This window comes from Streptomyces sp. NBC_00690 (genome assembly GCF_036226685.1).
In the GTDB taxonomy this organism is placed as follows: domain Bacteria; phylum Actinomycetota; class Actinomycetes; order Streptomycetales; family Streptomycetaceae; genus Streptomyces.
This window is the reverse complement of sequence record NZ_CP109009.1, coordinates 5,730,932-5,788,602: the sequence shown is the minus strand read 5'-3', so window position 1 is coordinate 5,788,602 and position 57,671 is coordinate 5,730,932. Positions and strand designations below refer to the sequence as shown.

Annotated in this window: 43 protein-coding genes, 2 tRNA genes and 1 pseudogene (2 of these 46 running past the window's edge); 17 read left to right on the top strand and 29 right to left on the bottom strand. The window is 69.1% G+C overall.

Annotation, left to right across the window (positions count from 1 at the left end; translation table 11 throughout):
• Positions 1-1,080: the 5' portion of a catalase gene (locus OID54_RS25515; RefSeq protein WP_329023125.1), read on the bottom strand. Its footprint begins 372 nt before the window's first position; 1,080 of the gene's 1,452 nt are visible here — the first part of the coding sequence; the start codon lies at positions 1,078-1,080; the stop codon falls past the left edge of the window.
• A gap of 138 nt (positions 1,081-1,218) precedes the next feature.
• Between OID54_RS25515 and OID54_RS25510 the strand changes: the two genes are divergently transcribed.
• Entirely contained in the window at positions 1,219-1,635 is a 417-nt protein-coding gene (locus OID54_RS25510) for a Fur family transcriptional regulator (RefSeq protein ID WP_329023123.1), read from the top strand.
• A gap of 179 nt (positions 1,636-1,814) precedes the next feature.
• Here OID54_RS25510 and OID54_RS25505 read toward each other — a convergent pair.
• Positions 1,815-1,888 (bottom strand) — tRNA-Met (locus OID54_RS25505).
• Positions 1,889-2,271: 383 nt separating this feature from the next.
• Between OID54_RS25505 and OID54_RS25500 the strand changes: the two genes are divergently transcribed.
• The gene (locus OID54_RS25500) at positions 2,272-3,483 is read left to right on the top strand and encodes an MFS transporter (RefSeq protein WP_329023122.1); all 1,212 of its coding nucleotides are present in this window, start codon (positions 2,272-2,274) and stop codon (positions 3,481-3,483) included.
• A 131-nt stretch (positions 3,484-3,614) separates the two neighbouring features.
• On the opposite strand, the gene OID54_RS25495 is transcribed toward OID54_RS25500, so the two are convergent.
• The 3 genes from OID54_RS25495 to OID54_RS25485 all read right to left on the bottom strand — a co-directional run bounded on the left by OID54_RS25495 (position 3,615) and on the right by OID54_RS25485 (position 9,121).
• A complete protein-coding gene (locus OID54_RS25495; protein ID WP_329023121.1) occupies positions 3,615-5,774 on the bottom strand; it encodes a tetratricopeptide repeat protein in 2,160 nt (719 codons plus the stop codon).
• 202 nt (positions 5,775-5,976) lie between these two features.
• Positions 5,977-6,050, bottom strand: a tRNA-Met gene (locus tag OID54_RS25490).
• Positions 6,051-6,166: 116 nt separating this feature from the next.
• Positions 6,167-9,121: a UPF0182 family membrane protein gene (locus tag OID54_RS25485; protein ID WP_329027777.1), complete on the bottom strand. Its 2,955-nt coding sequence runs from the start codon at positions 9,119-9,121 to the stop codon at positions 6,167-6,169.
• Between the two features lie 175 nt (positions 9,122-9,296).
• On the opposite strand from OID54_RS25485, the gene OID54_RS25480 reads away from it, so the two are divergent.
• Positions 9,297-9,965 (top strand): PPA1309 family protein, encoded by a 669-nt coding sequence (locus OID54_RS25480; RefSeq protein WP_329023119.1) that lies wholly within the window; start codon positions 9,297-9,299, stop codon positions 9,963-9,965.
• Positions 9,966-10,168: 203 nt separating this feature from the next.
• On the opposite strand, the gene OID54_RS25475 is transcribed toward OID54_RS25480, so the two are convergent.
• The 4 genes from OID54_RS25475 to OID54_RS25460 form a co-directional block, all read right to left on the bottom strand.
• The gene (locus OID54_RS25475) at positions 10,169-11,260 is read right to left on the bottom strand and encodes a YlbL family protein (RefSeq protein WP_329023117.1); all 1,092 of its coding nucleotides are present in this window, start codon (positions 11,258-11,260) and stop codon (positions 10,169-10,171) included.
• A gap of 117 nt (positions 11,261-11,377) precedes the next feature.
• Complete coding sequence (locus OID54_RS25470) at positions 11,378-11,551, bottom strand: hypothetical protein (RefSeq protein WP_329023115.1); 174 nt, start codon at positions 11,549-11,551, stop codon at positions 11,378-11,380.
• A gap of 392 nt (positions 11,552-11,943) precedes the next feature.
• Positions 11,944-12,402, bottom strand: a complete 459-nt coding sequence (locus tag OID54_RS25465) for a molybdenum cofactor biosynthesis protein MoaE (protein ID WP_329023113.1) — start codon at positions 12,400-12,402, stop codon at positions 11,944-11,946.
• A gap of 93 nt (positions 12,403-12,495) precedes the next feature.
• Complete coding sequence (locus OID54_RS25460) at positions 12,496-13,623, bottom strand: SDR family oxidoreductase (RefSeq protein WP_329023112.1); 1,128 nt, start codon at positions 13,621-13,623, stop codon at positions 12,496-12,498.
• A gap of 192 nt (positions 13,624-13,815) precedes the next feature.
• On the opposite strand from OID54_RS25460, the gene OID54_RS25455 reads away from it, so the two are divergent.
• Together OID54_RS25455 and OID54_RS25450 are read left to right on the top strand one after the other, a co-directional pair.
• Complete coding sequence (locus OID54_RS25455; RefSeq protein WP_329023110.1) at positions 13,816-15,339, top strand: zinc-dependent metalloprotease; 1,524 nt, start codon at positions 13,816-13,818, stop codon at positions 15,337-15,339.
• Positions 15,336-15,860, top strand: coding sequence for an NUDIX hydrolase (locus OID54_RS25450; RefSeq protein WP_329023108.1), 525 nt, complete (start codon positions 15,336-15,338; stop codon positions 15,858-15,860). Before OID54_RS25455 ends, OID54_RS25450 begins: the two co-directional genes overlap by 4 nt.
• 59 nt (positions 15,861-15,919) lie before the next feature.
• Here OID54_RS25450 and OID54_RS25445 read toward each other — a convergent pair whose 3' ends face one another.
• The 4 genes from OID54_RS25445 to OID54_RS25430 all read right to left on the bottom strand — a co-directional run bounded on the left by OID54_RS25445 (position 15,920) and on the right by OID54_RS25430 (position 19,803).
• Positions 15,920-16,660, bottom strand: coding sequence for an AIM24 family protein (locus OID54_RS25445; RefSeq protein WP_329023106.1), 741 nt, complete (start codon positions 16,658-16,660; stop codon positions 15,920-15,922).
• 13 nt (positions 16,661-16,673) lie between these two features.
• Positions 16,674-17,354: an AIM24 family protein gene (locus OID54_RS25440; RefSeq protein ID WP_329023104.1), complete on the bottom strand. Its 681-nt coding sequence runs from the start codon at positions 17,352-17,354 to the stop codon at positions 16,674-16,676.
• Between the two features lie 13 nt (positions 17,355-17,367).
• Positions 17,368-18,948, bottom strand: a complete 1,581-nt coding sequence (locus OID54_RS25435; protein WP_329023102.1) for a TerD family protein — start codon at positions 18,946-18,948, stop codon at positions 17,368-17,370.
• Between the two features lie 219 nt (positions 18,949-19,167).
• Entirely contained in the window at positions 19,168-19,803 is a 636-nt protein-coding gene (locus tag OID54_RS25430; protein WP_443055675.1) for a M48 metallopeptidase family protein, read from the bottom strand.
• 278 nt (positions 19,804-20,081) lie between these two features.
• Here OID54_RS25430 and OID54_RS25425 point away from each other — a divergent pair, with 278 nt between their 5' ends.
• Both OID54_RS25425 and OID54_RS25420 read left to right on the top strand, forming a co-directional pair.
• Complete coding sequence (locus tag OID54_RS25425; protein ID WP_329023098.1) at positions 20,082-21,353, top strand: ThiF family adenylyltransferase; 1,272 nt, start codon at positions 20,082-20,084, stop codon at positions 21,351-21,353.
• A gap of 39 nt (positions 21,354-21,392) precedes the next feature.
• On the top strand, positions 21,393-22,754 hold the full coding sequence (locus OID54_RS25420; RefSeq protein ID WP_329023096.1) for an ABC1 kinase family protein: 1,362 nt from the start codon (positions 21,393-21,395) through the stop codon (positions 22,752-22,754).
• Between the two features lie 739 nt (positions 22,755-23,493).
• Here the strand turns inward: OID54_RS25420 and OID54_RS25415 are convergent.
• From OID54_RS25415 to OID54_RS25395, 5 genes are all read right to left on the bottom strand, one after another.
• Positions 23,494-23,694, bottom strand: coding sequence for a hypothetical protein (locus tag OID54_RS25415; RefSeq protein WP_329023094.1), 201 nt, complete (start codon positions 23,692-23,694; stop codon positions 23,494-23,496).
• Positions 23,695-23,785: 91 nt separating this feature from the next.
• Positions 23,786-24,109 carry a hypothetical protein gene (locus OID54_RS25410; RefSeq protein WP_329023091.1) on the bottom strand — a complete coding sequence of 108 codons (324 nt, stop codon included), beginning with the start codon at positions 24,107-24,109 and terminating at the stop codon, positions 23,786-23,788.
• Entirely contained in the window at positions 24,106-24,474 is a 369-nt protein-coding gene (locus OID54_RS25405) for a WhiB family transcriptional regulator (protein WP_329023089.1), read from the bottom strand. The genes OID54_RS25410 and OID54_RS25405 overlap by 4 nt, the downstream gene beginning before the upstream one ends.
• Positions 24,475-24,668: 194 nt before the next feature.
• Positions 24,669-24,995, bottom strand: a complete 327-nt coding sequence (locus OID54_RS25400) for a hypothetical protein (protein ID WP_329023087.1) — start codon at positions 24,993-24,995, stop codon at positions 24,669-24,671.
• Between the two features lie 163 nt (positions 24,996-25,158).
• Entirely contained in the window at positions 25,159-27,333 is a 2,175-nt protein-coding gene (locus OID54_RS25395; protein ID WP_329023084.1) for an ATP-dependent DNA helicase UvrD2, read from the bottom strand.
• A 269-nt stretch (positions 27,334-27,602) separates the two neighbouring features.
• Between OID54_RS25395 and OID54_RS25390 the strand changes: the two genes are divergently transcribed.
• Positions 27,603-27,857 carry a mycoredoxin gene (locus OID54_RS25390; RefSeq protein ID WP_329023082.1) on the top strand — a complete coding sequence of 85 codons (255 nt, stop codon included), beginning with the start codon at positions 27,603-27,605 and terminating at the stop codon, positions 27,855-27,857.
• 341 nt (positions 27,858-28,198) lie between these two features.
• Here the strand turns inward: OID54_RS25390 and nudC are convergent, their stop codons facing one another.
• The 5 genes and pseudogenes from nudC to OID54_RS39260 all read right to left on the bottom strand — a co-directional run.
• Entirely contained in the window at positions 28,199-29,110 is a 912-nt protein-coding gene (gene nudC / locus OID54_RS25385; RefSeq protein ID WP_329027776.1) for an NAD(+) diphosphatase, read from the bottom strand.
• Positions 29,111-29,251: 141 nt separating this feature from the next.
• Entirely contained in the window at positions 29,252-30,646 is a 1,395-nt protein-coding gene (locus OID54_RS25380; RefSeq protein WP_329023080.1) for a dipeptidase, read from the bottom strand.
• 10 nt (positions 30,647-30,656) lie between these two features.
• Positions 30,657-34,232, bottom strand: coding sequence for a UvrD-helicase domain-containing protein (locus OID54_RS25375; protein WP_329023078.1), 3,576 nt, complete (start codon positions 34,230-34,232; stop codon positions 30,657-30,659).
• A 165-nt stretch (positions 34,233-34,397) separates the two neighbouring features.
• Entirely contained in the window at positions 34,398-37,829 is a 3,432-nt protein-coding gene (locus tag OID54_RS25370; RefSeq protein WP_329023077.1) for an ATP-dependent helicase, read from the bottom strand.
• A 317-nt stretch (positions 37,830-38,146) separates the two neighbouring features.
• A pseudogene (locus OID54_RS39260) lies at positions 38,147-38,533 on the bottom strand (MGMT family protein); the annotation flags it as partial.
• 227 nt (positions 38,534-38,760) lie between these two features.
• Here OID54_RS39260 and OID54_RS25360 point away from each other — a divergent pair.
• The 3 genes from OID54_RS25360 to OID54_RS25350 all read left to right on the top strand — a co-directional run bounded on the left by OID54_RS25360 (position 38,761) and on the right by OID54_RS25350 (position 45,339).
• Positions 38,761-41,709: a lysylphosphatidylglycerol synthase domain-containing protein gene (locus tag OID54_RS25360; RefSeq protein ID WP_443055674.1), complete on the top strand. Its 2,949-nt coding sequence runs from the start codon at positions 38,761-38,763 to the stop codon at positions 41,707-41,709.
• A 213-nt stretch (positions 41,710-41,922) separates the two neighbouring features.
• Positions 41,923-43,503, top strand: coding sequence for an alpha/beta hydrolase (locus tag OID54_RS25355; protein WP_329023072.1), 1,581 nt, complete (start codon positions 41,923-41,925; stop codon positions 43,501-43,503).
• Positions 43,504-43,749: 246 nt separating this feature from the next.
• Positions 43,750-45,339 (top strand): alpha/beta hydrolase, encoded by a 1,590-nt coding sequence (locus tag OID54_RS25350; RefSeq protein ID WP_329027772.1) that lies wholly within the window; start codon positions 43,750-43,752, stop codon positions 45,337-45,339.
• 131 nt (positions 45,340-45,470) lie between these two features.
• Here the strand turns inward: OID54_RS25350 and moeZ are convergent, their stop codons facing one another.
• From moeZ to OID54_RS25335, 3 genes are all read right to left on the bottom strand, one after another.
• Positions 45,471-46,649: an adenylyltransferase/sulfurtransferase MoeZ gene (moeZ, locus tag OID54_RS25345; RefSeq protein ID WP_329023070.1), complete on the bottom strand. Its 1,179-nt coding sequence runs from the start codon at positions 46,647-46,649 to the stop codon at positions 45,471-45,473.
• Between the two features lie 63 nt (positions 46,650-46,712).
• The gene (locus OID54_RS25340) at positions 46,713-47,603 is read right to left on the bottom strand and encodes a spherulation-specific family 4 protein (RefSeq protein ID WP_329023069.1); all 891 of its coding nucleotides are present in this window, start codon (positions 47,601-47,603) and stop codon (positions 46,713-46,715) included.
• Positions 47,591-48,559 (bottom strand): NAD-dependent epimerase/dehydratase family protein, encoded by a 969-nt coding sequence (locus OID54_RS25335; protein WP_329023067.1) that lies wholly within the window; start codon positions 48,557-48,559, stop codon positions 47,591-47,593. The genes OID54_RS25340 and OID54_RS25335 overlap by 13 nt, the downstream gene beginning before the upstream one ends.
• Before the next feature lie 587 nt (positions 48,560-49,146).
• Here OID54_RS25335 and OID54_RS25330 point away from each other — a divergent pair.
• Entirely contained in the window at positions 49,147-49,278 is a 132-nt protein-coding gene (locus tag OID54_RS25330) for a hypothetical protein (RefSeq protein ID WP_329023066.1), read from the top strand.
• Between the two features lie 649 nt (positions 49,279-49,927).
• On the opposite strand, the gene OID54_RS25325 is transcribed toward OID54_RS25330, so the two are convergent.
• Both OID54_RS25325 and OID54_RS25320 read right to left on the bottom strand, forming a co-directional pair.
• A complete protein-coding gene (locus OID54_RS25325; RefSeq protein ID WP_329023064.1) occupies positions 49,928-51,310 on the bottom strand; it encodes a DUF3152 domain-containing protein in 1,383 nt (460 codons plus the stop codon).
• A 150-nt stretch (positions 51,311-51,460) separates the two neighbouring features.
• On the bottom strand, positions 51,461-52,426 hold the full coding sequence (locus tag OID54_RS25320; RefSeq protein WP_329023062.1) for an alpha/beta fold hydrolase: 966 nt from the start codon (positions 52,424-52,426) through the stop codon (positions 51,461-51,463).
• Positions 52,427-52,581: 155 nt separating this feature from the next.
• On the opposite strand from OID54_RS25320, the gene OID54_RS25315 reads away from it, so the two are divergent.
• The 4 genes from OID54_RS25315 to OID54_RS25300 all read left to right on the top strand — a co-directional run bounded on the left by OID54_RS25315 (position 52,582) and on the right by OID54_RS25300 (position 54,555).
• On the top strand, positions 52,582-52,821 hold the full coding sequence (locus OID54_RS25315; protein WP_329023060.1) for a hypothetical protein: 240 nt from the start codon (positions 52,582-52,584) through the stop codon (positions 52,819-52,821).
• A gap of 156 nt (positions 52,822-52,977) precedes the next feature.
• Positions 52,978-53,631 carry a TetR/AcrR family transcriptional regulator gene (locus OID54_RS25310; RefSeq protein WP_329023058.1) on the top strand — a complete coding sequence of 218 codons (654 nt, stop codon included), beginning with the start codon at positions 52,978-52,980 and terminating at the stop codon, positions 53,629-53,631.
• Positions 53,632-53,753: 122 nt separating this feature from the next.
• Complete coding sequence (locus OID54_RS25305) at positions 53,754-53,981, top strand: DUF3107 domain-containing protein (protein WP_329027770.1); 228 nt, start codon at positions 53,754-53,756, stop codon at positions 53,979-53,981.
• 304 nt (positions 53,982-54,285) lie between these two features.
• Positions 54,286-54,555: a hypothetical protein gene (locus OID54_RS25300; protein ID WP_329023056.1), complete on the top strand. Its 270-nt coding sequence runs from the start codon at positions 54,286-54,288 to the stop codon at positions 54,553-54,555.
• A 115-nt stretch (positions 54,556-54,670) separates the two neighbouring features.
• Here the strand turns inward: OID54_RS25300 and OID54_RS25295 are convergent, their stop codons facing one another.
• A complete protein-coding gene (locus OID54_RS25295) occupies positions 54,671-55,396 on the bottom strand; it encodes a ferritin-like fold-containing protein (RefSeq protein ID WP_329023055.1) in 726 nt (241 codons plus the stop codon).
• Between the two features lie 477 nt (positions 55,397-55,873).
• Here OID54_RS25295 and OID54_RS25290 point away from each other — a divergent pair, with 477 nt between their 5' ends.
• Positions 55,874-57,671: the 5' portion of a DEAD/DEAH box helicase gene (locus tag OID54_RS25290; RefSeq protein WP_329023053.1), read on the top strand. 296 nt of this gene lie beyond the right edge of the window; 1,798 of the gene's 2,094 nt are visible here — the first part of the coding sequence; its start codon is at positions 55,874-55,876; the stop codon falls past the right edge of the window.

The following is a 57,671-nucleotide window of genomic DNA, read 5'->3' as shown; positions in this document are numbered from 1 at the left end:
GGTGGCGTGCGGGCGGTTCACCGGCAGGTGGTCGGCGTTGATCCCGACGCGGTAGCGGTGGGCGTCGCCGTAGGCGAAGAGGCGGCCCTGGAGCATCTTGTCCGGGGACGGTCCGATGCCCGGCACGAAGTGGGCGGGCGAGAAGATGGACTGCTCGACCTCGGCGAAGACGTTCTCCGGGTTGCGGTTGAGCTCCAACTTGCCGATCTCGATCGGCGGGTAGTCCTCGTGCGGCCACACCTTGGTGAGGTCGAACGGGTTGAAGCGGTACGTCGCCGCATCCGCCGCGGGCATGATCTGCACCTGCACGGTCCAGGAGGGGAACTCGCCCCGCTCGATGGACTCCCGCAGATCGCGCTGGTGGCTGTCCGGGTCCTCACCGGCGAGGAGGTTGGCCTCTGCCTGGGTGAGGTTCTTGATGCCCTGGTTGGTCTTGAAGTGGTACTTCACCCAGAAGACCTCGCCGTTGGCGTTGTTCCACTGGTAGGTGTGCGAGCCGTACCCGTTCATGTGGCGCAGGGTGGCGGGAATGCCCCGGTCGCCGAAGAGCCAGGTCACCTGGTGGGTCGACTCGGGCGACAGACCCCAGAAGTCCCATACGTTGTCGGCCTCCTGGGAGCCCGTGTAGGGGTCGCGCTTCTGGGTGTGGATGAAGTCCGGGAACTTGATGGCGTCCTTGATGAAGAACACCGGGGTGTTGTTCCCGACGAGGTCGTAGTTGCCCTCTTCGGTGTAGAACTTCAGCGCGAAGCCCCGGGGGTCGCGAACCGCGTCGGCCGAACCGAGGTTCCCAGCCACCGTCGAGAAGCGCAGGAAGGTCTCGGTCTCCTTGCCGACCTCGGAGAGGAACGCGGCGCGCGTGTACTGCGTGACATCGGCGGTGAGGGTGAAGGTGCCGTACGCACCGGCCCCGCGGGCGTGCACCACGCGCTCCGGGATGCGCTCGCGGTTGAAGTGGGCGAGCTTCTCCAGGAGCGCCTGGTCCTGGACGAGAACAGGACCGCCGACGCCTGCGGTCTCGCTGTTCTGATTGTCGGCGACCGGCGCCCCGGCCTCCGTAGTGAGCGGTCCCTGCGTCACGTGCGCCTCCTGCGTCCTTGCGTTCCTGACCCTTGCTTGTACCGAAGCCGATCCTACGATGGACTTTGTCTAAGTCAAGTGAACATCCAAAGTCACACCCATTCGGGATCAGGGGATCCCGCTGCTAGGCTGAGCCTTATGAGTGACCTGTTGGAACGGCTTCGTGGGCGCGGCTGGCGCATGACTGCACAGCGGCGTGTCGTCGCAGAGGTCCTCGACGGCGATCACGTCCATCTGACCGCCGACGAGGTGCATGCTCGGGCTGTCGCCAAGTTGCCGGAGATCTCCCGGGCGACCGTCTACAACACCCTTGGCGAGATGGTCTCCCTCGGCGAGGTGCTGGAAGTGGCCACCGATCGCCGCGCCAAGCGGTACGACCCCAATGCGCACCGGCCGCACCAGCACCTGGTCTGCGGCAGGTGCGGAGCGATCCGTGATGTCCACCCCTCGGGCAATCCGCTGGCCGACCTCCCGGACTCGGAGCGCTTCGGCTTCACCATCTCGGACGTCGAGGTCACCTATCGCGGCCTCTGTCCGGGATGCGCCGGCGCCTGATCCGAAAGCCGGGACCACCCCGTCCCAGCCGCACTCTCCCACGACGAACAGCGCGATCGGCCGCTCCCGGCACCAGCCTCGGCCCGCCGCATCTGATCTTGATGAGCGTGATTCCTCACGCACCACTTCCCGCGCATGACGAAGGCCCGGACTCAGAAGAGTCCGGGCCTTCGTTTCAGTAGCGGGGACAGGATTTGAACCTGCGACCTCTGGGTTATGAGCCCAGCGAGCTACCGAGCTGCTCCACCCCGCGGCGATGAACCTAACCTTACGCTGCCCCCGCCGGCCAGAGCAAATCCATTCACAGGAGCCCGCTCCTGCCTCCCTCTCCCCGCTCGGACCAGGTCGAACGACCTGAGCGGACCGGGTGCCGCATAGCGCACCGCGACCAAGGCGCCCCCTTCCAGGGGTCGTCGCCGAGATGCGGGTCGGCGGAATTGCCCGGGCGGTGTGGGGGCCACGGTTGCTACCCTTCCCGGGTGTTCATCGTGATGTTCATCTGACGGTCCTGGTTGTCTCCCGTCCAGGTTCTGATCCGTTGAGGGTGCCCGCTGTCCTGCCCTCCGGACCTCGATGGCCGTCAGATTCCCGACGGCCTCGCCTTTACCGTCGGTCGCACATCATCGGAGCCCTTTCGTGCTCGCAGTGCTTCTCCTTCCTGGCGCGCTTCGCGCCTTCCTCCCCGCCCTGATCGGTCGGTCCGCTCTCGCCATGGGCACTCTCGCCCTCCTCTTCGCCGTCCAGGAAAGTACGGGTTCCTACGCCCAGGCCGGTTTCGCCACGGCCGCCTTCGGCATCGCCAATGTCATCGCCGCCCCCTGGCGTGCCCGGGCCGTCGATCGGTTCGGTCAACGGACCGCGCTCACCACCATGGCCTCGGGCCAAGCCGCGGGCTTCGCCGCGCTCGCGCTCCTCACGGAAGCCGAAGGGGTTGCGGCCCTGTGGTTCCCCGTCCTCAGTGCGGCGGTCGGACTGAGCGCACCACCCCTGGGTGCGGCGATGCGCATGGTCTGGGCCTCGCTCACGACGGCGGGTGATCAGCGGACCAAGGCATTCAGCATCGACGCGGTCTGCGAAGAGCTCCTCTTCGTCGGTGGTCCCGTCATCATCACCGCGGTCATCGTGGCCAGCTCTCCCGGCGTCGGGTTGTGGGTGACCGCGGCAGCGGTTCTCGGCGGCACCGCGGCGATGACGTCCAGTGCGTCGTCACGGGCGCTACGCGGAAGGGGAGACAGTGGCGCGCGCGGCGATCGGCCACTGCGGCAACCGGGGTTCGTCAGGGTACTGATCGTCCTGCTGGGCGTCGGTGGTGTGCTGGGCGTCGCGGAGATCGCAGCACCCGCGGTAGCCGCGCAACATGATGCTGTCGCCGCTTCGGGCTGGCTGCTGGCGGCGTTCGCCGCCGGAAGTGCCCTCGGAGGTCTTCTCTACGGCCAGCTGAACCTGAAGGGGGGAGTCGGCAGGAGGCTGTTCGTCCTATGCGTGAGCATGGGTCTTGCCGCGGTGCTCGTGTCCCAGGTCGACACACTCGGTCTCTTCGCCGCGGGCCTCGCCCTCGTCGGCCTGTTCCTCGCCCCGTCCCTCATCACCGGATACCTCATCGCCGACACCATCGTTCCGGCATCCGGCCGGACGGAAGCGTCGACATGGATCAACACGTCGGTGAACCTTGGTGCATCGCTGGCGTCCGCAGCGGCAGGAATCGCCATCGAGCGGTCCGGCGCCTGGCTCGCCCTCGTCCTCATGGGGGTGATCGCGCTCGCGCTCGCCTCCGTCGTGCCGTTCGCACGGCTGCACACGATCGAGCCGCCGGCGGACCGCGCTCCCGATCGTTGCGCGCAGGACTGATCACCGGCCCCCGGCAGCCCGAGCGGTCGGGGGATCGGCACTGACGGGCAGTGTTCCGTACGGCGCCTACTGGTTGGCGACCGATCTGGTGGATCGGTGGCCAACCAGCACTTCCGATCTCGTGGCGGACGCTACGCCGTCAGCTCCTGATGGAGCGCCTCCCGCAGCCGTGCGGCGCGCTCGGCGACCTCGGCGGGCCCCAGCTCCACCGCGCGAGCGCACCAGCGCTGCCCCTCGGAGAGCTCTCCGCGGCGGGCCGCGAGGAGCGCGAGACGCAGGGCCGCTCGGCCGTGCCCGGCCCGCGCCGCGCGGGTCCACCACAGGGCGGCCTCGCGCTCATTGCCCTCACGGGCCAGCAGCAGGCCCAGATTGAAGGCGCCGTTGCGGCTGCCCGCCGATGCCGCCTCTCGGTACCAGCGGGCCGCATCGGTCATGTCCCCCCGGGCGGCGGCGAGCATCCCGACCCTCACCTGCGCACGACGGTGCCCCTGTTCGGCGGCCCGCTCGTACCACTCCTCGCACTCGGTCTTCTCCGCCAGTGACTCTCCGAGCGCCGGCGCGCCCGGAGGCGGCTGTCGGGCGTCCAGCAAAGTGGCGAGCCGGAAGGCCGCCTCGGCGCTGCCGCCACCGGCCGCGCAGCGCAGATGACGCTCGGCAGCCAGTTCGTCGCCGTCCCTCAGCAAGGCGATGCCGACCTGGAGGGCCGCCTCCGTGTGCCCGGCAGCAGCGGCCCTCTCGTACCAGGTCAGCGCCGTACGGTCGTCGTCCCGGCCTACGTAGAGGATGCCCAGGTTGAAGGCGGCGTCGACGCTTCCCGCCTCGGCCGCCTTCGAGAACCAGGGCTCGGCGCCCACCAGGTCGCCCGCCTGGAGGAGCAGCACGGCGAGTGCGTTCGCCGCCTCGCGGTGACCCGCGTAGGCGGCCTGCCGGTACCACTGCTCGGCCTGGGCGATGCGGTCCTGCGCGGCGCAGAGCAGACCGAGGTTGTAGGCGCCGTTCACATCGCCGGCGGTCAGGGCGGCGCGGTACCAGCGCTCAGCGGTCTGCGGCTCACCACGGGCCGCGTGCAGGGCGCCGAGTGCGTTGGCCGCGTTCCCGTCGCCGTCCTGGGCAGCCCGCAGCCACCAGACGGCGGCGCTCTCCTCGTCCCCGGCGTCCCGGAGCAGGAAGGCGAGCGCACAGGCTGCCCTGGCCTCACCGTCCTTGGCGGCACTCAGATACCAGCGGCCGGCCTCCTTGAGTTCACCGCGCCGCTCCAGGATCGACCCGAGATGCAGGGCAGCCCGTCGATGTCCACGTGCGGCGGCCTGGCGGTACCACTGGGCGGCCTCGTCGAGGGTGGTCAGCACGAGGTTCGTCGCGCTGCTCGACGCCTGGCCCGGGTCATCGCCGCGGTCCGCCGGGCGCGCACTCTGTCCTGTGGGGCGCGCTCCGCCCCGGGACGCGCTGCCGTGGGCGTCCCGTGGGGATCGGTCGCCGTCGTGTACGGCTACTGCACCGGCGCCGCCCTCGCCCGATCGCGCCGGAAGGGCTCGACCACTTCCCAGCATCAACTCCGCTGCGCCTGCCGGCCGTGTCTCCTCCGCGGCGCGCGACTCCAGAGCCCGGGCGAGCCGGTAGGCCGCCTCCCGGTGCCCCTGTTCGGCGGCGGAGCGCAGCCAGCGCTCAGCACCCTTCTCGCCACGATGTTCCAGCAGGTCCGCGAGTGCGTACGCGCCCAGGGCATGGCCCTGTTCCGCGGACTGGCGCAGCCAGTACTCGGCAGCGGGCTCGTCACCGCGTTCACGGAAGTGACGACCCAGGGCGTGGGCCGCCGCTGCGGAACCGGCGACGGCGGCCACGCGCCACCAGGCCGCCGCCTCGTCCGCGTAGCCCCGCTGGTGGAGGAGGACGCCCAGATTGTTGGCTGCGGCACGGTCGCCGTCAGCGGTCGCGCCGCGCAGATGGGGTTCCGCGCTGTCGAGGTCCCCACGGCGCAACAGGGCAGCGCCCAGCAGGCTCATGGCGGCCGTGTCGCCGTCGACGGCGGCCCTTCGGTAGCGCTCCTCCGTCTCGGCGCTCTCCACCGCGTCGGTGGACTCGGCAGTCACCGTCGGCCCGTTGGCGTCTTCATGGTCGACGGGACCGACGGGGCCCGCGCCGAGGGAGGCGGGATGGCGCATGGCGGGGTGGGCGGTGGTGCCGGCGATGCTGTCAGCAGCGGAACTCGTTGCATCCGCTGCATTTACGGCATTTCGCTGCACAAACCGCCCTGTCTTCAACAGAGTCGCCCTGTCCCCCATAAATTCCATCGTCGCACCACCCGCAACCCGCGTACACCTGGTATACCGCAGCCAGTGAGGTCACTTCAGCGTTTTGTCGACATGCCCACAGAGAGACAAGTCAAACACTTACTGAGCCAACTCGCAGCACGCCACGCGCAGTTCCCCACGTGATCACATACGCATAAAGAGGGCCCGGATCCTCAAAGGATTCGGGCCCTCTTTATTTCAGTAGCGGGGACAGGATTTGAACCTGCGACCTCTGGGTTATGAGCCCAGCGAGCTACCGAGCTGCTCCACCCCGCGTCGTTGTGTTCACACACTATCACGGCGCGGGATGTTGCCTGATCAGAGCGGCTGTCGCCGGCTCTGCCCACCCCGTCCCACGGGGTGTACCCATGGGACGGGGGCCGTCAGCGCAACTAGGTCGACGTGGACGGCGAGGGGGCTGGTGACTTCGGCGGCGGGGTCGTACTCGGTCGGCCCTGGGCAGCCGCGAGACGCTCGATGGCGGCTTCCAGCTTGTCCTGGGCCCTGCCGTAGCCCTCCCGGTCCTTCGGATCCTTCTCCAAGAGCGCGTCCATCTCCGCCTGCGCCTTGACGACATCGCTGATGGCCGCCTTCAGCGCCGCGTCACCCGTAGCGGGTGGCGCCGTCGGGTCGGGCGTCGGCTTGGTGGGGTCCTCGCCCGGTGGGGTGGTCGGCTCCTCGGTGCCCTCCTCGCCGAAGACCGCGTTGAGCGCCTCCGGCAGGCTGTCCTTGAAGACGGGTTTTCCTCCGCCGTAGGCGACGGCCACCTTCCGCAACAGCGGGTAGTTGGCACTGCCACCTCGGGCGTAGACCGGCTCAACGTAGAGGAACCCGCCGTCCAGGGGGATCGTCAGCAGATTGCCGTACTCGATGTCGGAGTCGGTGCCTCTGAGGTCCCGAACGAACGTGGCGACCTCTGGCACACCGTTCAACTCGGACTGCACCTGAGAGGGCCCTTGGACCGTCTCCGTGACTCTGAGCAGTCTCATCGAGCCGTAGCTATCGCTGTTGGCGTCGGCGTCCACGGCCATGTACGCACCGAGGTTGGGGCGCCCGGCCGGGGTGAACGTCGTCGTCAGCGAGAACTTCTGCTCCTTCTCACCCGGCATCTTCAGGCTCAGGTAGTACGGGGGCACCGCACTGCTGTCCTTGTTCGTCGGGTCGTCCGGCACCTGCCAGGCGTCACTGCCGCTGTAGAACTGCTCGGGCTCGGTGACGTGGTAGCGGGTGAGCAGTTCGCGCTGCACCTTGAACATGTCCTGCGGATACCGCAGGTGCGACTTCAACTCGGACGAGATCTCGCTCTTCGCCTTCACCGTGCCGGGGAACGCCTTCATCCAGGTCTTGAGGACCGGGTCCTTGGTGTCCCACTGGTACAGCTTGACCTTGCCGTCATAGGCGTCGACGGTGGCCTTCACCGAGTTGCGGATGTAGTTGACCTGGTTCTGCTGGGCAACCACGGCGCGCTGGTTGGTGGTCAGCGAGTCGGTCGTGGTGTCCCCGAGCGTCGTACGCGATGCGTAGGGGTAGCCGTTGGTCGTGGTGTAGGCGTCGACAATCCACTGGATGCGGCCGTCGACCACGGCCGGATAGGCGTCGCCGTCGATGGTCAGCCAGGGCGCGACGGCCTCGACGCGCTCCTTGGGGGTGCGGTTGTACAGGATCCTCGACCCGTCGCCGACAGCGCCGGAGTAGAAGAGCTGCGGCTCGCTGAACGACACCGCGTAGGCGGCCCTGTTCAAGGCGCTGGAGAGGCTCACGCCGCTCTTGCCCCGATAGCTCGTGTACTTGGTCGGCCCGGTGCTGGCCTCGTAGTCCAGTTCCTTCTGCGGACCACCGACGATCGAGTACTGCTCGGTCTTCTCGCCGTAGTAGATCTTCTGCTCGTACGAACCGAGCTGCCCCTTGGTGGGCATTCCGGATTCGGTGAAGTCAGGCGATCCGACCGTGCCCTTGTTGGGGTCGCTGACCACGCTCGTGCCCTTGGCCGCGATCGCGCCGTAGCCGTGGGTGTAGGTGAAGTGGTCGTTGATCCAGTTCCGCTTGGGGATGCCCTCGATGTCGAGCTCCCGCAGACCGATGACGGTGTCCTGCGGCTTCCCGTCCGGGCCGGGGTAGCGGTCGACGTCCAGCGTGTCCGGGAACTGGTAGTACTTCCGCTCCTGCTGGAGCTGCTGGAAGGCCGGCGAGACGACGTTGGAGTCGACGACGCGGTAGCTCGCGGCGGACTTGGCGTCCTCCCGCTGCTGGGACCTGCGGGTCGGGTCGCCCTTGCCCTTGTAGTCCTCGGCCTTCGTGCTGTCGATGCCGTACGCCTTGCGGGTGGCATCGATGTTCTTCTGGATGTACGGGCTTTCCTTGGCCTGCTCGTTCGGCTGGACCTGGAACTTCTGCACGATGGCCGGGTAGAGGCCACCGATGAGGATCGCCGAGAGGACCATCAGCCCGAACCCGATCACCGGCAGCTGCCAGGTGCGCCGCCACAGCGTGGCGAAGAAGAGCAGGGCGCAGATCACGGCGATGCAGAACAGGATCGTCTTCGCCGGGAGATAGGCGTTGGCGTCGACGTATCGCAGACCCGTCCAGTTCCCCGTGGCCTTGAAGTCGCTGGACTTCACCGCGAGCCCGTACCGGTCGAGCCAGTAGGCCACGGCCTTCAAAGAGACGAAGAGGCCGAGCAGCACCGAGAGGTGTCCGGTGGCAGCGGCGGTCGCGCGGGCCCCGGGGCTGGTGATGCGCAGCCCGCCGTAGAGGTAGTGGGTCAGTGCGGCGGCGATCAGCGAGAGGACGGCCGCCGCGAAGCCGAAGCCGAGCAGGAACCGGTACCACGGCAGGTCGAACGCGTAGAACGCCACGTCCAGACCGAACTCGGGGTCCTTCTCGCCGAAGGCCACGCCGTTGACCCACATCAGCCAGGTGCGCCACTGACCGGTCGCGGAGGCACCTGCGATCAACCCGACCAGAGCGGTGATCGCGAGGAGCACCCACTTCTTGTACGGGGCGATGCCCATGCGGTAACGGTCGAGGCTCTGCTGCTCCAACGACATGGCGCTCAGCGGCGGGCGCAGCCGGTGCGCCAGCCAGATGTTCACCCCGACGGCGAGCGCCATCAACAGACCGAAGACGGCGAAGAGCCCGACCTTGGTCCACAAAGTGGTGGTGAACACCGATGAGTAGTCAACGGATCGGTACCACAGCCAGTCGGTCCAAAAGCCGGCGAACATGACGAACGCCATCGCCAGGACCGCCAGCACACCCAGCGTCATCAGCAGGGTGCGGACGCGGCGGGACGGCCGGCCTACTCTGATCCGTGGCCCGGTCGGGGGGCCTCCGCCGCGGTCCGGCATCTGGAAAGCCAACGTGCGCACCTCGAAGTTCGCGGTTGTGTAGAGGTAGCGGCCATGTGGGTCATGGACGCGGTCGTGCCAAGCTGGGCCCCGCGATCGTAGAGCCCACTTGTGCAACTTACTGAGGCTTTACCTAGTTCCCATCCCGGGGCCAGAAGGAGGCAGGATATTGGGCATGTCCAATGTTTCTTCTTCCGCCCCCTCCGATCCGCCCGCCGACCCGTCGTCGTCCGGGTCCGCATCCGGAGCCGCTCAGAGCACCAACGCACCTGGTGGAGCCGATTCCGGCAGCTCCGCCGGTGTTCCTTCCGGGCCGATCGCGGCCACCCCGTTGACCCGAGCCGTCCTGGAGATCGACGAATACGCATCGGGCCTTGGCTGGGATCAGCCGGCGCGACTGTTCGCGCTCGTCGACACGACCAAGCTGCGCGTCCAGGAACCCGGGCTGGCGGCGCAGCTGGGGCTCGACGGGGACGAGGCCGCCGCACCCCTGACGCCGGTCGAGCAGGAGGAGATCCCGGCGGGCAAGCCGCTGGACGAGTTCCTCGCCACGATCGCATGGCCGGATGCGGTCGCCGGCTGCGCCTTGACGGTGGAGCGTCAGATGCTTCCGACGTCTGCCGAGGCAGCGGTTCCGCAGGGACTCGACGATGCGTCACTGGCGCAGTGGGTGGCCGCCCACCCGGACCGCCAGGAAGTACGGATGACAGTGGCGGTGTTGCGCGACGGGACGCGTGAGTCGGCGCTGCGTCTGCGGGACAAGGACTCTTCGAGAGAGGTCCTGACGGGATCGGATCTGGTGCCCGGACTGGCGGAGGCGCTCTCGGCGACCTTCGAGGCGTAGCGGTTCGACGCAGGGCCAGGGGCCGTCATCGGCCGGTCTTCGCCGCGGCCCAGCAGGGCGGGGCGGGTCCGGCCGGTGGAGGTCGGACCGCTCTGGTTCGTGGGTCACTGCCGCACTGCGCGTCGACAGTCGGTCGCCGACATCCGTGTGCAGTTCGTCGGGCCGGGCGGCTGGGGAGCGGCCCGGCCGGGCGAACTCGCCGGTCAGCCGACCGAGCAGCGGGGCAGATCCGCGGTCTCCCCGGACTTGATCTTCTCCAGGGACCTGGTCGCATCGGCCATGGCCTCCACCTTCACCAGGGTCAACCCGTCCGGAACGTCCGATACCGCGGTCGCGCAGTTGTCGCTCGGGGTCAGGAAGAACTGGGCCCCGGCCTGGCGCGCTCCCACCAGTTTCATTTCGATTCCGCCGATCGGGCCGACCTTCCCGTCGTCGTCGATCGTGCCGGTTCCCGCCACGAACTTCCCGCCGGTCAGATTCTCCGGGGTCAGCTTGTCGACGATGCCCAGGGCGAACATCAACCCTGCGCTGGGCCCTCCGACATCGGCGAGATTGATGTCGATGGTGAAGGGGAACGTGTGGTCGGTGCCCGCCTCGATGCCGACGATCGGCCGGTCGTTCTGCCCGGGCGCGGGAACCGTTGTGATCGTGACCTTGCGGGTGGTGGTCGGCTCCTTGCGCGCCTTCTCCGCGGCTGCCGCGTCCTTCGCGGGCACGATGGTGAAGACGACCCGGTCACCGGGCTTGCGCTGGGTGACCAGTTTGGCGACGTCGCCGGGCTCCTTGACGGGCTTTCCGTCGACCGCCCGGATCAGATCGCCGGCGTGCAGCCGGCCCTCCGCCGGGGTGTCCTTGCGGACGGACGCCACGAGGACACGCATCTCCACCGGAATCTTCAACTGCTTCAGCGCAGCGACCTTGGCGCTCTCCTGCGACTGGGTGAACTCCTCGGCGTTCTCCTGGGTGGACTGCTCTTCCGTCTTGCCGTCCGGATAGAGGGTGTCGTGCGGCACGACGACATTGTCATGAGCCAGCCAGCCGTAGACCGTTTCCACGATGTTCATGCGGTAGTCCGCACCCGTGACCCGGACCGTTGTCATATTGAGATGACCGGTCGTCGGGTAGGTCTGCCGCCCCTCGATGTCCAGCACGGGCTCGCCGCGTGCATCCCCCAGGGTGTTCACCGTCGGGCCGGGCGACATCTCCGAGTACGGCACGGGAAGAAGCACCCCTGCGCACAGCAGCGCAATGAAGAGGAGGGTCGACGCGAGCATCGTCGCAGTGCGGCGTGGCATGGAACGACAGTACGGGACAGGCCCGTCCCTGCACTGTCGGGGCCGGTCCGACCGGGGCCGATCGACAAGCCCCTGCACAACGGACCGGAGGTGGATCAGCTCGGCGGGAAGATACGGCTAGGAGGCGCGGCCACCGCCGGAGTCCGCCTTCTCCATCGCATCCCGGAAGCGCGCGTAGCCGGCCAGTTCGGCCACATCACCGGTGGTGCGGTTCCGGGAGGCCCAGCCGCCCCATATCGCAGCACCGACAACAGCGAAAAGCGGAATCAACAACCAGGCGAGTGCTGCCATCGCGGCCTCCCTACCCCATGAGCAAACAACCGAGTGATCAGCAGATTAGCCATCTGCACGTTCAACGCTCGTGGCAGGGGGGCGGTTACGCAAATCGGGCGCTTGGGTGCCGTAGGGGTTTCACTTGCGATCTTTCCCCCATGCCACCGCGAAACGCCGTCGCGGATGCGAGGGGCCAAGCCCCCACACGCCGTTCGCCACACCGCTGCCGACCGGGCTCGGCCACGGAGTCGTCATCAGGACGACGCCGCCTTCCAACGCCCGGCACCTCAACCGTACGGGAACCGCGGAAGCCTCCGCGTACACCGAAAGGCCCAACCTCGTACGCCTCAAGGAGTACAAGAAGGCAACCTCCCGCCCGTCACCCGACCACCACCCCGATTTAGACGGCGCTACGCGCCAACCCATTGTTCGGTGCCGTTGGTGAAGGTCTGGTGCTTCCAGATGGGGACGTCCCGCTTGAGGTCGTCGATGAGCTTGCGGCAGGCCGCGAACGCCTCGGCCCGGTGGGCGCACGAGACTGCGGCGACCACCGCGAGGTCGCCGATCCGCAGATCGCCCACCCGGTGCACGGCGGCGATCGCCCGCACCGGGAACTCGGCGGCCACCTTCTCCGCGACCCGCTTCATCTCGGCCTCCGCCGAGGGGTGGGAGGAATACCCGAGCTCCGCGACGTCCGCGCCGCCGTCGTGGTCGCGCACGGTGCCGACGAACAGCGCGGTGCCGCCCGCCGACTCATCGCTGACGGCGGCGAAGACCTCATCCAGGGAGAGGGGGGTGTCACGGACCGCGATGAGCCGGACGGGATCTTCCGCCGCCCGCTCACCGGGGTGGTCGTACGTAGTGGCCATGCCCTCATCGTGCCCCACGCCACCGACAGCGCAGGACACCGCGGGTCGCCGAGGCCGGGGCCCGGGAACCGTACCGGGTTGCCCGGACCCCGGCTACAGCCGTCGGCGCGCCTTGCGGGCGCGACGCACGAGCGCGGCCGTACCCAGCAGGGCGACCGTTGCCCCGGCGGCTCCCGCAGCGGTCGCGTCCTTGCGGCCGAGACGGCGCCCCGCGACGGTGTGACGACCCTCCACTTCGTCGAGGAGGGCGGCGAGAACCTCCTCGTTGGTCCACTGCGGACGCCAGCCGGCATCGTGGAGACGGCTCACGCTGACGACCCACGGATGCATCGTGTAGGCGAGGTCACCGGCGGGTGAGGGGGTCAGTCCGATGCGGTGCAGCCTGGCAGCCGCCCCCAGGGCGACGGCCGAGGGCAACTCCATCCGTCGGATGCCGCTGAGCTCCTCGACGTCGTCCTGCTCCAGCCAGCCGTCGCATCCCACGGCGAGCTCGCCCTCGACCTTCTCAAGCGCCGCGTACTCCAGCGCGCTCACCAGGTCTTCGACATGGCAGAACTGCCACGCGGGACGCGATCCGGCCACCACGAGCAGCCGCGGGGACTCGAAGTAGCGGGTGAGAGCGGTGTCGGTGCCGCCGACTAGCACCGTGGGCCTGACCACCGTCACATTGAGCCCGGGATGGGCTCGGGGCGCGCGTCGGGCGAGCCGTTCGATCTCCAGGAGATCACCGACGCCCGTCGCCTCGGCGGTGGCGCGCAACTCGGCGTCCTCCGACAGCGGAACGTCATTGTCCGGGAGCGCTCCGTACACCATGGCCGATGTGCACAGGACGACCCGATGCACGCCCGCAGCAGCAGCCGCCGTGAGCACGGTCTGCGTACCGCGTACGTTATACGCAGTACGTGCCGCCGCATCGGTCTCCAGGTCGAGGTCGAGTGCCAGGTGCACGACGACATCGGCCCCGCGCAGCTTCTCCGCGATGGCCGGATCTCGTACATCCAGGATGTGCCACTGCGCCTCGGCGACCTCACCGCGGCGCTCGTCGATGGCGATGACCTCCTTGACCTCCTCTGACGCGGCCAGTCGTCGGGCGAGAAGATCACCGATGCCGGTGGCGGCACCGGTGATCGCGACGATGGGACCTCGGCCCGATGGCCCCTCGCCCGGGGTCGGGGTTGAGCGGTTTCGCGCTCCGCGAACCTGCGGATCTGGGGAACTCACCAGGTGTCTCCAGCGGTTGTCTTCAGTACGTAAGCGAATGACACGTACGTACAGGTGGCGTCCATCCTGCCGCAGGCCACGAGTCAGTGAAGCACCGAGCCCATTGGCGGGCCCGGATGTCTACGCTGGGTGGTGAACACTGGGCATTCGCCGCCGGCCCGGAGCCGGTGGCCCTACGAGCCGAGGAAACCCGTGAGTGACACCCCATTCGGATTCGGCCTTCCGCCGGAGGAGCCGGACGACGGCGACAAGGGCAAGAAGGGCGATCCCGCCGGCGGTGGCCACGGCGCCGGTGGCCCTACACCTGCCAATCCTTTCGGATTCGGCTTCGGAGGCGGGGACGGAGGTGCGGACAATCCCCTCGCCGCCATGTTCGGCTCGCTCAACCCCAATGACCTGGGCGCGGCCTTCCAGCAGCTGGGCCAGATGCTGAGCTACGAGGGTGGCCCGGTGAACTGGGACATGGCGAAGCAGATCGCCCGGCAGACGGTCTCCCAGGGCACGTCTGACGGCACCAAGGACGAGAGCGTGAGCCCCGGTGACCGCACCGCGGTCGATGAGGCGCTGCGACTGGCGGACGTCTGGCTGGACGGTGCGACGTCGCTGCCGTCCGGGGCGACGACCTCGGTGGCGTGGAGTCGCGCCGAGTGGGTCGAGGCGACCCTGCCTGCCTGGCAGCAGCTGGTCGACCCGGTTGCCGAGCGGGTCGGTGTGGCCATGGGCGATGTGCTGCCCGAGGAGATGCAGGCCATGGCGGGTCCGCTGCTGGGGATGATGCGCTCCATGGGCGGAGCCATGTTCGGCCAGCAGATCGGTCAGGCCGTGGGCGTACTGGCGGGCGAGGTGGTCGGCTCGACCGACATCGGTCTGCCGCTAGGCCCCGCGGGGAAGGCGGCTCTCCTGCCGCTGAACATCGCGGCGCTCGGCAAGGACCTGGGCGTGCCCAAGGATGAGGTGCGGCTCTATCTGGCCCTGCGCGAGGCGGCCCACCAGCGCCTCTTCGCCCATGTGCCCTGGTTGCGCTCGCACCTGTTCGGCGCGGTCGAGGGGTATGCCCGCGGGATCAAGGTCGATACGTCGAAGCTGGAGGACGTCGTCGGGCAGTTCGACCCGACGCATCCCGAGCAGTTGCAGGAGGCTCTCCAGCAGGGCATGTTCCAGCCGGAGGACACACCGCAGCAGAAGGCGGCGCTGGCCCGTCTGGAAACGGCTCTCGCGCTGGTCGAGGGCTGGGTGGACGCCGTGGTGCACGAGGCGGCGGCGACCCGGCTGACGTCGGCCGGTGCTCTGCGCGAGACATTGCGCAGGCGTCGCGCCTCGGGCGGTCCGGCCGAGCAGACCTTCGCCACGTTGATCGGTCTCCAGTTGCGCCCCCGCCGGCTGCGGGACGCCTCGCGGCTGTGGGCCTCGCTGACCGACGCCCGTGGGATGGACGGGCGCGATGCGCTGTGGGAGCACCCGGACATGCTGCCGACCGCGACCGACCTCGATGACCCCGATGGTTTTGTCCACCGCGAGCAGATGGACTTCTCCGAGTTGGACAAGATGCTCGGAGAGGCGGCCTCCCGCGGCGGTTCCGGCGCCGATGGCACCACCGCCGAGAGCAAGGGCACCAACGAAACCACCAACAGCCCAGAGAGCACCGACACCGGAGGCACGCAGGGCGATCAGTCGGGCGATGACCCTTCGGACGGCCAGGGCGGCTCGGGCCGGTGAGCCTGCATGACGACGCCGTGGTGGTCCTGAAGGGATACGGGGACCAGCACGAGCTGCGGCAGGCGTATCTGGACCATCTGTCGGCGCATCCGGACGCCATGTGGAAGTCCTGCTCAGCGGGTCATCTGACGGCGAGCGCTCTGGTGATCGATCCGGAGCGACAGCGGGTGCTGCTCACCTTGCACAAGAAGCTGGGCATGTGGCTCCAGATGGGTGGCCACTGCGAGCCCAGGGACGCGACGCTCGCGCGGGCCGCGCTGCGGGAGGCGACCGAGGAGTCGGGCATCGACGGTCTGACGCTGCTGCGGTCGGGGGAGCCGGTCCGTCTCGACCGGCATCCGATCCCTTCGCCGTGCAACTGGCATCTGGATGTGCAGTTCGCCGCACTGGCGCCGCCCGGGTCGGCCGTCCGGATCAGCGAAGAGTCCCTGGACCTGCGTTGGTACGCCTATGACGAGGTGGCTGATGTGGCGGACGAATCGGTCATCCGCCTGTTGGAGCGGACCCGAGCCGCCCTGTAGTGCGGACATGGCTCCGCTGCTCGGACACCGTGGTGTCCGAGCAGCGGAGCGAGCGCCTGCTAGTTCCAGGAGTTGTTCTGGTTCTGGCCGCTGTTGCCGAACTGGCCCCGCAGCCCTTCACCGATCTGAGCGTTCTGCGGGGGCATGACCTCACTGGGCTGCACCAGGGCGAACCCGTTGCCGGTGAAGCTCAGCTCCCAGCCCTCACCGGTGTTGCCCCGCCTTCGGACGATGCTCGACGCATGGGTCTGCGCCTGCATCTGGACCCGTAGCTGTGTCGACCAGGCGACCACCGCATCGGCGTCCACACTGACGTACTTCTCGGGCGTGACCTGCATCATCAGCGGCTGACCCGAGGTCATCATGGCGACCTTGCCCCGGCCGGTGATGTTGAGCTGGTACTTCCCCGAGCCGGAGATCCCGTACTGGCTGTCCACCGCGATGACCTCGGTGTGCAAGGCGGAGTCCAGCGCCAGGACGTAGGCGCTGTCGACGGTGAGTCCCTCGTGGTCGACGTCCACGAGGTGGACGTACTGCGCGAGGTTCGCGAAGTAGATCGTGCCCTGCCCGGAGCAGCGCATCAGGTCGAGACCCTCGCCCGTACGGGCACTGGCGTTGCGCTGGCTGGTGGACTGGTACTCGCCGTCGAAGTCGATGGCGCCCTGGTAGGCGACCATCGAACCCTTGCGGGCCAGGATGTCGTCGTGTCCGGTGAGGGACACCCGCAGCAGTTGGGGATTCTGGAGTGCGTAGCGCTCCTGGGACTGCTGGTCTGCGTAGTTGAAAAGTGGGCTCTGCATGGTGTGTTCCCCCTCAGCCCCGAATGCGCAAACGGTCGGTGCTGTCCTCGTTCGGCTGTACGACGACGATGCCCTGACCGGAGAAGGCCATCTGGAAGGCTTCGCCGCTGCCTCGCCCGATGAGGGAGGAAGCCTTGAAACTCCGCTTGCCCTTCACCTTGAGGTTGGGCGACCAGGCGACGAGGGCGTCGGGGTCGACGTAGGTCTCGTCGTCTCCGCGTCCGCAGTCGACGACGATGGGCACACCGCGCGAGGTGACGGCGACCCAGCCGGTACCCGCGATCTCCACGTTCCACATGCCCTGGCCTGCGAGTTTCGCCAGGCCCTTGACCTTCTCGACGCCCCACTGGAGATGGGCGTCGAAGGCGAGGACGTTGGTGCCGTTGATGGAGATGGACTCGTTGTTGAGGTTGATGACGAGGACGTCCGCACCGTAGTCGGCGAGGTAGAGCAGTCCGTCGCCGGAGCACTTCATGATGGGCGCGCCTTCACCCGTGGCCCACTGCGCGGCGGCCTGGCGGGCTGCCGGCGGATTCGGCTCGTACTGGATGAAACCCTCGTACGACACCATGGAGCCCGTACGGGCGAAGATGTCCTGACCGGTGGCCATGGCGACCTTGAGCATGGTCCGGCCGTGGTTCTCCATCCGGGCGGTGACCGGGGTGGGGGCAAAGCCCGCGAGTTGCTGGTTCATTCTTCGGGCTCCCTCAGACCTCGTAGGGCTGGACGACGATGAAGTTGCCGGGAGCGGCCCGGAACTGGAGGTTGACCGTCTCGCCGCTGTGACCCGGGTAGGCGTTGCGACGGAGCCGGACCTGACTGGTGATGATCACCTGAGCGGCTGACGACCAGGCCACGACGGCGTTGGAGTCGGCATAGGTGGCCGGGGTGACCGGCAGGACGACCGGAATGCCCTGTGTCTTGACCACGACGGTGCCGGTGCCGCTGAAGTGCATCGTGAACAAGGCGCCACCGGGGATGCCGTGCCCCTCGATCCGGCGGATCTCGTACTGGAGGTCCTCGTCGAAGGCGAGGACGTTCTCAGCGGAGACGCAGATGCCGTCGCCCTGGAGCTCGATGGGGTGCAGATGGGCGGCGTCCTCGGCGAGGAAGACCTGCCCGCGGCCCGTGCAGCGCATCAGCTGCATCTCCTGGCCGGTGGCATCGCCCAGTTTGCGACCGATGAATCCGGCGCCCTTATGGCTGAAGTCCACCTTGCCCTGGTACATCACCATGCTGCCCTGCCGAGCGAGCACGCCGCCGCCGCCCAGCGCGAGTTCGACCCGCATCAGGTTCGGGTTCTGCGGAGTCCAGCGCAGGCCGGTTGCGGTCTCCCGGTACGGCTGGAGTGCGGCTTGCAGACCGGGGCCAGCCTGCGGCATCGCCTGGGGCGCGCCTTGGTGCTGACCGAAGGGCGCAGGGGCGGGCTGTCCGTAGGGCGAGGGCGCCACGGGGGCACCGGCCTGCCCGGGGAACTGCCCCTGCGGCTGCTGGGGCGGCTGCCCGGGGGCAAACGCCTGGGGCGGCACCAGGGGTGCCGCAGCGGCGGGCGCGGCATACGGCTGGGGCGCAGGTGCCGCGTACGGCTGAGGTGCCGGAGCCGGTATTGGTGCGGGCGCCTGCGGAGCCCCGAACGAAGGCGCTGGTGGAGGCGGTGGCGGCTGGTGGGCGGCAGGTGCGCCGAACGCCGGTGCCGGAGCGGGCTGTGCCGGTGCGGCGAACACGGGCGCGGCCGGAGGTGTCGGCGCGGCCGGCTGGTCCTCGGCGACCTCGCCGCCGAAGTTGCGCAGGAGCGCGTCCAGACCGCCGTCGAAGCCCTGGCCGATGGCGGCGAAGCGCCATACGTCCTTCAGATAGAAGTCACCGAGCATCACCGCGCGTTCGGTGGTGAATTCGGAGCCGTTGAAGGGGTAGCGGACGACCTCTTCCCCACCGGCGACGATGCGGATGTAGCCGGGACCGACCTGGGACATCTGTCCTGGGCCGTCGATCGTGGCGGTGAAGGAGAGCTTGTGGATGTTCGCAGGAATCCGGTCCAGCGTGACGCGGAACGCCTCGGTGTCACCCGACTGGGCACCGAGCTGCTGAATGGACTCCTCCGGCGATTTCGGTTGGTTGAAGAAGATGAAGTACCGGTCGTCCGAGAGCTGTTCATTGGCGTCCAGCCCGAAACAACTGATGTCGAACGTCAGACCAGGACCCGCGATCTGCACACCTACGTACAGATCCGTTCCCGGCGTGAGATCACTGATCTTGGCCTTGTGGCCGCGTTGGAATTCCCTGGCCATGCGTAACGACCGTCCCCCATCCCAGAAATACGAATGCGTCGCGCCAGGCTAAGCCGCATGTGACATTCAGCCAAGCCCGGGCATGTGTTGGGACCGATTCGGTACGCAGGGTTCAAGGGAGAACACGCCGTGATGGCATTCGATGCACAGTGAGCCTCAGGGAAGGAAGCCGCGCTCCCCTCACGCCCTTCCAGCGATTCACCGTGCACTCGCCGGTGATCATTCTCCGTCCGCGGCGGGAAGCCGGGGCAACCGGTCCGCGGCGATGACTCCCTCCAAATACCCTCGGGCCCGCTCGGTACGGGGGTACGCCTCAAGGAGCTGCCAGAAGCGGGCGCCGTGCCCGGGCACCAGCAGATGCGCCAACTCATGGACGAGGACGTAGTCGATGACGTACTCGGGCATCCCCTGGAGGCGGTGCGAGAGGCGAATGCTGCCCTCCGCAGGCGTACAGGAACCCCAGCGGGTGTTCTGATTGGTCACCCATCGCACCGATGTGGGGGCCGCTCGTCCGTCGAAGTACTGCGCGGACAGGCGCTTCGCGCGCTCGGTCAGATCACTGTCGCCGAGCATCCGCTTGCTCTCCTGGGCGGCCAGCTTGTCGAGCATGACACTGACCCAGCGCTGTTCCTCGGCCTCCGACATCCGGGCCGGGATCAAAACGACGGTCCGGTCACCCTCGCGGTACGCAGACACGGTTCTGCTGCGACGGGCGCTCCTGCGGACCTCGACCGCGCTCGTCGTCACTCCCGTCGCCACTCCTCGGGACGGACGCACGACCACCTCGCGCGGTTGAACCCCCGGCGGGCACGCTGGGGTCTCCCCTGTGGCGCGGGAGGACGGATCGACGGACACGCCTCGACGGTACCCGTTGGCACCGGGGTAAGTCCCACCCCCGGATCGGTTCCGTTCGATCCTCCCCCGATGACCGCACTACTTTTACGACTAATACATCGCCCTGTGGATAACTTTCTCCCCGCCCCCTCCCCACCCCTGCATTCTGAGATCCGGTCCCCCACCGCGATCAGACGGGGACCCACGCGATCCCGACATGCCCAAAGACACATTCGTGTCCCATGTGTGTGCCATGCGTGTGTGTTCGATGTGCTCGACATCTTCGACGGGGAGTTGTTATGCATCCGATGGTGAAGCCCGCGCTGCGACGGACATGGCGAGAGCGACAGACCGTGCAGTTCGGCGTGACACCCGCCCACGCGGTCGTGGTCGGGCCGATGGACCCGGCCACCGGGAGCCTCCTCCAGCTATTCGACGGAACCCGAGGGCTGCCGCTGTTACGCAAGGAAGCCCATGCGATGGGCCTCCCCGACGGGCAGACCGACGCGTTGATCGGCCGCCTCACCGCGGCCGGGCTGCTCGACGATCCGACCGCGGGCGGGCCTGCCGCCGATGTGCTGCGCGCCAAACCCGGTCGGCTTCACCGTCTCCGCCCCGATCTGGCATCGCTCTCGGTGGTCCACCCCGGTCCGGGCGCCGCGATCCGACATCTGGCGGCCCGCCACGCGATGCGAGTCCAGGTCCGCGGTGCAGGTCGGGTCGGCGCAGCCGTGGCAGCACTGCTGTCCGCGGCCGGTGTGGGGCGCGTCGACACCCTCGACGGCGGGTGCGTCGAATCCTGGGATACGGCACCTGGCGGCCTGTCGCCGGGAGCCGTGGGTGAAAGGCGTGATGTCGCGGTCCGTCGGCTGGTGCGCGACAGCGCGCCGCACCCGACGCCGCGTGCCGGAAGGCGCACCAATGGCTTGGCCATGCGGATCACAACTCCTGATCGCGGACCCACCGCGATGGAGGAAGACCCCGCCCCTCACCGTCGCTCCCCCTCCGGAGGCGAAGTCTCTGCGCCGAGTTGCTCGGAACCTGCGGTGTCATTGATCGTGGTCTGCCCTCGCGACGGCCTTTCGGCGTACGCACCCGATCCAGCACGAGCCGAGCATTGGATCACCACCGGGACGCCTCATCTCTATGCCGGGGTGGTGGAGGCCACGGGCTTCGTGGGCCCTCTGGTGCTGCCCGGTGGGTCCGCCTGCGCCGGCTGCTGGGAACGGTGCAGGGCCGATAGGGACCCGGGATGGCCACGGCTGCTCGCTCAGTGGCGCTCGGGGAGCCGAAGGAACGCGGTGCCCGCATGTGACATCTCTCTCGCCGCAACCGTGGCCGGGTTGGTGGCGGCGCACACGCTGTCGTTCCTCGACGGGGGCCTACCGTTGAGCGTTGGCGCACGCTGGGAGGTTGCCCAGCCGATGCTGAGCTGGCGGTCGGAGCGCCTCCGGGCACACGAGGCTTGCGGCTGCGGTGCAGCTGGCAAAAGTGAGGGGGCCGAAACCTCGGGCTCGACGTCCAGTCACGAGACAATGGACCATCCGCAGTCAACGGAGTCAGGGCCGTAGGACGCACGCGGCGCAACTGTCTGGGTTTTGGAGGGGCTTATGTCTGATCTTCCCCGGAAGGCGGTCACCCGGACCGCCAAGTTGGCCGCACTGCCCTTGGGCTTCGCCGGCCGAGCCACCTGGGGGCTGGGCAAGCGCATCGGTGGCAAGTCCGCGGAGCTCGTCGCCCGGGAGCTGCAACAGCGCACCGCTGATCAGCTCTTCAAAGTCCTCGGCGAGCTGAAAGGGGGGGCCATGAAGTTCGGGCAGGCGTTGTCCGTCTTCGAATCGGCTCTCCCCGAGGACATCGCGGGTCCCTATCGCGCCGCACTGACCAAGCTCCAGGACGCGGCTCCGCCGATGCCGACACGGACCGTGCACAAGGTACTGACGGAGCAGCTGGGGGACGACTGGCGGGAGCTGTTCTCCAACTTCGAGGACAAACCGTCCGCCGCCGCATCCATCGGCCAGGTTCATCGTGCCGTCTGGTACGACGGGCGTGAGGTCGCTGTGAAGGTGCAGTATCCGGGCGCGGGCGAAGCACTGCTCTCCGATCTGACACAGCTGAGCCGCTTCGCAAAACTGCTGGGCCCGCTGATTCCCGGGATGGATCTCAAACCACTGATCAACGAGCTGCGCGACCGGGTGTCGGAGGAGTTGGACTACGGCCTGGAGGCACAAGCACAGCGGGAACACGCGGAGGAGTTCGCGGACGACCCCGATGTGGTGGTGCCTGAAGTGGTCCACCAGTCCGATCAGGTGCTGGTGACGGAGTGGATCGACGGCATTCCCCTGGCCGAGGTGATCGCGGACGGCACGGTGGAGCAGCGGGACCGAGCCGGGCAGTTGCTGGCACGCTTCCTCTTCTCCGGCCCTGCCCGGACCGGGCTGCTGCACGCCGATCCCCATCCTGGGAACTTCCGGCTCCTTCCCGATGAGGACGGCGAGGGTTGGCGACTGGGCGTACTGGACTTCGGAACTGTCGACCGGCTGCCCGGGGGGCTTCCCCAGCCCATCGGCGACTGTCTTCGGATGGCGCTGGAGGGCGAAGCGGACATGGTGTACGAGCTGCTGTGTGCCGAAGGCTTCGTCAAGGACGAGATAGACCTCGACCCAGAAGCGGTACTGGAGTACCTCGTACCGATCATCGAGCCTGCCGACCTGGAAGAGTTCACCTTCACCCGGCAGTGGATGCGCACGCAGGCTGCGAGGATCGCCGACATCCGCTCCCCCGCCCACCAACTGGGCAAGCAGTTGAATCTGCCGCCGGCCTATCTACTGATACACAGAGTGACCCTGAGCACCATTGGCGTCCTGTGTCAGCTCAATGCCAGCGTGCGGCTCCGGGACGAACTGGAGGCATGGGTACCAGGCTTCCTTCCGGAGGAGGAAGACAGCAGTGTGGCAAGCGCAGAGCTCTGAGCAGACTGAGAACGCTGTGAGCACGGAGAGCGCTGGGAGTGCCGAGTGCGCAGAAGCCACCGAGACTGCGGCGAGTCCCGACGGACAGTAGCTGGTTGGCTGCGCCCTCTCAGGTCGCGCCATCGCACAACAACTGGCCCCGAACGCGGAGCGGCCACCAGCACAGGAGTGACGAGTACCCGAGCACCAAGCACCAAGCACCAAGGCTAGACAGATGGGCACTGCCTGGTCGGGGACGGGCACGGGACGTCACCAGGAGCCGGCGCGCAGGGTTGGCATGCGCACCCACCCTGACGGTCCGAGCCAAGGCGACCAGAGGCATGCCCGCGGAGCAGCCATGCGTCACAACAAAGGGGTGGGAGGGGGAGGGGAGGGGGGAGGGCCCCAGCAGGAAGCAGAAACTTCCCATGGCCGAGCTCAGTTCCTTCGCCCCCTCTGCACACCTGACAGTCGCCTGGATCCAGGTGCTCGGCGAAGGCCGGCTCGGTGAAGTCAGCGTCGAGACTTCGGAGCGCTCTCATCTCTCCCTCGCTTCGCCCCCATCCCCCACGTCCACTTGAGCAGTCCGATCGGAGTTTGAAGCCGAGGCGCTGTCGGTTCTGTCCCCGGGGCAGTGGGACGCGGGGGTCCATCCGCTGCGTGGCTGGCGGGGCCGCCTCTAGGTGGAGCGGGGCTGTGAGAGAACGGGCGGAGTCTGCGACTGGTCGTGACGGCGGCGTCTTTGGGCCTCGCGCCGGTGTCACCACCAGTTGGAGTCGAGTCTGCTTTCGATCGATCTGATGTGGGCGCGGGCGCAGTCGTCGCAGTAGTAGCGACGGCTTCCGTCCTCCATGGAGTAGGTCCAGGTGGCCGGGGCTCCCTCGCCTTCTGCGGTTCTACCGCAGCGGGCACACACGATGGGCTGGGTATCCGACGGCTCCGGGCAGGGCTGCTGGTCCACGAAGTGACGATAACCCTGGGGCGACGGGCAGTGGAGACAACGCACCGCAGGGGCCGGTCCGAACGGACCGGCCCCTGCGAGGTTCGTGTTGTCAGTTCATGACAGCCATGGCGAGCGCACGACGAGCGCGCAGAGAAACACGCTCGGCGCGGCGCTGCATGCGTCGGGCGGTCAGGAGCCGAATGGCTCTGCGCTCGCTCTCCGCCTCACGCATGCGGTCGTGCATATGCGCACGAGCCAGGGCTTCTGGGATGAGTTGCATTTCGCGGGTCCTGTTCTGGCGCGAGGCGTTCGCGCCGGTGGTGCTGACGTCTGGGGTCGCGGAGCCGGAAGGCTCACTCGCGGAAGAGGGCATGGGGGCCTGCTTCTTGGGTTCGTGCGTGAGGGGGCGGTCGATGGTCCCGATGATGTTCATGCCGAGACCGGGTTCTTGCGCGGACGCCCACGGGGCCGCTTGCGGGCTACGACGACTCCCTGAACGAAGAGCTCTCCGCCCCACACACCCCACGGCTCACGCCGCTCTTTGGCACCGGCAAGGCATGCCTCCATGAGCGGGCAGGTGCGGCAGAGAGCCTTGGCGTACTCCACGTCGGCGGGCGACTCGGCGAAGAAGACCTCGGGGTCGTAGGAACGGCAAGGAACGGGTACGCCCAGGTTCTCGATGGCGTCGTCGAGCGCGGTGAGCGCAGTCAGCGGGGTCAAGGTGGAGTCCTCCGGGCGGACACGCGGGGGGATGGTCTCGGAAGGCGGTACGGACGGGGCGTGCGCTTCGAGTTGCACGGTGGTGTCATTCCTCGTCTTGTTCGGTCCGGCCGGTTGGCCGGTTGGTGGTCCCCCGGGCGAACCGGGGGGCTGGTACCGGGTGGTGCTGTCCCGAGGCCCCTTCGCTCTGACTCCCTGGTTTTGGGGAAAACAGAAGGGCCGCGGTACCCGAGTGGGGTTCCGCGGCCCTGAAGGCGCCGGCCTGATCTACCTCAGGCTGGATCACTCCAGGGTTCGAGCCCGCGGAAGGCCCACTTCATGTCGTGCTGCGTCTGCTTCTTGGTGCCGGCACTGGCTGCCGCAAAGGCATAGGCATTCGCCTCTGCCGCTGCTACTCCTGCTTCCAGTGCCTTGGTCGGTCGCTCGATCCGCTCCAGGACGGGGAATCCGCCCAGGGGAGCCAGAGGCATCTCTGCGGAGAAGCTGGACACACCGGTGCCATGGAGCGACGCGGAGAAGCCGAGCGAGCAGGCGGAGACGACGACCGAGCGATCGGTCAATTTCACGGCGTTGTTGAAGCTGGTGTTGTTGCTGATCACTGGACTCGCCTCCTCTCGGCGTCTCGGGGACCGGCCGGGGCCGGTCGCTGTATTCGGATAAGTACACCACGATGACAGTGCTTCGGAGAAGCGCTGTTCGCGTGGTTAAGAACCTATGGTGAGCGCTGGTGCGTGCGCAAACTATTTTTCCGACGAGTTTCGCTCAGTCTTCGTCTTCACCCTCGTCGAGCTCCTGGCCTGCGCAGATGGCGAGGACGTCGGTTCCGAAACGGTCCAGCTTGCGGCCACCGACTCCGGAGATGGCGGACAGTTCGCGCTCGTCCCCGGGGACGGCTTCGGCGATCGCCATGAGCGTCTTGTCGGTGAACACGCAATAGGCGGGTTGCCCGAGCAGCTTGGCTTGGCCGGCGCGCCACTCCCGCAACCGTTCGTAGAGCCCTTCGTCCATGTTGGAAGGGCAGTCCTCGCAGCGCATCAGCTTCATCTCGCCCGCGTCCGTGAGCGTCTTTCCGCAGACTCGGCACAAGGCTGGGCCCCGGCGCTTTCGGCGCCCCCCGGCGCCTCGCTCGATCCCGCCTTGGCCGCCGGCGCCTCGGGCCCCAGCAGCTGTGCTTCCCGGTCGCATTCCGTTGAGGAAGCGTGTGGGGCGGCGAGTGGCTCGGCCACCGGGTGAGCGGGCCAGCGCCCAGGACAGGGCGAGGTGGAACCGGGCTCGGGTGACACCGACATAGAGCAGGCGTCGCTCTTCCTCGACCTGCTCGTCCGTCTTGGCGTAGGTGATCGGCATCATGCCCTCGGTGAGGCCGACGAGGAACACCGCGTCCCATTCGAGGCCCTTGGCCGAGTGGAGGGAGGCGAGGGTGACGCCTTGGACGGTGGGTGCGTGTTGGGCTGCTGCCCGCTCGTCCAGTTCGGCGACGAGGTCGGTGAGGGTGGCCCCGGGTCGGGCGCGGGTGAAGTCCTCGGCGAGCCGCACCAGGGCGGCCAGGGACTCCCAGCGGTCCCGCACCGCTCCGGAGCCGGCCGGAGGCTCTGTTGTCCACCCCTTGGTGGAAAGGACCGCACGCACCTGGGAGGGGAGGTCCTCGGCGTCGTCGAGCAGGGAGTCATTGCCGCCGGCGCGGGCAGCGCCGCGGAGGGCGACTCCGGCTTCCCGCACTTCCTGGCGCTCGAAGAAGCGCTCGGCTCCGCGCAACTGGTAAGGCACTCCGGCGTCGGCGAGGGCTTGCTCGTAGACCTCGGACTGGGCGTTGATGCGGTAGAGCACGGCGATCTGCCCGGCCGGGACGCCTTCGGAGATCAGTTCTCGGATGCGGCGTGCGGTGCCTTCGGCTTCGGCGGGTTCGTCCGCGTACTCCGTGTAGGACGGCTCGGGCCCCGGGTCGCGCTGTGAGATCAGTTCGAGCCGGTGCTCTGCGGCTCGGCCGTGGGCCTGGCTGAGCAGGCCGTTGGCGAGATGGACGACCTGGGGGGTGGAGCGGTAGTCGCGGACCAGTTTCACCACGGTCGCCGAGGGGTGCCGAGTGCGGAAGTTCAGCAGGTGGTCCGGGGTGGCTCCGGTGAAGGAGTAGATCGTCTGGCTGGCGTCGCCGACGACGCAGAGGTTGTCGCGGTCGCCGAGCCAGAGGTCGAGGAGGCGCTGCTGGAGCGGGCTGACGTCCTGGTACTCGTCGACCACGAAGTGGTGGTACTGGCGGCGGATCTGGTCGGCGATGTCGTGGCGGTCCTGGAGGATGCCGACCGTGAGGAGAAGGACGTCCTCGAAGTCAATCACGGCGCGATCCCGCTTCAGCTGCTCATACATTCCGTAGATTTGGCTGATTTCCGATGAATCGCGAGGGGCATCACGAAGGGATTTGGCGACGGCGGCAGGATAGTCAGAGGGAACGGTTTGGGTGACTTTCGCCCATTCGATCTCGCTGGTGACATCGCGCAGCTCATTGCGATCAAGACGAATCCGGCAGCGGGCAGCGGACTCGGCCACCAGTTGGATCTTGCGCTCCAGAAGTCGAGGCAGATCACCACCGACGGCTTTTGGCCAAAAATACTGGAGCTGTCGCAGGGCCGCGGAGTGGAAGGTGCGTGCTTGGACACCGCCCGCGCCCAGTTCCCGGAGCCGTCCTCGCATCTCTCCCGCAGCACGGTTGGTGAAGGTGACGGCGAGCACACTGGAGGGCTGGAGGATGCCGGCTCGGACGCCGAAGGCGATGCGGTGGGTGATCGCTCGGGTCTTCCCGGTGCCGGCACCGGCCAGCACGCACACGGGACCGTGCAGGGCGGTCGCCACCTCGCGCTGCTCGGGGTCGAGCCCGTCGAGCACCGCGTCGGCCGACTCGGGGACCTGCGGGAAAAGGGAGGAGTGCGTTGCTGCTGTCACCCTGCCATGCTGCCAGGTCTGCGGAGGCGGCTGCGGCGGTTGTCCACAGGGGAGCCGGAGTAGTCGTATGAATCGCCGCCGATCGACCGATCCCGCTGGCTCGGACACCGGCGAAGGCGAAGGCGAAGGGGCTCGTCCTGCCGGGCATCGGCAGAGGGCTGCGGCGATGTCGGATTCGGGAATGGTGGCCGGAGGCCGTGCGTTTGACCTGGTGCGTGCGCACCAGCGGGTGCGTGGGGTCGCCGTGAGACGAAGGAGCACGAGGGACGATGTCGGGCACTGTGACGATGTACAGCACCACGTGGTGCGGATACTGCCGTCGGCTGAAGGGCCAGATGGATCGCGAGGGCATCGCGTACACCGAGATCAACATCGAGCAGGACCCGGAGTCCGCGGCTTTCGTGGAGAAGGCGAACGGCGGCAACCAGACCGTGCCGACCCTCCTCGTGATTTCTCCGGCCGGGAGCGAGTCGGTCATGACGAACCCGAGCCTGGCCCAGGTGAAGCAGGCGCTCGCCTCCTGATCCCTCGTACGCCCGTGTGTCCATGTGCTGTGATGTCGGAGGGGCCCCGCGAGCGCGGGGTCCCTCCGGCGTTCACCGGGCCTCGCTTCGTGCGTCGTTGAGCTCCGCTCCGACGCTGTGTCCGGACGGTCGGCCGCCTTTGAGACCGGGACGGATCGGGGCAGACCCGTAGGTGAGGATGGTTGCCCGCTGCTCGGGGGTTGTGACCGGGGCAGACCAGGCAGGACCTGGGCGGGTGTGAAGTCCGCCCTCAGGTGCTGCCGTAGAGGCACCCATACTGCTTCCCTCACCCGTCCGTGGGTCAGGTCGGGCGGGCTGCTGGCTGCGCGGGAAAGTCCAGGTCAGAGTCCGCTGCCGGGCCTGGGCAGCGGCTGGCCGTACCACCGTTCGATCAACCGGGCCGCGATGGAGATGCCGTACGGCGGGAGCACCTCGCCGGACTCGAATGCCTTGCGCAGGTCGTCCCGGGAGAACCAGCGGGCCTCGTGCAGTTCTTCGCCGTCGACGGTGATGTCGGACGAGGTGGCGCGGGCGGTGAAGCCGAGCATCAGGCTGGAGGGGAAGGGCCAGGGCTGGCTGGCGACGTACTCGACCTCGCCGACGGTGACCCCGGCCTCCTCCCACACTTCCCGACGTACGGACTGCTCGATGGCCTCGCCGGGTTCCACGAAGCCGGCGAGGGTGGAGAAGCGCCCTTCGGGCCAGTGCAGCTGGCGTCCGAGGAGTGCCCGGTCGTCCTCGTCGGTGACGAGCATGATCACAGCCGGGTCGGTACGCGGGTAGTGCTCGGCGCCGCACGCCTGGCAGCGGCGGATGTGACCCGCGGCGGCGATGACGGTCCGGTCGCCGCAGCGCGAGCAGAAGCGGTGCAGCCGCTGCCAGTTCTCCAGGGCGACCGCGTGGACCAGGAGCGCCGTGTCGCGCGAGGAGAGCAACAGTCCGGCTTCGCGCAGTCCGGCCGGGCGGGCGGACTGGTCGATCCGGCCGGGGAGTGCGTCCTTCTGCAGGGCGAAGTAGCGCACGCCGTCCTCGTCGGTGCCGAGGAAGTAGCGGTGGGTTTCGGTGACGGGGGCTTCGAAGGCCGGGGTCATCACCAGTTCGGTGCGGCCGTCGGGGGTGTCGTCGATCAGTGCCTGGCCACCGCAGACCACGAACACTCTGGTGGTCGGGTGGCTCCAGGCTGCCGCCAGCCATGCCTCGTCGAGCCGGTGGTGTGCCTGGCGGTCGATTCCGCTGGGCGCGGTGAGGCTCACGGGCGCGGTCGGGCCCTGGTGTTCGCCACGGTCCGCGCGATCGGTGCGGTCCGGTTCTTCGGTGCGGTCCGCAGGTGCATGGCCGTTAGTGCTCACGTACTTCCATCTCCCCCGGTGGATCGGGATTCGGTTCTGCGCGGATCAGCTGTGGGTGGCGAGGTCGCTCCACAGGTGTGCGGCCGTCTCGACACCCTTGAGCAGGAGGTCCACCTCGACCTTTTCGTTGGGTGCGTGCCAGCCGTCGGAAGGTACGGAGATGCCCAGGAAGAGCACGGGCGCGCCGAGGACGTCCTGGAGGTCGGCCGCGGGGCCGGAGCCGCCTTCGCGGGTGAAGAGGATCTGCTGCCCGTCGAAGGCTCGGCTCATGGCGCGGACGACCGACTGGAGTGCCGGGTGGTCGAGCGGGGTCAGGCAGGGGCGGGTGGAGGGGGCGAATCCGATGTCGAAGCGGATGCCGTCGGGGATGAGGTTGGTGATCCAGCGGCTGACCGCCACTTCGATCGCGTCGGGGTCCTGCCCGGCGACCAGACGGAACGTGAGCTTCAGCCGGGCGGACGCGGGGATGATCGTCTTGCCGCCCGGGCCCTGGTAGCCGCCGCCGATTCCGTTCACCTCTGCGGTGGGGCGGGCCCAGATGCGTTCCAGGGTGGAGTAGCCGGCCTCGCCCAGCGTGGCGTGCGAGCCCGCGGTGGCCAGCCAGGCGGCTTCGTCGAACGGCAGCTTCGCGAACAGCGCTCGTTCGGCGTCGGTGAGCGGGGTGACGTCGTCGTAGAAACCGGGGATGGCGACGCGTTCGTCGGCGTCGTGGAGGGAGCCCGCGATCCGGGCCGCGATGGTCGCCGGGTTGGGTACGGCGCCGCCGAACGATCCCGAGTGGAGGTCCTGGTCGGGGCCGTGCAGTTCCACCTCGCACTCGGCGAGGCCGCGCATTCCGGTGCAGACCGTGGGGGTGGTGGGCGACCACATGCCGGTGTCCGACACGATCACCGTGTCGGCGGCTAGGTGGTCCCTGGCGCTCTCAATGAGGGAGCGGAAGTTCGGGGACCCGGACTCCTCCTCGCCTTCGACGAGGAGTTTGAGATGGACGTCGGGCGCGCTGCGGCCGGTGCTGGCGAGGTGCGCCCGAACGCCGAGGGTGTGGAAGAAGACCTGGCCCTTGTCGTCCGCGGCACCGCGGGCGTACAGCCTGCCCGCTTCGGCGCGCGGCTCGAAGGGGTCGCTGTGCCAGCCGTCCTCGGGTGCCGCGGGCTGGACGTCGTGGTGGCCGTAGACGAGGACGGTGGGTGCGTCGGGGTTCTGCGACGGCCATTCGGCGAACACCGCGGGCGCACCCGGTGTCGTCCACACCTCGACGGTGGGGAATCCCGTCTCGCGCAGCTTGGCCGCGAGCCAGTCGGCGCTGCGCCGGACGTCCGCCGCGTGTTCGGGCTGGGCCGAAACGGAGGGGATGCGCAGCCATTCCACCAGGTCGTCGAGGAAGGCGACGCGGTGTTGCTCGATGTACTGGCGGACGGCGCTGTCCGGGGTGTCGCTCATATCAGTGAGCCTAACGGGCGTCGGTGAGCCCTTCCTCCGCCGTCTCGCCCAGCAGGATGCGTTCCAGGTCGGCGCGGTCGGGCAGGGCCTTGGGGCGTACGACCTCTCCGCTGCGTACGAAGACGAAGGCCGCGTCGACGGCGTCCGGGGCAAGGCCGTGCTGCTCGGCCCAGGCGAGGCGGTAGATGGCGAGTTGGAGGGGGTCGGCGGTGAGGGTGCGGCTGGTCTTCCAGTCCACGATCTCGTACGCATGGGTGGTCAGCCCGTCCGGAGTGGTGGCGGTGGTGCGGTAGACGGCGTCGATGCGGCCCCGGATGACCCGGCCGGCGAGGGTGATCTGGAAGGGCGATTCCATGCGGTGGGGTGTGCGGCGGGCGTAGGGGGTGCGTTCGAACGCTTCCTTGAGGGCGGCGAGGTCGTGCTCGTCGGTGATCTCGGAGTGATCGGTGCTGTGGTCGTCGGGGTCGGCTCCGGGGAGTTCCTCGGGGCCGAGCATGGGCAGGGGGAGTTCCTCGAACCGGGATTCCACCCAGGCGTGGAATCTGGTGCCGCGTCGGGCTGCGGGCTGGGGCGGGCGGGGCATGGGCCGGGCCAGGTCCTGGGCGAATCCGTCGGGGTCGGCGGCCAGCCGCATCAGCTGGGAGGCGGTGAGCGATGCGGGGAGCGGGACGGTCCGTGTGGTCGAGCGGGAGCGTTGGAGTTCACGGGTGAGGGCCTGGAGGTCGCGGTCCCAGGAGGCGATGGTGCGGGCTTCCTCCGGGGTGGTGGCATCGGCTTCTCGTCGGGGGTGGGGTAGGTCGCCCCGGTCCCGGCCGGGCTGGCGAAGGTGGGCGCCGTCGCCGTCCGCGGAGTGCGGTACGTCGTCGTCAGATGTCTCTGCGTACGGGCTGATGTCGTACGGCTCGTCCTCATCGGGGGCGGGCCCGTAGGGATCGGGTGCGTACGGGTCGGGTTCTTCCCATCCGGCGGGGAAGAGGTCGTCTTCGGCGCCGGCAGGTGCCGGGGCGTCGACGTGGGTACGCCTGGACTGTTCGGAGTACGGGGGCTCGGGGTCGCGGTGGGACCTGGTGTCCCCTGGGCCGTGATCGTGCGTGGCCGAAGCGAGGTGGGCCCGTACGAGATCGGCGGCGTGGCGTCGGCGGACCAGGGAGTCCGCGTCCAGGGGAAGCGGCCAGGCCCGCTCCGGTCCGGACTCCTGGAGGAAGGGGTTCTCCAGGTCCGCCGGCGGTGTGTCCGCCCATGCCTCGATCTCGCCGTGGCCCTGGGCGCAGTGTTCGTACAGGGCTTCCAGGAAGGCCGAGGGTCCGCGTTTGCGCTTCTGGGTGGGGCCCCACCAGTGGCCCGAGGCCAGGAGCAGCGAACGGGGTCGGGTGAAGGTGACATAGCCGAGGCGGAGCTCTTCGGTGTGCTGGTGGGCCTTCATGGCGTCCTTGAAGGCTTTGATCCCCCTGGCGTCCCAGGAGCCGAGGTCGGGGAGGGTCGCCGCGTCCCCGCGGAGCGCGTGGGGCAGCACCCGGGCGTGTGCGGTCCACGCCTCGCGCGGCTGATCGCTCGGAAAGTGCTTGGCGACGAGTCCCGGCACGGCGACCACGTCCCACTCCAGGCCCTTCGACTTGTGGGCGGTGAGCACTTTGACGGTGTTCTCGCCTCCGGGCAGTGCGTTGTCCAGGCCCTTCTCGTACTGCGCGGACGTGCGGAGGAAGGCGAGGAACGCGAGGAGGGTGCTGTCCGTGTCGAGGGCTGCGAAGCCGGCCGCGACGTCGAGGAAGTTGCCGAGGGTCTCGCGGCGGCGGGCGGCGAGTGCGTGGGGGGACGCGGACAGTTCCACGTCGAGGCCGGTCGTGCCGAGGACGCGGTGGAGCACGTCCATGAGGGGGTCGGCGAGGGCTCGTCTGAGTTCGCGCAGTTCGGCGGCGAGGCGGGCGAAGCGGCGTCGGGCATCGGCCGAGAACGGTAGGCCGTCCTCCGGATGGCCTCCGCCGGCGTCGAGGAAGGTGTCGAGGGCGTCGGCCAGGGAGGTGACCTCGGCCGGGTCGGTGCCTTCGACGGCTGCGGCGAGGCGCTCGTCCGGGTCGTGGTCATCGGTGGTGGCGCGGTGCACGAGCAGTCGGGCGCGGCGTCCGAGGAGGGCGAGGTCGCGGGCGCCGATGCGCCAGCGCGGGCCGGTGAGCAGCCGGACGAGCGAGGCGTTCGCCCCGGGGTCCTGGAGGACTTCGCAGACGGCGACGAGGTCGGCGACTTCGGGGAGGTGGAGCAGTCCGGACAGTCCGACGACTTCTACGGGAATGTCCCTGGCGACCAGGGCGCCCTGGATTTCGGGGAAGTCGGCGGCCGTGCGGCACAGCACCGCTATCTCGCCGGGTGACTTGCCGGTGCGGACGAGATGGGCGATGGAGTCGGCGAGCCAGTCGATCTCCTGGGCGTGGGAGGGGAGCAGGGCGATGCGGACCGATCCGTCCCGCTCGGCTCCCGGCGCGGGGCGTAGGGCTTCGACGCCTTCGTGCATGGCTCTGAGGGGGGTGGCGAGGTTGTTGGCGAGGTGGAGGAGTCGGCCGCCGCTGCGGCGGTTCTCGCTGAGGGAGTACCGGGTGGCGGGGGTGCCGTCCGCGGCGGCGAAGTGGTCGGGGAAGTCGTCGAGGTTGGCGACGGAGGCTCCGCGCCAGCCGTAGATGGCTTGGCAGGGGTCGCCGACCGCGGTCACTGCGTGGCCGGTGCGCTGGCCGAAGAGTCCGGAGAGGAGGAGCCTTTGGGCCACGGAGGTGTCTTGGTACTCGTCGAGCAGAACGACCCGGAACTCGTTCCTGAGCGTCGCCCCCACGGCGGGTCTGGTGAGGGCGAGGCGGGCGGAGAGCGCGATCTGGTCGCCGAAGTCGAGGAGTTCGCGGGTGCTTTTCGCGGCGCGGTAGCGAAGGGTCAGTTCGAGGAGTTCACGGCGGGCGGCGGCGGTCTCGGGGATCTTGCGGAGGTCTGCGTTGGAGAGGGTGCTGTGGTCGAGGTCGCGGAGCAGTTCGATGTCGTACGCGGCGAGGTCTTCCGGCTCGACGAGGTGCTCGGACAGTTCGGCGTCGAGGGCCAGCAGATCGCTGACCAGCAGGGGGAAGGAGCGCGTCAGGGATGGGTAGGGCCCGGGGGCCTCGCGCAGGACTCGGGCGGCGAGCTGGAAGCGGGTGGCGTCGGCGAGTAGTCGGGCGGTGGGTTCCAGCCCGATGCGCAGTCCGTGGTCGGTGAGCAGTTGTCCGGCGAATGCGTGGTACGTGGAGATCCGGGGCTCGCCCGGGGGGTGGTCCGGGTCGATGATGTCGGGATCGGTGACGCCGGCTTGGACGAGGGCCTTGCGGACACGTTCGGCGAGCTCGCCGGCGGCCTTGTTGGTGAAGGTGAGCCCGAGGACCTGTTCGGGTGCGACCTGGCCGGTGCCGACGAGCCAGACCACGCGGGCGGCCATGACCGTCGTCTTCCCCGAGCCGGCGCCGGCCACGATGACCTGCGGCGCGGGCGGCGCGGTGATGCAGGCCGTCTGCTCCGGGGTGAAGGGGATGCCGAGGAGCTCCTTGAGCTGTTCGGGGTCGGTCAGGCGCGCGGTCACAACGAATGAGGCTAACGGGCGCCGGTGACAGTCGGTCCCGGTAGCCCCTGCCGTGCGGTGGGTGCGGGCGCACGTCGACATGGTGGAGAGGGAGCCCGGCCACAACACAGGCCACCCCGGCCGCCCCAGTCACACAGCTCACACAGCTCACACAGCTCACACAGCTCAGTCGATGATGTGTCGACCCTCCGGGCGGGCGCTGCACGAGGCACGGAAGGCGCAGCTGGTGCAGTGCTGTCCGGTGGAAGGGGTGAAGCGCTCGTCGAGTACGCGGCCGGCGGCGTTGGCGAGGAGTTCGCCGACCCACTCCCCCGCGAGCGGTTCTTGCGCCTGCACCTTGGGCAGTGCGTCACCGCCCTCCTTCTTGGGGGCGCCCTGGCGCAGGTGGACGAGTTCGGCGCCACCGGAATCGGGTCGGTTCCCGTCGAAGACCTCGTCGAGTGCGCCTTCGCGTACGGCGAGCTGGTAGACGGCGAGCTGGGGGTGGCGGGCCACGGCGTCGCCGGTGGGTGCCTGTTTGCCCGTCTTGAAGTCGACGACGTACGCCCGGCCGTCGGCGTCGCGTTCGACGCGGTCCATGGAGCCTCGGATGCGCACCTCGTACTCCCCCGCCTCCAAGGTGACGGAGAAGTCCTGTTCGGTGGCGGCGGCGGTGCGGCCTGCGCGGTCCATCACATGCCAGCGCAGGAAGCGTTCCAGGGCGTCGCGGGCGTGTTGCTTCTCCTGCTGCGACTTCCAGGGCGCGTCGAAGACGAGCCCGTCCCAGACGGAGTCGAGGCGTTCCATGAGGACGGCGAGATCGGCGGGGGTGCGCCCGGAGGCGACTTCGTCGGCGAGTACGTGGATGACGTTCCCGAAGCCCTGGGCGGCGGTGGCCGGGGCGTCGGCCTTCACCTCGCGGCCCAGGAACCACTGGAGGGCGCAGGTGTTGGCGAGCTGGTCCAGGGCGCTGCCGGAGAGGGTGACGGGTTGGTCCCGGTCGCGCAGGGGGACCTGGCTGCGGGTGGGCTCGTCGAGGCCCCACCAGCGGTCGGGGTGTGCCGAGGGGACAAGCGGCATGCTCTCGTCGTCGGTGAGGGCGGCGAGCCGGGCGAGCCTGCGGGCCGCGGCGTCCCGGAGGGCCGAGGTCGCGTCGGGGTCGACGGTGGTGGCGCGCAGTTCTGCGACGAGCGCGGCGACGGCGAGGGGGCGTCGGGGGCGGCCGGTGATGTCGTTCGGTTCCGCGCCGAGTTCGGTGAGGAAGCGGGAGGGCTGGTCGCCGTCGTCGGCGGGTGCCTTGACCGCGGTGACGACCAACCGGTCGCGGGCGCGGGTGGCGGCGACGTAGAACAGTCGGCGTTCCTCGGCGAGGAGTGCACCCGGGGTCAGGGGTTCGGCGAGTCCGTCGCGGCCGATGCGGTCGGCTTCCAGGAGGGAGCCGCGGCGCCGGAGGTCGGGCCAGAGTCCTTCCTGCACGCCGGCGATGACGACGAGGCTCCATTCGAGGCCCTTGGAACGGTGTGCGGTCATCAGTCGTACGGCGTCGGGCCTGGTCTCCCGGCCGGTGAGGGTGTCGGCGGCGATGTCCTGGGCCTCGATCTCCTCGATGAAGTTCAGGGCGCCGCGGCCTCCGGTGCGTTCTTCGGCGCGGGCCGCCGTGTCGAACAGGGCGCACACGGCGTCCAGGTCCCGGTCCGCGTGACGGCCAGCGGCGCCGCCGCGCAGGGCGGCCCGCTCCAGCCGGGCCGGCCAGGTGGTGCCGTTCCACAGTTCCCACAGGGCCTCCTCCGCGGTGCCTCCCCGTTCGAGGAGTCTCCGCGCCTGGTGCAGGAGTCGGCCGAGTTCCTGTGCCCTGCGTGCGTACGAGGGGTCGTGCGCGACCAGTCGCTCGGGCTCGGCGAGTGCACGGGCGAGGAGGAGGTCGGACGGCGGTGGTACGCGGTTTCCCGCGGTGCGCTCCTCGTCGCGCAGGGCCCGGCCGAGGCGCCGCAGGTCGGCGGTGTCCATGCCGGCGAGCGGGGAGGCGAGGAGGGTGAGTGCGGTGTCGACGTCTAGCCAGGGCGGGGGGGCCTCGTCGGGGTGGGCGGGGCGGTCGTCGGATTCCTCGATGGGCTCGGTCGACCCGGTGCTCTCGGTCGGGTCGGTGGGCTCGTGCGGGTCGGTGGGCTCGTGCGGTGCCGATGGTTCCTGTGGCTCCTGCCGCTCGTGCGGTGCCGTCGCGGTGGCTCCGGCGACGCTCGCCACCACACGCAGAGCGGTCAGCAGGGGCGCCACCGCCGGTTCATGGCGCAGGGGCACATCCGCCCCGTCCACTTCGAGGGGGACGCCCGCGGAGGTCAGGGCCCGCCGGATGGACGGGAGAGTGCGGCTTCCGGCACGGGCGAGGACCGCCATCTCGTGCCAGGGGACCCCGTCCTCCAGATGGGCCCGGCGCAGGATGTCGGCGATGTTGTCGAGTTCCGTGGAGGCGGTCGGGAAGGTGTACGCCTCGACACTGCCGCCGCCACGGGTGGATTCGAGATCCCGGTGGGCCCGCACCTTGTCGGCGGGCAGTTGCGTCAGCGGCATCCGTCGGGTGAGCAGTCGGGTCGCCGCCAGCAGTTTCGCTCCGCTGCGACGGGACCGGCCGAGGACCGCCACCTTCGCCGGGGTCCCGTCACGGTGCGGGAAGGCATCGGGAAAGTTGAGGATGCCGTTGACGTCGGCGCCGCGGAAAGCGTAGATCGACTGATCGGGGTCGCCGAAGGCGACCAGGGTGCGCCCCCCGCCCGCGAGCGCCCGGAGCAGTCGCACCTGCGAGGGATCCGTGTCCTGATACTCGTCGACGAACACCGCCTCGTAGGGGAAGGCGCGCGGCGAGGCGGTGCGCTCGGCGAGGAGCACGGCACGGTGGACCAGTTCGGCGTAGTCGAGGACGCCCTGCATGTCGAGGACGTCCAGGTACTCGGCGAGGAAGGAGGCGGCGGCCCGCCAGTCAGGGCGGCCCGTGCGGGCGGCGAAGCTGGCCAGGGACGTGGGGCCGAGGCCCAGTTCGCGGCTGCGCGCCAGCACCGCGCGGACCTCGTCGGCGAATCCGCGGGTCGTCAGGCAGGCCCGTAGTTCGTCGGGCCAGTGGTGGCGGGCCAGTCCGCGGGCCTCCAGGTCCAGCTGTCCGGTGAGCAGTTCTCGTACGGCCACGTCCTGCTCCGGGCCGGACAGCAGACGCAGGGGCTCGGCGAAGAGGTCGGAGTCCTGGTGGGCGCGGACCAGTGCGTAGCAGAAGGAGTGGAACGTCGTGGCCTGCGGGCCGCGGGTGCCGCCGAGGCGCAGTGCCATGCGGTCGCGCAGTTCGACCGCGGCCTTGCGGCTGAAGGTGAGGACGAGGATGCGTTCCGGGTCGGTGCCCTCGGCCACCTTCTTGGCCACGGCCTCCACGAGTGTGGTGGTTTTACCCGTTCCCGGACCTGCGAGGACCAGGAGTGGGCCGGAGTCGTGGTCAACCACCGCGCGCTGTGCGGCGTCCAGCACAGGGGGGCCCACCGTGCCCGGCTGCGTCCGCACCAGCCGGTATGCGCCCGGGGTCCGCCGCCGTACCTGTCGCTGGTACGGGGGATTCCCGGTGGTGGAGGAGGAGCTCACGTGGATCGCCGGTCCTGGTGGGTGTGCTGGTGATGACGGAGCGGCCGGTGCCGCGCGTCGACGACGCTACGCCGCCTGATGCCTACCGTGTAGGGGGGTGTGGCACTGGGTCAGCCGTTGCCGTGGCGGCCTCCGCTCGTCGCGCCGCGGCGGTCCGTGCCGCGGGCCGGTGTGCGTGCTCCGGTGCCCGTCCCGCTCGGGTGCCGGCTGCTCTTGGGCGCCGTGGTGTCGTCGTGCGGGCCCGCCTGGGGTGCGCCGGGGGCCGCCGCGCCGTCGGCCAGCGGCGGTTCACCGTGAGCATCGTCACCACCGGATCTGCCGTCCCATCGGGCGCGCTTCATGTCGAGGCGGGGCAGATGCCCCTCCGCGCTGACCGGGGCCTGGCGCAGGGGGGTGCCCTCGCTGCGGTAGGCCGCCATGGCCTCCTGCTCGTGGCCGGGCAGCAAGGTGCCATCCGCCCGGACGACGCGCCACCAGGCCACCGCCCCGCCGTACAGGGCCATCGCGCGACCCACCTGGCGCGGGCCGCCTTCTTCGAGCCACTCCGCGATGTCGCCGTAGGTCATCACCCGACCGGGCGGGATCAGCTCGACGACATCGAGCACCCGCTCGGCGTATTCGGGGTACTCGGGGTGATCAGGGTGTTCGCCGTACTCGGGATGTTCGGGTTGTTCGCGGTGCGACAGCTCTTCCACCCCTCCCATCCTGCCGCACCCCACCGACAGGCTTCGGGGTGCCTGTGGATAAACCGCAGGAGGGACGGCGGGGGTGGACAATGGTCAGCATTCGATGAAGTGCTCCGTATCACCCGGTTCATCTCCCCGCGATACACCCTGATTCCCCGCTCTGTCCTCAGGTCGTGCCACCATCGTGCGGGCGGTGACTGGTGATACGAGATCAAGAAGAGACCGAGACGACCGAGGAGCAGGGCGTGCAGCCAGGTGGGGCGGCGGGCATCCCTGAGACCGAGGCGTACCCGGACGCATCCGTTCCGTCCAAGGGGCTCGACAGGGTGGAAGATCCGCACGGTTCCGACAGGGCGTCGGGCGACGAGGGACCCGGTCCGCTGTCGCCGGTCCACTCGCCGACGGACGATTCACCGACGGACGACTCGGAACGGCCGACCGCCGAGAGCGACCGTTCGGCGCCGCAGGAACGACCGTCCGGGCCCGATACCGAGGACGGCGCGCCCACCGCGAGCGAGCCGTCGAACGACCAGGGCGACGCCGTGGAAGACGTGTGCAGGGACGCACCGGACATCGGCGGCGTCGACCGGGTCTCGGGCGATGAGCCACTGCTCGCCGCCCGTGTGCACCGGCCTTCCGACCTGCTGCGCCTGCTCATCGGCGTGCTCGCCATCGCCGTGGTGCTCGCCATCGCCGCCTTCGCCAGTGGCACCACGTCCGGGCTGGAACACGACATCAGCAAGGGCACCGGGCAGGCTCCCGACCTCCTGGTGAAGATCGCCGGTCTGGTCTCCAGCATCGCCGTGCTGTTGGTCCCCGTCGCCTTCGCCATCGAACGCCTGATCAAACGGGACGGGCTGCGGATCGCCGATGGCGTGCTCGCCGCCGTGCTCGCGCACGGGGTCACGCTGGCCACCGACCTCTGGGTCGCCCGGGCCGCCCCGGGGACCCTTCAGGACGCCCTCACCCAGACCCAGACCAATGGCGGACTCACCGATCCGGTCCATGGCTATCTGGCACCCGTCATCGCCTATATGACCGCGGTCGGCATGGCCCGAAGACCGCGTTGGCGGGTGGTCTTGTGGGTGGTGCTGCTGCTGGACGCGTTCGCGATGCTCGTAGCGGGCTACACGACACCGTTCTCGATCATCCTGACGGTGCTGCTCGGCTGGACGGTCGCCTACGGCACGTTGTACGCCGTTGGCTCGCCCAATGTGCGCCCCACCGGCCAGACCCTGATGGCGGGACTGCGTCACGTCGGTTTCCACCCGGTCAAGGCGATGCGCGCCGAGGACGTCCCCGAATTGGTGCCGCAGCGTCAGGACGGCGCCGGCACGGACCAGAACGACCGGGGTCGGCGCTATCTCGTCACCCTGGAGGACGGCCCGCCGCTCGACGTCACGGTCGTCGACCGGGAACAGCAGGCACAGGGCTTCTTCTACCGGGTGTGGCGTCGGCTGACCCTGCGTTCGATCACCACCCGGCGCTCGCTCCAGTCGCTGCGGCAGGCGCTGGAGCAGGAGGCGCTGCTCGCGTACGCGGCGATCGCCGCCGGCGCCAATGCGCCCAAGCTGATCGCTACCTCGGAGTTGGGGCCGGACGCGGTGATGCTCGTGTACGAGCACCTCGGCGGTCGTTCGCTGGACGCGATGACGGACGAAGAGATCACCGACGACGTGGTGCGGGGGGCGTGGCGGCAGGTCAAGGCGTTGCAGTCGCGCCGCATCGCCCACCGCCGGCTGAACGGTGACGCCATCTTGGTGGATCGTTCCGGCAAGGTGATCCTGACCGATCTCCGCGGTGGCGAGATCGCCGCGGGCGATGTGGTCCTCCGCATGGACATCGCCCAACTCCTGACCACCATCGGACTGCGGGTGGGGGCGGGGCGTGCGGTGGCCACCGCACTGGAGGTCCTCGGTCCGGACAAGGTGGCCAACTGTCTGCCGCTGCTCCAGCCGATCGCGCTCACCCGATCGACGCGGGCGACGCTGCGCAAACTGGCGCGGGAGCGCTCCGAGCGGGAGCGGGAGGCCACGCTGGAGGCGTCGGCCGCCGCCAAGCGGGCCCGCTCCGAGGCATCGGCGAGATCCGCGGACGAGGACGCCAAGGTCGCGCGCAAAGCGGAGCGTGCGGAGAAGCAGGCCGACAAGAAGGCCATCGACGAGGCTCTCGATGAGGTGCGGGAGGAGGATCTGCTCACCCAGATCCGCCATCAGGTGCTGTTGATCCGACCGCAGGCCCCGGTCGAGCCGGTCCGGTTGGAGCGCATCCGGCCGCGCACGTTGGTGAGCCTGATCGCCGGCGCCGTCGCCGCGTACTTCCTGCTCTCGCAGATCGCGGGCAATGACTTCGGTACGGACTTCAGCCATGCGCACTGGGGCTGGGTCGCCGCCGCTGCGGCCTTCTCTGCGCTCACGTACATGGCCGCCGCGATGAGCCTGCTGGGCTTCGTGCCCGAGCGGGTGCCGTTCCCCCGGACGGTGGCGGCGCAGGTCGCAGGCTCCTTTGTGAAGATCGTCGCGCCGGCGGCGGTGGGCGGTGTCGCCCTGAACACCCGGTTCCTCCAACGTTCGGGGGTCCGGCCAGGGCTCGCGGTGGCGAGCGTGGGGGCGTCACAGCTCTTCGGTCTGGGCGCCCACATCCTGCTGCTGCTCACCTTCGGCTATCTCACCGGGACGGAGAAGACACCGTCCCTCAATCCGTCCAGGACCGTGATCGCCGGTCTGCTGACGGTCGCGGTGCTGGTGCTGGTGGTGACGGCGATTCCGTTCCTGCGGAAGTTCGTCGCGACCCGACTGCGGTCGCTGTTCGCCGGTGTGGTGCCCCGGATGCTCGACGTGCTCCAGCGGCCGGGGAAGCTCATCACCGGCATCGGCGGGATGCTGCTGCTGACCGGTGCGTTCGTGATGTGTCTGGACGCATCGATCAGGGCCTTCGGCGACGGGCACCAGCCGCTGAGCTATGCGAGCCTCGCCGTGGTCTTCCTGGCGGGCAATGCCATCGGGTCTGCGGCGCCCACACCGGGTGGTGTGGGGGCGGTCGAAGGCGCGCTGATCCTGGGTCTGATCGCCGCCGGGGTACCCAAGGAGGTCGCAACGCCATCGGTGCTGCTGTACCGGACGCTGACGCTCTGGCTGCCGGTGCTGCCGGGGTGGTTCATGTTCAACCATCTGACGCGCAAGGGCGCGCTGTAAGCCCGGGTAGGCCCGAGTAAGCCCGAGTAAGCCCGATTGAGCATGGATAAGCCCAGATAAGCATGGCTAGCCGATCGGGTCGGTGCGGCAGCGCTGCCGGCGTCTGCGGCGGATGGTCGTCTCCCGGGCTTCCTCGGATGGTGGGGCTCAGCCGTACCACCCGCATGGCCCGCAACGGGGGCGGAGCCGCCCGCCGCACCGCACGATGGCGTCATGCCGACCACTTCCGTAGCCGTGCGTGCCGTCGCCTTCGCCGCTTCTCTGACCGTGCTGCTGGTCGCGGGTTGCTCGGACGGCGGCAGCAAGGACAGTGACAGCGGGTCGGACCGATCGACGGTGGACGACTTCGCCAGCCAACGGCTCACCTGGACGGCCTGCCCGGCTCCGTCCGAGGCGGAGGGCGGTGGACCCTCGCCCTCGCCCCTGCCCGGCGGTGCGACCTGGCAGTGCTCGTTCATGGACGTACCCCTTGACTACGACAAACCCGATGGCGAAACCATCGAACTCGCCCTCATCCGGGCGCGGGCGATCAACCAGGAGGAACGGATCGGCTCGTTGATCTTCAACTTCGGGGGTCCCGGTGGCTCCGGAGTCGCCACCCTGCCCTCCCTCGCCCCCGACTACGCGGCCCTGCGCAGCCGCTACGACCTGGTGAGCTTCGACCCCCGCGGCGTGGGTCGCAGCGTGCCGGTGGAATGCGAGGACAACCGTCAACTGGATGTGTTCTACGCCCAGGACGCCACGCCCGACGACACCGCGGAGGAGAAGGCGTACACGAACAGCCTGAAGGGGTACGCCAACGCCTGCAAGGAGAACTCCGGTTCGGAGCTGCCCCATGTGGGGACCGTCAGCGCCGCACGCGACATGGACCTCATGCGACGCGTGCTCGGTGACGGAAAGTTGCACTACTTCGGCATCTCGTACGGCACCGAACTGGGCGGGGTCTACGCCCATCTCTATCCGAAGAGCGTCGGCAGGGCGGTGTTCGACGCCGTCGTCGACCCGACGAAGAACGCGGAGCAAAGCTCCTTGGGGCAGACCGAAGGATTCCAACTCGCCCTCACCAACTTCGCCGAGAACTGCATCACGCGCGGCGATGAATGCCTGCTCCCCGGCACCTCCGTACAGGAGATCCAGGACGGGATCGTGGCGCTGCTCCGGAAGCTGGACGAGAATCCGATCGCCGGCATCGGCGACCGGAAGCTAACCCAGACCCAGGCGACCAACGGCATCGCCCAGGCGTTGTACTCCACCGAGTACTGGGAGTTGCTGGAACAGGGGCTCGACGATGCCGACGGCGGGGACGGAGCGCTGCTGCTCGCCCTCTCCGATGCGATGAACGGGCGCAGCGACAACGGCCACTACAGCAATACGGGTGCCGCCAATGCGGCCATCAACTGCGTTGACTCCAAGGAGCGTTACACACTGGAGCAGACGAAGGAGAAGCTGCCCGAGTTCCGTGCCGCCTCACCCGTCTTCGGCGACTACCTGGGCTGGGGCATGCTCGGGTGCACGCACTGGCCCGTGGCCGGGGAGTGGAGTTCGCCCGATGTGTCCGCGCCGGGCGCCGCGCCGATCGTCGTCATCGGCAACACCGGCGACCCGGCGACGCCGTATGAGGGGGCGAGGGCGATGGTCGAGGCGCTGGGCAAGGGCGTGGGCGTCGAGTTGACCTACGACGGCCAGGGGCACGGCGCCTACAACAGCGGCAATCGTTGTGTCCAGCGTGCGGTGGACGGCTATCTCCTCCAGGGGACGGTGCCCGCCTCGGGGACGGTGTGCAAGGAGACCTGATCCCATCCACGATCGACGTCTCCCCGCGGGTTCCGCCTCGGGCGGGCATCGCCGTTCCCGACGGGCCGTGTGATCCGGCCCGTCGATGCGAAGTGATCCGGCCCGTTGGTGCGAATGGGCGTCTCTTGCAGGCGGTACGGGCGGTAGCGGCGGTGCGCAAGGGGCGGGCCTCGGTCGTTGTGTCAGTGCCGCCACCTAGGATGGCGGGACATCTCACAGGCCATGGGGGGCTCGGTGTACAGGACCATGCGCAGGCGCGCGGGCGCACTGGCAGCGGCGGGACTGCTGCTGGCCGGCGTCGTGGGATGCAGCGATGACCCGCCCGCGAAGGGCGCGCCCGGGTCCGGTGGCAGCAGCACCGCGCCGAGCACGCTCGACAGCGCCGCACCCACCGCCGATGGTCCTGCCACACAGGCAGCCCTGCCGGCTGCGCTGACCGGACAGAAGCTGGTCTGGAAGAAGTGCAAGGCGCCCGTGAAGGCGTACGGCAGCTATGCGCAGAAGCCGGAGAAGCGGTGGGAGTGCGCCACGCTCAAGGCGCCGTTGGACTACCGCAAGCCGGCCGGGGAGACGGTCGGCATCGCCCTGGTGCGGGCGAAGGCGCAGAAACCGGGCAGCCGCATCGGATCGCTCCTGTTCAACTTCGGTGGGCCGGGCGGCTCCGGCGTCGCGGCGCTGCCGAACAGCGCGGCCGAGTTCAAGACCCTCAACAGCCGTTACGACCTGGTCAGTTTTGACCCGCGGGGTGTTGCCGAGAGTTCCGCGGTGGTCTGCCGCGACAGCAAGCAGGCAGAAGCGGGCTTCCGTCTGGACAACACTCCGGACACCCCGGCGGAGGAGCAGGCGTTCCTCAAGGACTCCCGGGCCTTCGGAGCCGGTTGCGCCCGCATATCGGGCCGGATCCTCCCCCATGTGGGCACGTCGAACGCCGCACGGGACATGGATCTGATGCGCCAGGTCCTGGGCGACGACAAGCTGCACTACCTGGGCTTCTCGTACGGCACGGAACTGGGTGCCGTCTATGCCCATCTGTTCCCCGGCAAGGTGGGCCGGCTCGTCCTGGACGCCGTGGTCGACCCCAGCGCGGACTACGTGGGCCATGCGCGCAATCAGACGCTGGGCTTCCAGCGAGCCCTGGACAACTACTTCAAGAGCCGCGACATCAGTGCGAAGGACGGCACCGCGCGGGTGGTGAAGCTGCTGGACCGACTGGACCGTGAGCCGATGCCCGCGGGCGGGGGCCGGAAGCTGACCCAAGGGCTCGCCCTGACCGGAATCGTCCTGCCGTTGTACTCGGAGAGCCAGTGGCAGTACCTGACGGACGCATTGGCCGGGGCGGAGAAGGGTGACGGCGCCCAGTTGCTGGCCCTCGCCGACTCGTACAACGGGCGGGACGAGAACGGCGAGTACACCACGCGCGACCACTCCCAGCGCGCCATATCCTGCGCCGACACCAAGGCGAAAGTGTCGGCTGACGAGGTGCGGTCCCGTCATCTGGCCGACTTCACCAAGGTCTCGCCGGTCTTCGGTCCCTATCTGGCCTGGGACCTCGCCGGCTGGTGCGCCGACTGGCCGGTGACCGGCGCATGGGAGACCCCGGAGGTGTCGGCGAAGGGCGCAGATCCGATCCTGGTGATAGGGACCACGGGCGACCCCGCGACCCCCTATGAAGGCGCACGGCGGATGGCGGACGAGTTGGGTTCCGGTGTGGGTGTGCTGGTGACCAACAAGGGCGAAGGGCACGGCGCCTACGGCACCAGCTCTTGCGTAACCCGCACCGTGGATGACTATCTGCTGGACGGCAAGGTTCCGGCCGACGGCAAGGTCTGCTCCTAGTCGGCGGCTTCGAGCAGTGGGGCGTCCACCCTCGGTGGGCGCTGCCCGACTGCCCCTGCCCAGAAACGATCAGGGCCCCGGACCGGTGACCGGTCGGAGCCCTGACGGATTCTGCGGGGTTCAGTAGCGGATCAGTAGATGGGCTTGCTCGGCTCGATCTGGTTGACCCAGCCGATCACTCCACCGCCCACGTGCACCGCGTCGGCGAAGCCAGCGGACTTCAGGACCGCGAGCACCTCCGCACTACGGACACCGGTCTTGCAGTGCAGGACGATCTTCTTGTCCTGCGGCAGGCTCTGGAGGGCCGTCCCCATCAGGAACTCGTTCTTGGGGATCAGCTTCGCACCCGGGATGGAGACGATCTCGTACTCGTTGACCTCGCGAACATCGATGATCTCGATGTTCTCGCCGTCGTCGATCCACTCCTTGAGCTGCTTCGGGGTGATCGTGGACCCCGCGGCGGCCTGCTGGGCCTCCTCGGACACCACACCGCAGAACGCCTCGTAGTCGATCAGTTCGGTGACGGTGGGGTTCTCGCCACAGACCGCGCAGTTGGGGTCCTTGCGAACCTTGACCTGGCGGTACTGCATCTCCAGGGCGTCGTAGATCATCAGACGGCCGACCAGGGAGTCACCAACACCGGTCAGGACCTTGATCGCCTCGGTGACCTGGATGGAGCCCACGGAGGCGCAGAGCACTCCGAGCACACCGCCCTCGGCGCAGCTCGGGACCATGCCCGGCGGCGGGGGCTCGGGGTAGAGGCAGCGGTAGCAGGGACCGTGCTCGGACCAGAAGACGGAAGCCTGACCGTCGAAGCGGTAGATCGAGCCCCAGACGTACGGCTTGTTCAGCAGCACACACGCGTCGTTGACGAGGTAGCGGGTGGCGAAGTTGTCCGTGCCGTCCACGATCAGGTCGTACTGGCTGAAGATGTCCATCACATTCTCGGCTTCGAGCCGATCCTTGTGGAGGACCACGTTCACGTACGGGTTGATGCCCAGGACCGAGTCCTTGGCGGACTCGGCCTTGGAACGGCCGATGTCGGCCTGGCTGTGGATGATCTGGCGCTGGAGGTTCGACTCGTCGACCTCGTCGAACTCCACGATGCCGAGGGTGCCGACACCGGCCGCCGCGAGGTACATCAGAGCCGGCGACCCGAGGCCGCCGGCGCCCACACAGAGCACCTTGGCGTTCTTCAGCCGCTTCTGCCCGTCCATCCCGACGTCGGGGATGATCAGGTGGCGGGAGTACCTGCGGACCTCGTCGACGGTGAGCTCAGCAGCTGGCTCGACCAGGGGTGGCAGCGACACGGGGACTCCGTTGCGTCGGTAAGTCAGTACGGTTGTTCTCCGGTAACACTGCCACGCGTCTTCTCATTCCGAGACACCCGGTCCGATCTGCGAGACGAATTCGTCCCAGTAGCCGGGCAGGGTGTCATACGGGGATATCTGCCCGGTATGCACTCCGCGCAGCAGTGGGCCACCGGCTCGCGCCCAGCGCTCCGGAGCCACCGTCGACCGCTCCAGGAGTGTCTCCTCGCAGCAACGGCCCGGGCCGAGTCGGCCCGCGCCCACCCCTCGACCGAGTCGATCGAGCCGGTCCGTGCGATCGGTGAAGAAGATCGTCCCCGCGCCCTGCCAGCGGGCGATGCGGGTCGCCTCCTCCAGATGTGTGCGCGGAACCCCGTGCACGAGGTGGACGAAACGCTCCGGTGGATGGTCCGCCGTCCACTGCGCGACCTGCGACCAGCGGTAGTCGGCCCAGGGGCCCGAGAAGGTGACCAACTGGTCGGCGGCCTCCAGAAAGCCGGGATAGGGGTGAGTTCCGTGCCCGAGGACCAGATGGCCGCCGTCGGTCAGCCCGGCCAGGGTCGCCGTCGTACTGCGCACCGCGGGCAGGTCCTGGCGGTCCGTCGGGCAGCGGTCGAGGAGGAAGCCGCCCACCCGGTACCACTCCAGATAGCGCTGTGCGTCGGCCATCACCTCACCGGGCGGACGCCGGCCGTGGGCCAGGTCGAGATGGCCGAGGACGCGCACCCCCGCGTTGGTCAGCCGCCCGGCCGCTGCCAGGCCATGGGGATCGGGGCAGTCCCCCGGCCCGTTGGCGACGTTCAGCACCACCCAGTGCAAGGGGGTGCCGGGCCGGGACAGTTCCGCCCACTCCGTGGGGGCCACCAGGGGGTGCGCACAGCCGGGTACGCCCAGCCCCAGCTGTTCCGTCCCCGTCGCGGAGAGCCGGGCATCGGCGGTGGTCAGATGCGACATGCCGCCTCCATCCAGATGTCTGCGAGGGATTCCTCCAGGTTGATGCGGGGCCGCCACCCGAGCCGGTCGCGGGCCGTGCGCACATCGGCCTGCTGCCAGCCACCGCATCCGTCGGGGTAGGGCACCGGGGTGGCGCCGAGTTGCTCCAGGACGGATTCGGAGCGCGGTGCACCGATCCCCATTCCCGGTGGCCGCCCCGGTGGGGTGTCCACCTCGTGCAGGGCGCCGGCGAATCCGGCGACCCGGGAGAGGACGGCCGCCGCGTCGCGCAGACGCACCGCCCGCCCCGTGCCGATGTTGACCACGCCCTGGGCGGCGGAGAGGGACGCGGCGTGGACGGCCCGGGCCACGTCCCGTACGTCGACGAAGTCGCGCTGCACTCCGAGCCCGCTGAGCTTGAGCTCACCGTCGCCGGACTGCATCGCACGGCGCATCGCCTCGGCGAGACGGCCCAATGGGGAACCGGCCGGGGTGCCCGGGCCCACTGGTGAGAAGACTCGGAGCACGACGGCGTCCAAGCCGGAGCCGAGCACCAACTCGGTCGCGGCGAGTTTGCTGACGCCGTAGGGGCCGCCCGGTCTGGGGATGGCGTCCTCCGCGGTGGACGAGCCCTGTTGGGACGGCCCGTACTCGGCGGCGCAGCCGAGTTGGACGAGTCGCGCACCGCACCCACTGCGGCGCAGTGCTTCGCAGACGGTGGCGACGGCGACGGTGTTGTGGCGGGTGAGGTCACGGGCGCCGCCGCGCGTCGCACCCGCACAGTTGATGACGACGCCGGGATGGACGGCGCTCAGGAAGCGGGTCAGTGCTCCGGGGCTGCCGCCGGCGAGGTCGAAGCGGACGTCGGCGTCGTCGCCCCGGCCGAGTGCCGTCAGATGTACGGCGGGATCGGCGAGGAGTCGATCGGCGACGAACCGGCCGAGGAACCCATTGGCTCCGAGTAGCAGCACCCTCATCGCGTGCCCCCTGCGTGCCGACGGGTCGCGGCCGGGAGTTGGCTGGTCATGTCGTGGATCTCCTTCGGGGTCGATGCGGCTGCTGGCGTGTGGTCGGTCGCCGATGGTGCGGATGCCGCGGGTGAGGGTCGTTTGCCTTCCGGTCTGGGTGACCCGTGGGGCGGGGAGGGGTGGAAGCTCGCTGCCGTACGGGGAAGCCCGTCGCTTCGTGGATCCGCACGGGGGCAGAGCGGCTCACACCAAATGCCGTGAAATGCCATGCGATTCCACCCGCCCGTGGTCAGGGCGCGGGCGCTGTTCGACGGCCGGTGTTCGGTGGCCCGACGCCGTGAGGCCGTGTTCGCCTCGTACGGTCGCCCCTGCGCTCGTCGGATCCCGGTCCGACGACTGCTGAGGGTGCTGAGGGTGCCGACGGGGTGCGGCATCCGCGCGGCAGGACGCCTCAGGGGCGCTGGGCACGGCCCCTTCGTACGGTGGGCCCGTCGGCGGTGGGTGCACATGTGCGTCCGGTACGGGTGGCGGCCAGCCGATGGCGGTCGTTCGCAGAAGCGTTTAGCCAATGACCCGTATCGAGGCAGCCGTCCGTCATGCGTGGCGGTCGACCGACAGCGGTCATCAGCGCGGCCCGGATGTGCGTTCGTGAGGTCATGGCCATCGAGGTGGAGGGCCGTGACGGGCGGCTGAGGGCATTCGGCGCGGCGCTCACCCAGCCCGGCTGATCCGGGTACGGGTACGGCGATCGGACGCGCAAGCACCGCAAGCAGGGACACCGAAGGTCCGGACACCCGAGGTAGGTACACGGGGCTGAGGCCGCCCCCCTGCCCCTGGGTCCCGTCGTCGAGTCCACCGCACCGGGCTGGTTCACCACGTTCCGCAGGGAGGTGTACACCGTACGTGAGCAGCGCACTCCGCACCGATTGCACCCCCGATCTCCCTCGTTGTCGGCAGCCGTCGATGCGGCGACCACAGCGGGACGACGGTAAGCCGGGGTGACGGTGGTGTGATGGACGGTTGTCCGTCGCGCCACCGGAAGGGGTGAATGCACGTAACTTTCGCCCCCGGCACACGTTTCGTCGCGCTAAGAGAGATCGCCACTACGTTGTGTCATGCCAAGGCCAGCCCTTCCGCAGACCACGGCGAGCCCCTTGGTGGGGGACGGCCTCACGGGTGGTTGACGACGATCGGACGGTGCGCCTCCGAGCAAGCCGAAGCCCCGCCCGAACGCGGGGGCGGCTCGATGAGCGGGCCCGCGATGAACGGCCCTGGTGCCGGCGCAGACCAGCTCTGAAGCAGCGCGCTGCACCCGGCGCAGGCACGGAACCCTACCCACGGGGACACACCCCGCGGGTCGAGAGAGCCAACCGAAAGTCAGCCGCCCGGATGCACCCAGGGGTTGGGCCGGCAGGCAATGCCCTTGATATTGAGGGACTTCGTCTGCTGCTGCATCACGGGGGCGAGTGCGCCCTCGGTCGAGCAGTTCACATGATCATGGCCGAGGCGATGTCCGACCTCGTGGTTGATGAGCATCTGACGATAGGCATGCAGAGCGCGAGGGCCGTAGGTGTCCGATCCCTGCGCCCATCGAAAGGCGTTCACCATCACTCGATCGGTCGCTGCGGAATCACAACTCACATTGTCGATCGATGTATCGAGGCCGGATTTCTCACACCACACATCCGTGGTTCCGGGACTGGCGAGGGTGACGACGAAATCAGGCTCGCCGGAGGAAATGCGCTCGAATGACCGAAGACCCCCGTGCGCCCAACTGCGCTTGTCGTTGAGGGTTTTCTGCACGGCGGTCGCGAACAGCAGACCGTCCATTCCCAATCCCTGTTCGATGTCCACGCGATAGCGGATCTTACGGCCCTTTCCCGGCGCCTTCTCAAATCCGGGAACCGCCTCAAAGGTGCCGTCCGCGGTCAACTTGGGATCGATGGGGAACGGGGACGCCATCAACTGCTCATAGCTCGGTGCGGCGGGCTTCACCTCACGCGCAGGTGCCCCGCCCGCGGGTGCCTTGCGACCCTCCGAACGCGACGCCGGACCCACACTGCCCCGCTCATCCCCCGTGGTGGCGGTGCCGGGCTTCTTACCGGTCTCCTCGGCCACCTGACCGGCGACGACGATGGCCAGGACCGTGGTCACGGCCGCCGCAGCGATGCCCGTGACCGTACGCCCCTTGCTGGGCTTGGGAGGTTCGGGCGAAGGTCGCGGGGAACGCCCGTCCGACGGAGGGTCCGCAGCCCCTCGCTCGCCCTCCATCTCATCGGCGCCGTTGGTGACATCGGCACCATCGGCAGCATCCGGGGAGTCGGGCCAGGTGGTGACGGAGGCGTACGGGTCCGCGCCTGCGGCCTGTCGGGCACCGTCGAACGCCTCGACAAACTCCCTGCGAGGACCGGGTATACGCGTCCCCTGCGCCATGGCGCCCTGGAGCCCGGGCACCCCCGCGGGCGACGGCTGCTGACGCGGACCGCCGACCGAACGGCCCCCAGCGCCCCGACCTGCTGGCCCACCGGGTGCGCCCTGCGGCAGCTGCTGGGTACGGGGGACTCCCCACCCTCCCCCGCCCTCGTGCTGCTCGGGATGCCCGCCGCGCGCCTGCTGGGGGGCGTATCCGGCAGGGAGGTGCTCGGGGCCGGTGGGCGGGGTTGAACGCCGCCGTCCGCCCGCGTTCGCCTGGGGCGGCGGGGTCCGTTGTCCGTTCGGTGCGGACGGAGCCGGACGCATCGCGGCCTGGGCTTCCCCCATGCGAGGCGCGCGTTGGGCCGAACCGGGTGAACCCGAGCCGTACGCGGGGGAGTCAGACGCACCGGACGGGGATGCGTCCGCCTGGGGATCTCGACCCGAACCCCCCTTGGGTGCGGGGCCTTTGCGGCTGTGTCGTCCCACGGGCGCCGATCAGCTCCTACCAGTGTCGTCAAGCAGTTCTCGGACGGCCTGCGCAACCGTCTCCGGATACTCCATCATCGCCACGTGCCCGGCGTCCGGCAGGGTCAGGAGCCGCGAGTCCCGGAAGGTCGCAGCGGCCCGGCCTGCCATACGGTACGAGACAAGTTGGTCGCGCCCCCCGTAGACGAGGAGTGTCGGCGCGAGCACCCGCTCCGCCTGTCGCCACAGTCCGTGCTGGCCACCCAGCGTGTACGCATCGACGATACCGCGTGCCGTGCGGGCCATCGCATCCCAGAAATAGGGGAGTTGGACCCGACGCTCCATCTCCTGCACCGCATGCCCCAGTGCTTCATCGGAGACCCGTGAAGGATCTCCGTAACAGAGAGCCATCACACCGCGGGTGCGCTGCTCCGGCGTCCAGTCCTTGGTCATCCGGCTGAACAGCCGGGCGATGCCGGGCAGGGCCAGCATTCCCGTGGGCACGGCGCTGCGCTGGACGCGCAACTCGGGCAGGGCGGGCGAAACGAGCGTGAGCGTGCGCACCAGATCCGGGCGAACGGCTGCGACCCGGACGTTCACAGCGCCGCCGAGGGAGTTGCCGAGGAGATGGACGGGGCCGCGGCCCGAGGCGTCCAGATAGCGGATGACGGCCCGGGCGTGTCCGGTCACCGAGTAGTTGCCGTCGCCCGGCGGCGGGGAGTCGCCGAAACCGGGGAGGTCGAGGGCCTCGGCGTCCACGACGTCCTCCAACAGCGGCATCATCGCCGACCAGTTCTGCGAGGAACCGCCGAGGCCGTGGACGAAGAGGGCGGGCGGCAGTCCGACCCGGCCCGGCGGGCGCGACCTGATCGAGAGGGTGAGTCCGGCCAGCGTGACGGAGCGCAACTCCTCCCCCGGGGCGACCCGCGCGGTGCGCGGTCTCGGTGCCTCGTCGGCGGTGGCGGATCGGGTGTCCGGCAGCTCGGTCGAAGACATGCGTGCAATGTTACGAGACGATCACACCGCGAATCGTGTGTTCGGCATCACACATCGCGTAGCGCCGCGAATCAGTAGCTCCTACGCTTCATAGACAAGGACCATCACCGAAGCTCCAAGGATGAGCACCCCTGCTTCCGGGAAAGCGGTGCCGTATGGCTATCGATCCCACCGACCCAGAGACCGTCTACGAGGCCGAACGCGAGAACGCCGGCACCGACTCCACTGACGGCACCGACACCGATGTGCCGGAGGCCGACGCCGCCGAGCAGGAGAGCGAGGTGCGTCCGGAACACGAAGATCCACCGCCCCACATCGACAAGGACCACGTCAACGAGGCGGACGCGGTGGAGCAGGCACGGGTGGTCACTCTCGATGAGGACGACTATCGCTGACCTGACTGACCTTGACCTCTTTGCCCACGAATAGGGAGCTACCGCGACTGTCCGGTCCGTGAAATTCTGCGTCCGCGACGCCCACGACTGGGTTACCCAAAAGTACGATGGCGGGCGCGGCGCACAGCGCGCACATTACAGATTTTGGGAGGCGGCGTGACAGCCATCGAGCAGACAGAGGCGGCGCGCCCGCGAGGCACGCGTCTGCCACGCCGAGCCCGTAGGAACCAGCTTCTGGGCGCGGCCCAGGAAGTATTCGTGGCGCAGGGTTACCACTCGGCTGCGATGGATGACATCGCCGAGCGGGCGGGCGTCAGCAAGCCGGTGCTCTATCAGCACTTCCCGGGCAAGCTGGAGCTCTACCTCGCCCTGCTCGACCAGCACTGCGAGGCACTGCTGCTCGCCGTGCGGACCGCGCTGGCGTCGACGAACGACAACAAGCAGCGTGTCGCGGCGACCATGGACGCCTACTTCGCGTACGTGGAGGACGAGGGCGGCGCCTTCCGACTGGTGTTCGAGTCGGACCTGACGAACGAGCCCGCGGTGCGTGAGCGGGTGGACCGGGTCTCCCTCCAGTGCGCGGAAGCGATCTCCGAGGTGATCGCCGAGGACACCGGCCTGTCCAAGGACGAGTCCATGCTGTTGGCCGTGGGGCTGGGCGGGGTCTCGCAGGTGGTGGCCAGGTACTGGCTCTCCAGCCGTTCGAGCATCCCGCGGGAGACCGCGGTCCAACTGCTGACGTCGCTGGCCTGGCGCGGCATCGCCGGCTTCCCCCTCCACGGGGCGGATTCCCTGACCGAACAGTCCTGACGTACGGGCACTGTTCGCTCTTGGCGTTCACCCAGGGCGACTGCCGGCCGGTCCGGCCCGGCTAGTGTGTGCTGGGTACGGCGCGAATGACCGCGCAACGCACCGTTCGGAGGGACATAGCCGTGGAGGTCAAGATCGGCGTGCAGCACGCGCCCCGGGAGATCGTTCTGGAGAGCGGGGACTCCGCCGAGGACGTCGAGCGCGCCGTGGGCGAGGCGCTGGCCGGTAAGGCGCAGCTGCTCAGCCTCTCGGACGACAAGGGCCGCAGGGTTCTGGTGCCCTCGGACCGGATCGCGTACGTGGAGATCGGTGAGCCCGCGACGCGACGCGTGGGCTTCGGCGCGCTGTAGGACGGCTTGAGTCAAGCAGTTCGGGGCCCTGGTGGAAGAGATTCCGCCAGGGCCCCGAATCATGTGCCGGCTGTGGGCCGGGTGGACGTTCACGGCGAAACCCGCCCGCCGCGGGTCGAACTCCCCCGCCGCAGTGCGGCCGGTGCTCGGCTGCTTCGCTCTCCCCGCTCGCCGCTCGCACATCACGTACTCGGGTTCCGGCCACAGCTCCCAACGCCTCGTGGGAAAGGGTTGTTCGCCGTGGCCAACGGGTAGTACGGGCTAGACCGACCTGCCCCTACCAGTGTCCGTGAGGTGATCAGCAGTGCAGTGGGAAGCGATCGGTTCGATTCTGCTCGGGCTCGCCCTCGCGTGGCTCGCCGACCGTCAACTGGCCGACCGTCTCCCGGAGCGTCGTGTCGTCTTTCTCACGGGCGCGTTCGGTGCGCTCTTCGGCGCCTATGTCACACACGTGGCACTCGGCCCCGGCCAGTTCCTGGGGACGCTGGTGGGTGCGGTCCTGATCGGGGCCGTGCTGCTGTCCCTGCTGCTGCGGCCGTCAGGCCGTCGGCTGCGGCGGGCGATCCCCTTCTGATCGAGTTGCGCCGACCCGGGGACCGCCGTCCGCGCGGGTCCTACGCCGTGTACGAGGGATTCCGCCCGGTGCGCCCTGCCCTCAGGACGGACCGGCGCCGCTCGGCGGACACGACCTAGGCAGCGAGCCCGAGGGCAGCCATCCGCTTGGTGTGCGCCTTGGTGATCCGGGTGAACATCTCGCCCACCGCGGCGAGGTCGAAGCCGTCCGCCACGCCGCCGACGAGCATCGTGGACAGCGCGTCACGCTCGGCCACCACCCGCTGTGCCTGGGACAGCGCCTCCCCCATCAGCCGTCGGGCCCACAGCGCGAGACGTCCGCCGAGCCGCGGATCGGCCTCGATCGCAGCGCGGACCTTCTCCACCGCGAAGTTGCCGTGCCCGGTGTCGTCGAGCACCGCAAGGACCAGGGAACGCGTGTCGGCGTCGAGGTGGGCTGCGACCTCGCGGTAGAAGTCACTGGCGATCGAGTCACCGACGTACGCCTTGACCAGACCCTCCAGCCAGTCGGACGGCGCGGTCTGGCGGTGGAAGTCGTCCAACGCCTGGGCGAAGGGTTCCATGGCGCCCGTGGGGTCCGCCTCGATCGTGGCGAGCCGGTCCCGCAGCCGCTCGAAGTGGTGGAATTCCGCGGAAGCCATCTTGGCCAGCTCCGCCTTGTCACTGAAAGTGGGGGCGAGCTTGGCGTCTTCGGCGAGCCGCTCGAAAGCGGCCAGCTCGCCGTAGGCGAGCGCCCCCAGAAGATCCACGACTGCTGCGCGGTACTGGGGGTCCGCGGACGCGGTGGCCCAGTCCTGGGCCGCGATCCCCGTGTGTTCTGTGGCGTTGTCTGGCGTCTCCATGACGGGCACAATAGCCCGCTGACCGCAGGTCGTAAGGGCCTGGTCAGGGGTGCCCGTACGGCTTTGCCGTCGACCCGCTGCCCCGGTTCCTACGGATTCGCCCAACACACATGCGCGAATCCGGGGTACAGTGGTATTGCGCCTGCTGAGCGTTCTGATTTCACGTACTGCTCTCTCAGCGGGCGATCGCAGTGTTTGCAGTGATTGTTGGAAAGATCTTTATCTTTCCGACTCCCCATGAGGATGCCCGGTCGGTGGCACGATCGGCTCCGACCCGACCGCCCTCCGTGCGGATATGCGCCCCGCGTATGACCGCAGATGAGGGGCCCCTCAGCGGCACGAGCGCTTGAGCGACGGCAGTGGTCCCGCGCCATCCGGCCAATCCACGGTCGGCCTAGTACCCAGGTGCGGCACGACCCCCATCGTTCGCCTCACGTCGCGTCTCACAGAAGAGGCAACACCCTGACTACGCAGCCTATGACTTTCCGGGATCTCGGAATCCTGGACGAAACCGCCGAGGCACTCGAAGCCGTCGGCATTCTGACTCCTTTCCCCATCCAGGAGATGACGCTCCCCGTCGCGCTCTCCGGCAACGATGTGATCGGGCAGGCCAAGACCGGCACGGGCAAGACCCTCGGTTTCGGACTGCCGCTGCTGGAGCGCGTCACCGTGCCCGCCGACGTCGAAGCTGGTCGGGCCACGCCCGACCAGCTCACCGACGCCCCGCAGGCACTGGTCGTCGTCCCCACGCGCGAGCTGTGCACCCAGGTCACCAATGACCTGCTGACCGCGGGCAAGGTGCGCAATGTGCGCGTCCTCGCGATCTACGGCGGCCGGGCCTACGAGCCCCAGGTCGAAGCCCTGCGCAAGGGCGTCGATGTGATCGTCGGTACACCTGGCCGGCTGCTCGACCTCGCAGGCCAGAAGAAGCTCGACCTCTCCAAGGTCCGGTCCCTGGTGCTGGACGAGGCCGACGAGATGCTCGACCTCGGGTTCCTTCCCGATGTCGAGAAGATCATCCAGCAGTTGCCGCCCCGGCGGCAGACGATGCTGTTCTCGGCGACCATGCCGGGCGCGGTCATCGGCCTGGCCCGTCGTTACATGACCCAGCCGACGCACATCAGCGCGACCTCGCCCGACGACGTCGGCGCGACCGTCGCCAACACCACCCAGCGGGTGTACCGCGCGCACTCCATGGACAAGCCGGAGCTCGTTTCGCGGATCCTCCAGGCCGACGGCCGTGGCCTCGCCATGATCTTCTGCCGTACGAAGCGGACCGCGGCGGACATCGCCGAGCAGCTCGCCCGGCGCGGCTTCGCCTCCGGAGCGGTCCACGGCGACCTCGGCCAGGGTGCGCGCGAGCAGGCCCTGCGCGCGTTCCGCAACGGCAAGGTGGACGTCCTGGTCTGCACCGATGTCGCAGCGCGCGGCATCGATGTGGAGGGCGTGACGCACGTCATCAACTATCAGTCGCCCGAGGACGAGAAGACCTACCTCCACCGGATCGGCCGCACTGGCCGCGCCGGTGCGCTGGGTACGGCCGTCACCCTGGTGGACTGGGATGACATCCCCCGCTGGCAGCTGATCAACAAGGCACTGGACCTGTCGTTCCACGACCCGGTCGAGACCTACTCCACCTCCGCTCACCTCTTCGACGAGCTGAAGATTCCCGCGGACACCAAGGGCGTGCTGCCGAGGGCAGAGCGCACCCGTGCCGGTCTTGCGGCGGAGGAAGTGGAAGACCTGGGCGAGACCGGTGGGCGGGGCCGCAAGGCCGCGCCGACCCCTGTCGTCGTGGAGGAGCGTCCCGCGCGCACCAGGACGCCGCGCCAGCGCCGTCGTACCAGGGGTGGCAGCTCCACGGAGACCGCCGCCGAGCAGTTGGCCGCACCGGCGCAGGATGCACCGGCCGCCGAGGACGACGCACAGCCGCGGACCCCGAGGCGTCGGCGTAGGACTCGTGCGACCGGAGCCGGAAGCACGGTCGTGGCACAGGCCCCGACCGCCGTGGAGATCGTGGAGGACGCCCAGCCGGCGCCCGTCACCCTCCAGGTGCCGGCCCAGCCGTCGGAGCCGCTTCAGGAGACCGAGCCGGAGGCCAAGCCGCGCCGTCGCAGGACGCGTGCGGTGAAGGCCGTCGAGACGGTCACCGACGTCGAAGCCGCACCCGCGGTCGAGGCTGAGGCCGAGGCCAAGCCCCGCCGACGGACGCGTGCGGTCAAGGCCGTCGAAGCCGTCACCGAGGTCGCACCCGCCGTGGAAGCTGAGGCTGAGG

Excerpts from the sequence above, each read along its gene's own strand:
- OID54_RS25510 (WP_329023123.1), top strand. The coding sequence starts at position 1,219 with ATGAGTGACCTGTTGGAACGGCTTCGTGGGCGCGGCTGGCGCATGACT.
- OID54_RS25495 (WP_329023121.1), bottom strand. The coding sequence starts at position 5,774 with ATGGAATTTATGGGGGACAGGGCGACTCTGTTGAAGACAGGGCGGTTT.
- OID54_RS25485 (WP_329027777.1), bottom strand. The coding sequence starts at position 9,121 with ATGCCGGACCGCGGCGGAGGCCCCCCGACCGGGCCACGGATCAGAGTA.
- OID54_RS25480 (WP_329023119.1), top strand. The coding sequence starts at position 9,297 with ATGTCCAATGTTTCTTCTTCCGCCCCCTCCGATCCGCCCGCCGACCCG.
- OID54_RS25475 (WP_329023117.1), bottom strand. The coding sequence starts at position 11,260 with ATGCCACGCCGCACTGCGACGATGCTCGCGTCGACCCTCCTCTTCATT.
- OID54_RS25470 (WP_329023115.1), bottom strand. The coding sequence starts at position 11,551 with ATGGCAGCACTCGCCTGGTTGTTGATTCCGCTTTTCGCTGTTGTCGGT.
- OID54_RS25465 (WP_329023113.1), bottom strand. The coding sequence starts at position 12,402 with ATGGCCACTACGTACGACCACCCCGGTGAGCGGGCGGCGGAAGATCCC.
- OID54_RS25445 (WP_329023106.1), bottom strand. The coding sequence starts at position 16,660 with ATGCAGAGCCCACTTTTCAACTACGCAGACCAGCAGTCCCAGGAGCGC.
- OID54_RS25440 (WP_329023104.1), bottom strand. The coding sequence starts at position 17,354 with ATGAACCAGCAACTCGCGGGCTTTGCCCCCACCCCGGTCACCGCCCGG.
- OID54_RS25435 (WP_329023102.1), bottom strand. The coding sequence starts at position 18,948 with ATGGCCAGGGAATTCCAACGCGGCCACAAGGCCAAGATCAGTGATCTC.
- OID54_RS25425 (WP_329023098.1), top strand. The coding sequence starts at position 20,082 with ATGCATCCGATGGTGAAGCCCGCGCTGCGACGGACATGGCGAGAGCGA.
- OID54_RS25420 (WP_329023096.1), top strand. The coding sequence starts at position 21,393 with ATGTCTGATCTTCCCCGGAAGGCGGTCACCCGGACCGCCAAGTTGGCC.
- OID54_RS25410 (WP_329023091.1), bottom strand. The coding sequence starts at position 24,109 with ATGAACATCATCGGGACCATCGACCGCCCCCTCACGCACGAACCCAAG.
- OID54_RS25390 (WP_329023082.1), top strand. The coding sequence starts at position 27,603 with ATGTCGGGCACTGTGACGATGTACAGCACCACGTGGTGCGGATACTGC.
- OID54_RS25380 (WP_329023080.1), bottom strand. The coding sequence starts at position 30,646 with ATGAGCGACACCCCGGACAGCGCCGTCCGCCAGTACATCGAGCAACAC.
- OID54_RS25355 (WP_329023072.1), top strand. The coding sequence starts at position 41,923 with ATGCCGACCACTTCCGTAGCCGTGCGTGCCGTCGCCTTCGCCGCTTCT.
- OID54_RS25350 (WP_329027772.1), top strand. The coding sequence starts at position 43,750 with ATGCGCAGGCGCGCGGGCGCACTGGCAGCGGCGGGACTGCTGCTGGCC.
- OID54_RS25340 (WP_329023069.1), bottom strand. The coding sequence starts at position 47,603 with ATGTCGCATCTGACCACCGCCGATGCCCGGCTCTCCGCGACGGGGACG.
- OID54_RS25335 (WP_329023067.1), bottom strand. The coding sequence starts at position 48,559 with ATGAGGGTGCTGCTACTCGGAGCCAATGGGTTCCTCGGCCGGTTCGTC.
- OID54_RS25330 (WP_329023066.1), top strand. The coding sequence starts at position 49,147 with ATGCGTGGCGGTCGACCGACAGCGGTCATCAGCGCGGCCCGGATGTGC.
- OID54_RS25325 (WP_329023064.1), bottom strand. The coding sequence starts at position 51,310 with ATGGGGGAAGCCCAGGCCGCGATGCGTCCGGCTCCGTCCGCACCGAAC.
- OID54_RS25320 (WP_329023062.1), bottom strand. The coding sequence starts at position 52,426 with ATGTCTTCGACCGAGCTGCCGGACACCCGATCCGCCACCGCCGACGAG.
- OID54_RS25315 (WP_329023060.1), top strand. The coding sequence starts at position 52,582 with ATGGCTATCGATCCCACCGACCCAGAGACCGTCTACGAGGCCGAACGC.
- OID54_RS25295 (WP_329023055.1), bottom strand. The coding sequence starts at position 55,396 with ATGGAGACGCCAGACAACGCCACAGAACACACGGGGATCGCGGCCCAG.